Origin of the sequence: Citrobacter sp. NCU1 (assembly GCF_010231475.1) — a bacterium.
Taxonomy (GTDB): Bacteria; Pseudomonadota; Gammaproteobacteria; order Enterobacterales; family Enterobacteriaceae; genus Citrobacter_D.
This window is the reverse complement of the sequence record NZ_NRDO01000019.1, coordinates 1-49,335: the sequence shown is the minus strand read 5'-3', so window position 1 is coordinate 49,335 and position 49,335 is coordinate 1. Positions and strand designations below refer to the sequence as shown.

Sequence of the window (49,335 nt, the reverse complement as noted above, 5' to 3'; positions counted from 1 at the left end):
TCAAAGCTGAAAGCTTTACTGAACCCCCAGCCTAGCTGGGGGTTTTCTATAGACAATAAAAAAGGCACCTTTCGGTGCCTTTTTCGATTACTCGATATCGAGTGGGTCTTCGGAAAGAATTATCCCGGTGTTATCGGCGTACAGATGGTCGCCGGAAAAGAACGTCACGCCGCCAAAATTGACGCGCACATCGCTTTCTCCGATACCTTCACCTGAGGCTCCGACCGGAATGGCGGCAATCGCCTGAATACCGATGTCCAGTTCTTCCAGATCGTCTACCTGGCGTACTGCGCCGTAGATGACCAGACCTTCCCATTCATTCTGCACGGCCAGACGCGCCAGCTCGGCATCGACCAGTGCGCGACGGACAGAACCACCGCCATCGACCAGCAGGATGCGTCCACGGCCATTTTGTTCGAGCAGATCATACAGCAACCCGTTGTCCTCGAAACATTTTACCGTAATGATTTGTCCGCCAAACGACGACCGTCCTCCAAAGTTAGAGAACAGCGGTTCCACGACGTTGACATCTTCCTGATAGATGTCACAAAGCTCGGAAGTATCGTATTTCATAGGATCAACGTTCAGTTGCTGCGAGAATTTTTAGTATATCGCGCTATGTGTACTGTTGGCAAAATCATCAATTGTTAATTGATATTTGTCAGTTAAACAGGCCACTGACTTAAGAAAATGCCAACCACAAACAGTAGGTTAGTTAATAGCGCAGCTTTGACCGTTCGCTCCAGCATTGGGCGCATCGCAGCCGGTTCCATTTCGCGCATCACATACCGCGCCTGTTTGATCAGTAGCGGTGCCGCCAGAACAAACAACCATCCCCACAGGCTTTGCAAAGAGAGAAGGTTAAACAACGCCAGGCAGACCAGTGTCCCCATCAACAGGCAGGCATGATAGCGACGGGCATTGACTGCACCTAAACGTACAACCAGCGTGTTTTTACCGTTTTCCCTGTCACTGTTGATGTCGCGCAGGTTATTGATATTGAGCACCGCCGTTGCCAGCAGACCACTGGCGGTTGCCGGTAAGATGAGTTCAGGAATCAGCGTGTGTGCCTGCAAATACCAGCTACCCATGACGCTCAGCCAGCCAAAGAACACCAGTACGGAAATATCGCCCAGACCGATGTAACCATAGGGGCGGTTACCCACGGTGTAGGTAATGGCCGCGATAATCGACAGGCCGCCCAGCACCAGGAAACCGACAAAATCGGTCAGCGTGTCACATGCCACGACGACCAGCGCCAGACCGGACAGACAAATGAGCACGACGGTGACGATCAATGCCCGCCTCATCTCCTGCTGAGTGATCACCCCTTTTTGCATTCCACGCAATGGACCAATGCGATCAGGTTTGTCGCTGCCTTTGACAGCATCGCCATAGTCGTTAGCGAGGTTTGACAGGATCTGCAGCAGCCCTGCGGTAATCAATGCCAACACCGCGACCAGAGGGTCAAAAAATCCCTTCCACCATGCCAGGGCCGTACCGACGATGATCGCCGCGAAGGCGAGCGGTAGGGTCTTGGGTCGTAAACTTTCCAGCCAGGCCTGTGAGCGGCTAATTTGTTGTTGTTCAGTCATATTTAGCGCCAATAAAAATGGGGCTTTTCAGCCCCATCAACAATGATGAAAATGCAGTGAACGCGATTATAGGATAAAACGGCTCAGATCTTCATCTGCGACCAGCGCATCCAGATGTTTGCTCACATAATCCGCATCAATTGTTATGCTTTGACCGTTCAGATCGCTTGCATCATAAGAAATATCTTCCATCAGACGCTCCAGCACGGTGTGCAAACGACGGGCACCGATGTTTTCGGTGGTCTCGTTTACCTGCCACGCGGCTTCGGCAATGCGCTTGATACCAGACTCGGTGAATTCAATATTCACACCTTCGGTCGCCATCAACGCTTTGTACTGGACGGTGATAGAGGCATTCGGTTCCGTCAAAATGCGCTCAAAGTCGCTGGTGGTCAGCGCCTGCAGCTCAACGCGGATTGGCAAACGACCCTGTAATTCAGGGATCAGGTCAGACGGTTTTGCCACCTGGAATGCGCCGGATGCGATAAACAGAATGTGGTCAGTTTTGACCATGCCGTGTTTGGTGGAGACGGTGCAGCCTTCAACCAGCGGCAGCAGATCTCGCTGTACGCCTTCGCGGGAGACGTCCGGGCCGGAGGATTCGCCGCGCTTACAGATTTTGTCGATTTCGTCGATAAACACGATACCGTGCTGCTCGACCGCGTCGATTGCGTCTTGTTTCAGTTCTTCCGGGTTGACCAGTTTCGCCGCTTCTTCTTCAATCAACAGCTTCATTGCATCTTTGATTTTCAGTTTGCGCGGTTTTTGCTTCTGGCCGCCCAGGTTCTGGAACATGGACTGCAACTGGCTGGTCATCTCTTCCATTCCCGGAGGCGCCATAATTTCTACGCCCATCGGCGCGGCAGCGAGATCGATCTCGATTTCTTTATCATCGAGCTGACCCTCACGCAGTTTTTTGCGGAATGCCTGGCGTGCAGCAGACGGTTCAGACGGTTGTTCAGCCTGGCCCCAGTTATTTTTCGCCGGTGGGATCAGCACATCAAGGATACGTTCTTCCGCCATCTCTTCCGCACGGTAGCGGTTTTTCTCGATAGACTGAACGCGAACCATTTTGATTGCTGAATCAGTCAGATCACGGATGATGGAGTCAACTTCTTTGCCGACATAGCCCACTTCTGTGAATTTAGTGGCTTCCACTTTGATGAACGGCGCGTTGGCCAGTTTCGCCAGACGACGGGCGATTTCGGTTTTACCGACACCGGTCGGGCCGATCATCAGAATATTTTTCGGGGTGACTTCATGGCGCAGCTCTTCGTTAAGCTGCATGCGGCGCCAGCGGTTACGTAAGGCGATAGCAACGGAGCGTTTCGCTGCGTCCTGGCCAATAATGTGCTTGTTCAGTTCGCTGACGATTTCGCGTGGGGTCATTTCAGACATGGGAGATCCTTACGCTTTAGACGGTAATTCTTCGATGGTATGGAAGTGGTTGGTATAGATGCAGATATCACCTGCAATATCCAACGCCTTTTCAGCAATTTCACGCGCGCCGAGATCGGTGTTTTCCAGCAGAGCGCGCGCTGCCGCCTGGGCGTACGGGCCGCCTGAGCCGATGGCAATCAGATCGTTTTCGGGCTGCACGACGTCACCGTTACCGGTGATGATGAGAGAGGCGGTTTCATCTGCTACCGCCAGCAGCGCTTCGAGTTTGCGCAACATGCGATCGGTACGCCAGTCTTTCGCCAGCTCCACGGCGGCTTTGACCAGGTGACCCTGATGCATTTCTAATTTGCGCTCAAACAATTCAAACAGAGTGAAGGCATCCGCAGTGCCGCCCGCAAAGCCCGCAATGACTTTGTCGTTGTACAGACGGCGGACTTTTTTCACGTTGCCTTTCATTACGGTATTACCCAGTGTGGCCTGACCATCACCGGCGATGACTACATGGCCATTACGGCGTACGCTTACTATTGTTGTCACGAGCAGACCCCTTGGTTACAAATGCAGAATACTGGCCCCGCACAGTGTTCGGGGCGTAATGCAAGTATAGATGGGGGGGATTTTGGGGGTTTCAACCCCCGGTCGCGAGTCGAATGCAGTTTGTGTGACCCGCCATCTTCAGGCGGTTGATGGTGCTGTCGGCATTTTCTTTGCCTTTCACCGGGCCGATAACCACGCGATTCCAGCCGTTATTGGTAGTTATTCGGGAATCAAACCCTTCAAAGGCCAGTTGCGCACGTACGGTTTCTGCCTGTTCAGCGCCTTTAAACGAGCCGCACTGCACCATCCAGCGGCGCTCATCTTTCTTCTCTGTTGGTGGTTTCGGCGCATCCGCTGCCCGCGCAATTGGCGCGGCCTGTTGCGTTTTGGGCTGTGAAGCGGTGGTGTGCGCCGGTGTTTGCAACAAATCCTGATAAGGCTGCGCCGTTGCCGCCTGTTTGGGTTGCTGCGTCTGACGAGGCTGCTGGACAGGGGCGCTGGTGCTTTGCGCCGTGCGTGTTTGTTGTTGCGGCTGCTGATAAGGCTGCTCAGCCACGCGAGGCTGCGTACGCGGCTGTTGAACGGGCTGGGGATTGGCCCACTGCTGTTGTTGCACTTGTTGCTGAGCCAGACGCTGGCGCTGTAACGTTTGCTGACGCTGTTCTGGCGTCTGCTCGTTCCACGGCACTTCGTTCAGCTGTGTCGGCTGCTGGCGCATATCCGCCTGCATCTGAGCCAGTAACTGGCGTTGTTCATTGGTGAGCTGGTCTGGGTTCATGACTTCGCCGCCCGCAGAAGGTTCGGTAGGCGCACGTACGCCAGGCTGGCGACTTTCCAGCTCTTTGATGTAGCGCCAGCGCTCTTCTGGTTTTGGCGGCAATCCATTACCGGCGACCTTCTGGCCCTGCAGTGTTTCGGACTCTTCTTTCTTGTGATGAGTAATGAAGTACAGACCACCGATAAAGGCCACAAGGACAGCAGCTGCAATCGCGACCATTGCTGGTGAGACCGCAGGTATGTTGCGTTGCTTTTTCCGTGAGGTGCTCTTTTTGCGCCGCGAAGGTGCCGGTTGGCCGCGACGTACATAATCTCGTTGTGCCACTATCGTTTCGCTGTATTTATTCGTTCGTCAGCCCGCCATGTTACTTAAGCGACGGGCCTTTGACCAGACAGGGGAGTCTTAAAGCGTTTACTTTAAGTTAAAGCGCGCGTTGAACCCCGAATAATAAGCTCGCAGTCCAGTAAACGTGAACCACTGCTGACATTTTGTCCTTGCAGTTGATCGAGCAATAACAGCATAGCTTCCCGTCCAATTTCAAAGCGTGGCTGTGCAACGGTAGTCAGGGGTGGATCACAAAATTCCGCCAGCGCAATGTTATCGAAACCAATAATGGACAGGTCTTCGGGTATTCTCAGGCCGCGGCGTTTGGCCCAGGAAAGCGCCCCGAGCGCCATCACATCGCTATGGCAGAAAACGGCCGTAGGCGGTTGTGGCAGTTCGAGCAGTTGTTGCAGCGCGTTCGCCCCCGCTTCGTAGGTGAAATCACCGCGAGCGATATAATGCGGATCAACCGTAATCCCGCTACGGCGTAATGCCTGAACATAGCCTTGCAAACGGTAGTGGCAAAGCGGCATCTCTTCTGGTCCGGCGATACATCCAATACGCTGATGCCCTTGTTCATGAAGATAATTCACTGCATCGAAGGCGGCAGTCAGGTTATCGATATGAACGGTCGGCAACTCCAGCTCGGGTGCAAATTCGTTCGCCATCACCATGGGCGGCAGATTGCGCTGTTCTTCGATACTGGCGTCAAAGGGGAGACGTGAACCGAGCAGCAACATGCCGTCAATCTGTTTGGTGATGATCAGATTGATAAATGTTTTCTCTTGCTGATTCTGGTGGGCGCAATCGCCGATCAACACCAGATAGCCTTGCTTTGCCGCGGTCACTTCAATGCCACGGATAATTTCACTGAAAAACGGATCGCAAATATCCGGAACAATCACCAGGATAGTGCGTGATTCATTGCGTTTAACGTTTCGCCCCATTGATTGCGGTAAATACCCCACTTCCATGGCTGCCTGTTCTACCCGGCTACGGGTCGACTGGGAGACTTTGTCTGGGTTCATTAGCGCGCGGGACACGGTTGCTGTTGAGACTTTCGCCTTTAGAGCAACATCTTTCATTGTAGCGGCAGCAACCTGGTTCTTCGGTTTCACTCTCTCTCCTCGCCTGGGGCATGCAGGCGCAGACCTATCCCTGGAAAACTAATATCAGAATCATTTTTATCAGATAGTTAATGGAAGCGGTTACAGAATTTTCATAAAAAGTGTGATGAGTCCTGAATATTTCGATCCTCCTCGCATCATGAGGGGTTATCCCTCAATCGGATCGACGTCCAGCACCCATTTGACCTTGCGTGAATCGGGCAGCGTATTGATCAGCGCCATCGTGCCACTGACGATATGTTGCAGGCGTATTCGTGACGGATGCTGGAGTAAAATTTGCCAGCGATAGCGACCGCCGCGTTTGGGCGCCAGGGCGGGAACAGGTCCCAAAACCCAGAGTTTTTCATCCGCCAGCGGGCTGGCCTGGATCAGGTTGCGCAACTGCTGCAGGAACAGAGGCGCCTGCTGATTGTTATGATCTTCCGCCCGAACAATGACATGGCTGGTCCAGGGGGGGAGCTGGAGCGTTTGCCGTTCTGCCAGTGCTTGCTCTGCAAATGCGTCATAACCTTTGTGTAGCAGGGTTTGTAGTAGCGGGTGTTCCGGATGGTGGGTCTGCAACACGACTTCACCCTGCTTACCTGCGCGCCCGGCACGTCCGGAAACCTGGGTATAGAGCTGGGCAAAACGTTCTGCAGAACGGAAATCCGCTGAGAACAGCGCGCCGTCAACATCCAGTAGCGCCACCAGGGTGACGTCCGGGAAATGGTGACCTTTGGCCAGCATTTGCGTGCCGATCAAAATACGTGCGCCGCCGCGATGCACTTCCGCCAGATGCTGCTCCAGCGCCCCTTTACGGCTGGTGGTGTCGCGATCGATACGAGAAATCGGCACGCCCGGGAAGAAGGGAGTCAGCGCTTGTTCAAGTTGCTCAGTGCCTAACCCGACCGGCACCATGTGTGTGGAGCCGCAGGAAGGACACTGGCGTGGTACCGGGCGCTGGCTGTCGCAGTGGTGACAGCGTAAATGGTGTTGCGCCTGATGCAGCGTGTAATAGTGATCGCAGCGCGGACATTCTGCTGTCCAGCCACAGTCATGGCACAACAACGCAGGGGCAAATCCCCGACGGTTAAGGAACAGAATAACCTGATTATCGGCCTGTAGATGCTGGCGCATACGCGTGATTAACGCGGGAGCCAGTCCGGCTTGCACCTTCTGGCCTTTCAAGTCGAGCACATGCTGCATGGCCGGACGGGCATTGCCTGCCCGGCGGGTCAGACGCAGCATGCGGTACTTTTTCTGCCGCACATTGAATAGCGTTTCCAGTGCCGGCGTGGCGGAGCCGAGAATAATGGGGATCTGCTCGCTATGGGCGCGATAGACAGCAAGGTCGCGGGCATGATAGCGCCAGCCTTCCTGTTGTTTGTAGGAGCTATCGTGTTCTTCATCAATCACGATGACGCCGAGATTTTTAAACGGTGTAAACAGCGATGAGCGGGTCCCGATAACAATCGCCGCTTCACCATTTTTGGCCTTCAGCCATGCTGAGAGACGTTCGCTGTCATTCAGGCCGGAGTGCAGCACCTCGACAGGCGCATTAAAGCGCTCGCGAAAACGGGCAATGGTTTGTGGGGTCAGACCGATCTCCGGCACCATCACCAGCGCCTGTTTCCCCTGAGCAAGCACGTTTTCCAACACGCTGAGATACACTTCCGTTTTGCCCGAGCCCGTGACACCTGCCAGCAGCCAGGCCGAGAAACTGTCTGACGCGCTGTGTATCGCGCCAACCGCGGTGGCTTGCTCTGTGTTCAGCCGCAGGCGTTCACCTGAGACGGCATAGTGTGTACGCCAGTCGGTGAAGGCTGGCGTCTCGCTTGCCAGATCGCTCAGTCCTTTTTTACGCAGCGCCTGCAGTGCCGCATCATTAAACTCGAGATCTGCCACCTGCTCGCGCCAGATTTTCCCCTGGCGAAGCGCAGCCAGCGCCTGCTGTTGTTTTGGCGAACGTTTGAGGCTGTTGAGGTCGACAACCTGCCCCTCTTCCGTGGCAAACCAATACCACATTGGGGCGTTGCTGGCAGGTCTCCCCTGGCGCAATAAAACAGGCAGGGCATGAAACAGCACATCACCCACAGGATGATGGTAATAATCCGCCGCCCACAGCAGTAAACGCCAGACCGAGGTCGAAAAAACCGGTTCGGTATCCAGCACCTCGACCACCGCTTTTAGCTCATGAAGCGGTAATTCGCTCTGCTCACTGACGGAGACAACAATCCCAACGCGTTCCTGTTGTTTACCAAACGGCACACGTACGCGACACCCGACTTTGGCGCTGATGCCCTGCGGCAAGAGATAGTCAAAGGTTCGGGGAAGCGGAACGGGTAAGGCAACGTGCGCGACGGGCATGTCATCATCCTGACTTGAAAGCTGGCGGGTTAGTATACACATTGTGGTAAGGGAGCGCGGATCAGTTTGCATACGCTGGCTAATTTCTGTATGATTCGCCGCCTTTGATGCAAATTGATTGTGTCAAAACTATACTATCAACATCGCGTGGTGTCTGGCGTTAGGGCTGGAAGAGCGACGCGGCCTTAACTGAGGTTTCCCATGAAAAAAGATATTCACCCGAAATACGAAATGATTACTGCAAACTGCTCTTGCGGTAACTCCATCCAGATCCGTTCCACCGTGGGCCACGATCTGAACCTGGACGTGTGTGCTAAATGCCACCCGTTCTACACTGGTAAGCAGCGTGATGTTGCAACCGGTGGCCGTGTTGACCGCTTCAACAAGCGTTTCAGCATCCCGGGCAGCAAATAAGTTTTGCTTCTCAGAAAAAAGCGCCTTACGGCGCTTTTTTTGTGCCTGTAAATTGAAATATCTATTTTCCTATTGAATAAATATCTCCAATATATAAAATAAAACATCGTTTCTATTTTTTTAGGCAAATTGTTTCTGTTAGTGATCTTCATCATTTTTATCTTCTCGTTTTTGCCATTTATTTCTTTTGTTGGCAAAATTAAAAAGGTTTTACCTCTTCTGCTTAAATACAATTATTTAGAAATTTTAAAATATCCATAGATCCATTTTGTCTTCTCCTTTACAGAGAAACGGGCGGATTAATTTATTAATTATGCATGAAGAGGGATGGTCATGAAATTAAAGATCGCATTATTATTTATTCCATTATTCTCTGCGGCCGCACACGCGGGTTATGTTGATTTCCGTCATGAATATTATGACGATGGACGTAACTATGACCGTGTTTATATGTCTCATCGTTTTTCTACTGGTTTTGGTGTGGCGGTAGAAGCTATTTCACGTTCTAATGATGCGTGGAACAATATGGAAAGTAACGGTAACGAGTATACTGCAAGTTATCAATTCAACTGGCAGGATTTCATCTGGCAGCCAGGTATCGCGATCGAAACGGGTGATAACATCGCGGTTTATAAGCCTTATCTGCGCGTACAGTATAATATCAATGACAACTGGTGGACTGCATTCCGTTATCGACAGGAATATATGCGTAGAAACGCTGACGGTAAAGATGACCGGATGGTTTATCGCCCAGAAGCATGGCTCGGTTATAACGTCAATAACTGGATGTTTGAACTAAACGGTATTTATAAAATAGCCGACAGTGAAGATCTGTATAACAACAAAAAAGAAGATTATGAATATAACTTCCGGGTTGCTTATAAGATAGGTTCCTGGGTTCCTTTTGTTGAAGTGGGTAACGTTTCCTCTGGTTATAACACGACAACGACGGACGATCGCCAGACGCGTTATCGCGTTGGTCTTGGTTATAATTTCTGACGATTAATACTCTTCAATTTTTTATTACCTCGATCATCAGGATAAAACATCATTCGTGTGAATAACGTGTCTAAGGAGTTGACATAATGTCTAGTGATGAATCTATTACTGGAAGCAATATAAGCATTGCCATCAGGCCTTTCGGATTCAGAGATAAAATAGGTTACTTGTGTGGCGATCTGGGGAATTGTTTTATTCTTGGGTTAGTGAATAGTTTTTTAATGATTTATTACACTAACGTGCTCGGTGTTTCCGGCGTCATTGTCGGGTCGCTCTATTTTGTGACAAAACTCTTTGATGCGTTTGTTGATGTCGCCGTAGGGCGCTTATGTGATACGTCTAAACTGACAGCTTATGGGCGTTTTAATCCCTGGGTTCGTCGTATGAAATACCCGTTTTGTATTATTTCGGTCGTGCTTTTTTTACCGTTTGTTCATGAATTTTCTGAGACGGCGAAAATTATCTATATCTGCTGTTCCTATTTTATTTATGGTTCGCTGTTATCGACCGTTAACATTCCTTATGGTGCGATGTCAGCAGCGATTAGCTCGAATCCTGACGATCGCGTTTCGCTTTCGACCTACCGTAGCATTGGTTCGGCGATTGGCGGTGGGGCAACCGGCTTTTTTATTCCCATTCTGATGTATACAACCCTTGTTGACGGAAGCCAGGTGATTTCCGGGCAACATTTCTTCTGGATTGCGATTGGCTGCGCAGTACTGGCTTTTATCTTCTTAACATTGACTTGCCAGTTAACGACGGAACGTGTCCGTGTGGAGAGAAAAGAGAGCGTGCCGGTTTCTGTTTTACTGAAGGGGTTGTTGCGTAATAAAGCGCTGATTGTCCTGGTTATTGTGGATCTGCTTATTGTGATTAATCAGGGGCTTTCCGGTACCAATATGACCTATTTATTTAATGACTATTTCCACAATAAAGCCGCAATGTCTGTCGCCTTACTGTTTACCTTTGGTTCCCTGATTCTGCTGGCGCCGTCGGCGTCCTGGCTCACGAAGCGGTTTGGTAAAAAAGAAGCCAGTGTAGGCGCTCTGCTCTTTTCGGTGGGGATGTATCTGATGATGTACTTCATCCACATCACCGATGCGAGAGTTTATCTGGTCTTCCTTTTCCTTGCGACGCTGGGGGCAGGGTTATTCAATCTCATGATTTGGGCATTTATGACCGATGTTTGTGATTATCACCAGTACGTCACTGGCGATCGCGAGGATGGCACCGTTTATGGTGTGAACTTCTTTGCCCGCAAAGTGGGTCAGGCATGTGCTGGGGCCATTGGCGGTTTTATGCTGGCCATCATTGGCTACCAGTCTTCGTCGACGGGCGGCGCCATTCAAACCAGTGCCGTGCAGGAAAATATTTACATGATGGCCAATCTCTTACCTGCGTTGTGCCTGTTTTTGGCCGCAGTGATTTTGATTTATTGCTATCCGCTGAACCGAAAAGAAACGCTCAAAATGGAAGAAACGCTGAATAAATTCAATGGGATTATCAAATAAGGCGCTGAGTGGAAAAAGGGTCAAAGAAATGACCGTACAACTCGACGCTATACCATTGTGATTTAACCAAAAGGGCAGAGGGAAATCTCTGCCTTTCTGCTACCACGAAAACAGCGGCCACTCTTTGGCGACTGTGGTCAGTTGCGGCGCATTGAATACGGCCTGGGGTGAGATAACGGTTTCATTAAGCGGGATATTTTTACCGTAGCGTTCTTTTAGCTTCGCCTGCACGGCCGGGTGGCGAAGATCAAACTCTTTCAGCTTTTGCTGCTCGCCGACACGTATCCCCAGCGCGTTCTGATAGACCTTCCAGACAACTTCAGAACAGTACTGGCGATCGTCGGTCCAGGAAAAGGCGAAATCGTAGGGTTTGCCAAGATAATGCTTCGCTGTTTGCGCCAGTTTTTGTTGCTGTCCGGCGGTTAACCCACCGCTGACACGGCGGACAATATATTTGCCATCCTCGCCCCGGGCGATCCACTGTTGCAGCGGGGTATATTTCACCGGACCAACCGCTTCAAAGACATACGGTGTTTTATCGCGTACGACCAGCATACCGGTATGGCTGTAATCGGAATGTGTCGCCAGTTGAATGGCTTTGCTTTGCGATGAGCGAGAAATCTGAAAGAGGATATCGCCGGTTTGTGGCTGCCAGGCAAAAGCGGGGGCTGCAATCAGCAGACCGAAGATCGGTAGCCTGTGTTTCATCGGTTAACGTCCTTGTTACACCATTAAAAAAAGCGGCTGGTTAAATCCGCGCCGCTTTTTTCTTACTTAGTATTCCCACGTTTCCGGGTCGATCCCCAGTTCACGCATGATCTCTTTTGCCGCTTCGGGAATTTCATCACTGCGTTCTTTACGCAGATCGTCGTCATTCGGCAAGGGTTGCCCGGTGAAGGCGTGCAAGAACGCTTCACACAGCAGTTCGCTGTTGGTGGCGTGACGCAGGTTATTCACCTGACGACGCGTACGTTCATCGGTGAGGATTTTTAACACCTTCAGAGGAATGGAAACCGTAATTTTTTTGACCTGCTCACTCTTCTTACCGTGCTCAGCGTATGGGCTGATATATTCGCCGCTCCATTCAGCCATGAGATACTTAATCCTCTTCGTCATTAGTATGAGGCCGGAAACTGGGTCCAGGCCATAATTGCGCGTAGTTTACCGTAGTGGCGCGGCCCTTACACGAAGTTAGCCGTCGCGGGTGTGCGCTAATGCGTATAATTTTAACGGCTATTTTCCGTTTGCTCAATCTATACGCAAAGAAGTTTAGATGTCCAGATGTATTGACGTCTATTATAACAATGATTACTCTGAGGTCTGACTTTCACTGACTCAGCCCAGGAACTTCTCAACATGACGCGTAAACAGGCCACCATCGCAGTGCGTAGCGGGTTAAACGACGACGAGCAGTACGGTTGCGTTGTCCCGCCGATTCACCTTTCCAGCACCTATAACTTTACCGGTTTTAATGAACCTCGTGCACATGATTACTCTCGACGTGGCAATCCCACGCGCGATGTGGTCCAGCGCGCGCTGGCAGAGCTTGAAGGTGGCGCAGGCGCGGTACTCACCAATACCGGCATGTCGGCGATTCACCTGGTGACGACGGTGTTTCTGAAACCTGGCGATCTGCTGGTGGCGCCGCATGACTGTTATGGCGGCAGTTACCGTTTATTCGACAGCCTGGCAAAACGCGGCTGCTATCGCGTGCTGTTTGTCGATCAAGGTGATGAGCAGGCTCTGCGGGCCGCGCTGGCAGAAAAACCCAAACTGGTGTTGGTGGAAAGCCCAAGTAATCCATTGTTACGTGTAGTGGATATTGCGAAAATCTGCACACTGGCGCATGAGGTTGGTGCGGTAAGCGTTGTGGACAACACGTTTTTAAGCCCGGCGTTGCAAAATCCGCTGGCATTGGGCGCCGATCTGGTGTTGCATTCATGCACAAAATATCTGAATGGTCATTCCGATGTGGTCGCGGGTGTCGTGATTGCAAAAGATCCGGATACCGTGACGGAACTGGCGTGGTGGGCGAATAATATCGGCGTCACCGGCGGTGCGTTTGATAGCTACCTGCTGTTACGTGGACTGCGTACGTTGTCGCCGCGTATGGAAGTGGCTCAACGCAATGCGCAGGCCATTGTTGATTATCTGCAAACCCAGCCGCTGGTGAAAAAACTGTATCATCCGTCTTTGCCGGAGAATCAGGGGCATGAGATTGCTGCCCGCCAGCAAAAAGGTTTTGGCGCCATGTTGAGTTTTGAACTGGATGGGGATGAGCAGACGTTACGTCGCTTCCTGAGCGGTCTGTCCCTGTTTACGCTGGCGGAATCTTTAGGGGGTGTTGAGAGTTTGATCTCCCATGCCGCGACGATGACGCATGCAGGCATGGCGCCGGAAGCACGTGCTGCCGCCGGGATCTCCGAAACGTTGCTGCGTATCTCCACGGGTATTGAAGATGGCGAAGATTTAATTGCCGACCTGGAAAATGGCTTCCGGGCTGCAAACAAGGGGTAAACATGAGTGTGATTGCGCAGGCAGGGACGAAGGGTCGTCAACTGCATAAATTTGGTGGCAGTAGTCTGGCAGACGTGAAATGTTATCTGCGTGTCGCAGGCATCATGGCGGAGTACTCGCAGCCCGACGATATGATGGTCGTTTCCGCCGCAGGCAGTACCACCAACCAGTTGATTAGCTGGCTGAAATTAAGCCAGACCGACAGACTCTCTGCGCATCAGGTTCAGCAGACGTTGCGTCGCTACCAGAGCGATCTTATCAGTGGATTATTGCCGACAGAGGTTGCAGATGACCTACTCAGCGCCTTCATCAATGACCTGGAACGGCTGGCGGGTTTACTCGACAGTGGTGTGACTGACGCCGTTTATGCGGAAGTGGTCGGGCACGGTGAAGTGTGGTCGGCGCGTCTGATGTCGGCGGTGCTTAACCAGCAGGGACTGGCGTCCGCATGGCTGGACGCGCGTGAGTTTTTACGCGCCGAGCGCGCCGCACAGCCGCAGGTCGATGAGGGACTTTCTTATCCATTATTGCAGCAACTGCTGGCGCAGCATCCGGGTAAACGTTTGGTGGTGACCGGGTTTATCAGCCGCAGCAATGCGGGCGAAACGGTACTGCTGGGCCGTAACGGTTCGGACTACTCTGCCACGCAAATTGGCGCACTGGCCGGAGCCTCCCGCGTCACTATCTGGAGCGATGTGGCCGGGGTGTACAGCGCTGATCCGCGTAAAGTGAAAGATGCCTGCCTGTTACCGCTTCTGCGTCTGGATGAAGCCAGTGAACTGGCGCGTCTGGCGGCGCCGGTTTTGCATGCTCGCACGTTGCAGCCGGTCTCCGGGAGCGATATCGATCTGCAACTGCGCTGTAGCTACACGCCGGATCAGGGGTCCACCCGGATTGAACGCGTGCTGGCCTCCGGCACAGGCGCGCGTATCGTGACCAGTCATGATGATGTCTGCCTGATCGAATTTCAGGTGCCTGCAAGCCAGGATTTTAAGCTGGCGTACAAAGATATCGAACAGATTCTGAAACGGGCGCAGGTGCGTCCGCTGGCGGTTGGCGTCCATAATGATCGCCAGTTGCTGCAGTTTTGCTATACCTCCGAAGTGGCCGACAGCGCGCTGAAAATCCTCGATGAAGCGGGGTTACCGGGCGAGCTGCGTTTGCGTCAGGGGCTGGCGCTGGTGGCTATGGTTGGTGCAGGTGTCACCCGTAATCCATTGCACTGCCACCGTTTCTGGCAGCAGTTGAAAGGCCAACCGGTTGAATTTACCTGGCAGTCGGAAGAGGGTATCAGCCTGGTGGCGGTACTGCGCACTGGGCCTACCGAGAGTCTGATTCAGGGCTTGCACCAGTCTATTTTCCGTGCGGAAAAGCGGATCGGTTTGATGCTGTTTGGCAAAGGCAACATCGGTTCGCGCTGGCTGGAACTGTTTACCCGCGAGCAAAGCACGCTCTCGGCGCGTACCGGTTTTGAATTCGTGCTGGCAGGCGTGGTGGACAGCCGTCGTAGCCTGCTGAACTACGAAGGACTGGATGCCAGCCGCGCGCTGGCGTTCTTTAACGACGAAGCCATTGAGCAGGATGAAGAGTCGCTGTTTCTGTGGATGCGTGCGCACCCGTATGACGATTTGGTGGTGCTGGATGTGACGGCCAGTGAGCAACTGGCCGATCAGTATCTTGATTTTGCCAGCCACGGTTTCCACGTGATCAGCGCCAATAAGCTGGCAGGGGCGAGCAATAGCGATAAGTACCGCCAGATCCATGACGCGTTTGAAAAAACCGGGCGTCACTGGTTGTATAACGCCACCGTGGGTGCCGGTTTGCCGATCAACCACACGGTGCGCGATCTGATCGATAGCGGCGATACCATTTTGTCGATCAGCGGGATCTTCTCCGGCACGCTATCGTGGCTGTTCCTGCAATTTGACGGCACGGTTCCCTTTACCGATTTGGTGGATCAAGCGTGGCAGCAGGGGCTGACAGAGCCGGATCCGCGCGTTGACCTTTCCGGGAAAGATGTGATGCGCAAACTGGTGATTCTGGCGCGTGAAGCGGGTTACGACATCGAACCGGATCAGGTGCGCGTAGAGTCACTGGTGCCTGCGCATTGTGAAGAGGGATCAATCGACCATTTCTTTGAAAATGGCGATGAACTGAATGAGCAGATGGTGCAGCGTCTGGAAGCCGCCCGCGAAATGGGGCTGGTGCTGCGCTATGTGGCGCGTTTCGATGCCAACGGCAAAGCGCGCGTTGGTGTGGAAGCGGTGCGTGCGGAACACCCACTGGCGGCGCTGCTGCCGTGCGATAACGTCTTCGCCATCGAAAGCCGCTGGTATCGCGATAACCCGCTGGTTATTCGCGGGCCGGGCGCTGGTCGTGACGTGACCGCCGGGGCCATTCAGTCAGACATCAACCGTCTGGCGCAACTGCTGTAGTCCTGTACCGCCTCCGGCCTACGTTAAACACCCTTCGTAGGCCGGATAAGCGTAGCGCCATCCGGCGCGATATCTTGCACACTTTTGACGAGGGCATCGGCGTCTTTGTCATCCACCCGTTGCAACATGTCCTGACCCGTTATAAAACGTTCTGAAGGCATCCTATCTTCCTCGTTTGCGGCTATTCAGCGTCAGGGCGTAGTTTTCCGTGCGTTGAACGACAACACATTGCGTATCACTGCCGGGTTGGTGATGTTGCCTGAAAACGCTGCACGACTGGCGTGGCTTAAAACAAAGAGGCTGCAATCCCTTGTTTGTTCAGACTGACTTGAATTATTTTCATCTTCACTGAGGATTCCTCACCATTAATGGTGATTTTTCGGTTGACGCCACGCCGCTTTTCCGTCATTTTTACATCTAGACGTCTAAATGGATAGATGTTCACAACACAACATATAATGACAAAAGATTGATGAGGTAAGGTATGAGCTTTTTTCACGCCAACCAGCGGGAAGCCCTGAATCAGAGCCTGGCGGAAGTGCAGGGTCAGATTAATGTTTCGTTCGAATTCTTCCCGCCGCGCACCAGTGAAATGGAGCAGACCTTGTGGAACTCCATCGATCGCCTGAGCAGTCTGAAGCCAAAATTTGTCTCTGTGACCTACGGCGCCAACTCGGGTGAACGCGACCGTACGCACAGCATTATTAAAGGAATTAAGGATCGTACCGGTCTGGAAGCAGCACCGCACCTGACCTGTATCGATGCGACACGCGATGAACTGCGCGCGATTGCACAGGATTACTGGAATAACGGTATTCGTCATATCGTTGCGCTGCGTGGCGATCTGCCGCCGGGCAGCGGTAAGCCGGAGATGTATGCCGCTGACCTGGTGGGATTGCTGAAAGAGGTCGCTGACTTTGATATTTCTGTTGCCGCTTACCCGGAAGTGCATCCTGAAGCGAAAAGCGCTCAGGCCGATCTGCTTAACCTGAAGCGCAAAGTGGATGCTGGTGCTAATCGGGCGATCACGCAATTTTTCTTTGATGTGGAAAGTTACCTGCGTTTTCGCGATCGCTGTGTCTCTGCGGGTATCGACGTTGAAATCATTCCGGGCATTCTGCCGGTTTCCAACTTTAAGCAAGCAAAGAAATTTGCTGACATGACCAACGTGCGTATTCCGGCCTGGATGTCACAAATGTTTGACGGTCTGGACGATGATGCGGAAACCCGCAAACTGGTCGGCGCCAATATCGCGATGGACATGGTGAAGATTTTAAGTCGCGAAGGGGTAAAAGATTTTCACTTCTACACGTTGAACCGGGCAGAGATGAGTTATGCCATTTGCCACACACTGGGTGTAAGGCCTGGTTTATAAAATGCCTCGGCCCTCTTCGGAGGGCTTTTTTTCGATCACATTGATCTACATCTGTGTAACTAAAAATATAAAAGGTATCAGCTATCGAATCTGTGGATTATTTCGACTATATCTTATCTCTGGTGGTGTATATCGTAGTTAGAACACTGTAAAGGGAGCATATAGATGAGTATGTCCGACGATAGCCAGAACAACGTATCCGCCGGGAAGTGTCCTTTCCATCACACAAGCCCGGACCAGAGCGCAGGCGCTGGTACGAATAACCGCGATTGGTGGCCAAAGCAACTTCGCGTTGACCTCCTTAATCAACACTCCAACCGTTCGAACCCGCTGGGTGAAGACTTCGACTACCGTAAAGAATTTAGCAAACTCGACTATTCCGCTCTGAAAGGGGATCTCAAAGCACTCCTGTCCGACTCGCAACCGTGGTGGCCTGCGGATTGGGGCACCTATGCCGGTCTCTTTATCCGCATGGCATGGCACGGGGCCGGGACATACCGTTCTGTGGATGGTCGCGGTGGCGCCGGGCGCGGACAGCAGCGTTTTGCGCCTTTAAACTCCTGGCCGGATAACGTCAGCCTGGACAAAGCACGCCGTCTGCTGTGGCCTATCAAACAGAAATATGGTCAGAAAATCTCATGGGCCGACCTGTTTATTTTGGCGGGTAACGTTGCGCTGGAAAACTCAGGTTTCCGTACCTTTGGTTTCGGCGCCGGTCGTGAAGATGTGTGGGAACCGGATCTCGACGTCAACTGGGGTGATGAGAAGGCATGGCTGACCCATCGCGATCCAGAAGCGTTGGCAAAACGTCCGTTAGCCGCTACCGAAATGGGGCTGATCTACGTCAACCCGGAAGGGCCTAACGCCAGCGGGGAACCTCTCTCGGCGGCAGATGCTATTCGCGCCACCTTCGGCAACATGGGGATGGACGACGAAGAAACGGTGGCGCTCATTGCGGGCGGACATACGCTGGGTAAAACTCACGGCGCTGGCCCGGCTACGCACGTAGGTCCAGATCCAGAAGCGGCACCGATTGAAAATCAGGGTATTGGCTGGAAGAGCGACTTTGGTACGGGTGTCGGTAAAGATGCGATCACGTCCGGCCTGGAAGTCGTCTGGTCACAGACCCCGACCCAGTGGAGCAACTACTTTTTCGAGAACCTGTTCAAATACGAATGGGTGCAGACGCGCAGCCCGGCGGGCGCGATCCAGTTTGAAGCGGTCGACGCGCCTGAAATCATTCCGGATCCGTTTGATCCGTCGAAGAAACGCAAACCCACCATGCTGGTGACCGACCTGACGCTGCGTTTCGATCCGGAATTCGAGAAAATTTCCCGTCGTTTCCTGAACGATCCGCAGGCGTTTAACGAAGCCTTCGCGCGTGCCTGGTACAAGCTGACGCACCGTGATATGGGGCCAAAAGCGCGTTACATTGGACCGGAAGTGCCAAAAGAAGATCTGATTTGGCAAGATCCGCTGCCACAGCCGGTATTCAATCCGACTCAGGAAGATATTATTCACCTGAAGTCAGCGATTGCGGGTTCCGGGCTTTCTGTTAGCGAGCTGGTGTCGGTGGCATGGGCATCTGCATCGACCTTCCGTGGTGGTGATAAACGCGGTGGCGCCAACGGTGCACGACTGGCATTGGATCCGCAGAGATACTGGGATGTTAACGTGACGGCAGCCCGCGTACTGCCTGTACTGGAAGGCATTCAGAAATCTTCTGCTAAAGCCTCACTGGCCGATATTATCGTTCTGGCGGGTGTGGTGGGTGTAGAGCAGGCGGCAAGCGCAGCGGGCGTGAGCATTAGCGTGCCGTTTACACCGGGCCGTGTCGATGCGCGTCAGGATCAAACCGACGTTGACATGTTCGAACTGCTTAAGCCTGTTGCAGACGGTTTCCGCAACTATCGCGGTGAGCCAGGCGCGGCGACAACGGAATCTCTGCTGATTGATAAAGCGCAGCAGTTGACGCTCACTGCGCCAGAATTGACGGTGTTAGTGGGTGGGATGCGTGTTCTGGGCGCCAATTTTGATGGTAGCCAGCATGGCGTTTTCACCGAGCGTCCTGGCGTACTCAGCAATGATTTCTTTGTTAATTTGCTGGATATGCGCAATGAATGGAAAGCCACCGATGAGTCTGCGGAGCTGTTTGAAGGCCGCGATCGTCAAAACGGCGAAGTGAAATACACGGCGACTCGCGCTGACCTGGTGTTTGGTTCAAATGCCGTGCTGCGTGCGTTGGCGGAGGTTTATGCGTGTAGCGATGCCCACGAGAAGTTTGTGAAAGACTTTGTCGCGGCATGGGTGAAAGTGATGAACCTGGACCGTTTCGATCTGTTGTAATCCTGATGTTGATGTAACCGGATAACACTTCAGCGGCGGCGTGGTTGTCGTCGCTGAAGTGTATTTCTCCGCGTATAGTCGTTGCCGGGAACACTAATTTACTGGATTTATCATGTCAACCTCAGGAAAGAGTCACTCACTGGCAATCAGTGGTCTTATCGTCCTCACCCTTATCTGGAGCTATAGCTGGATCTTTATGAAGCAAGTCACGAGCTATATTGGCGCGTTCGACTTCACTTCACTGCGCTGTATCTTCGGAGCCTTAATCTTATTTACCGTACTGCTCTTGCGTGGCCGTGGGCTGCGTCCGACGCCGTTCAAATACACGCTGGCGATTGCGCTATTACAGACCTGCGGCATGATAGGGTTGGCGCAGTGGGCGCTGATGAGCGGCGGTGCGGGGAAGGTCGCGATTCTGACGTATACCATGCCGTTTTGGGTGGTGATTCTGGCGGCGCTGTTTCTGGGCGAACGATTACGGCGTTTGCAATACGCGGCGATTATGATTGCGGCTATCGGTTTACTGCTGGTGATGCAGCCGTGGCAACTGGATTATTCCTCGCTGAAGAGCGCGATGCTGGCGATCCTCTCCGGGATAAGCTGGGGCGCGAGCGCCATTGTCGCCAAGCGGATGTATGCCCGCCATCCTCGCATCGATTTACTCGCGTTGACCGCATGGCAGATGTTGTATGCGGCGCTGATCATGAGTCTGGTCGCCTGGTGGGTTCCGCAGCCTGAAGTTGACTGGCAGCCCATCGTATTCTGGGCGCTGGGCTATAGCGCTATACTGGCGACGGCGCTGGCCTGGAGTTTGTGGTTGTTTGTTCTGAGGAATCTGCCCGCCAGTATTGCCAGCTTAAGTACCCTTGCGGTTCCGGTGTGCGGCGTTTTGTTTTCCTGGTGGCTGCTTGGTGAAAATCCCGGCGTCGTTGAAGGCGGCGGCATTGTGCTGATCGTCCTGGCGCTGGCGATCGTCAGCTATAAAAAGCGTGAGGCGCAGGTGCAAAAGGTGACGCCAGAATCGTGAAGGCAATCTCTCGCCGATAATCAGCAGCGAAAATAGCATAAAAAAACGCCCGGACATTGCCTGACACCGTTCACTTAAGCCAATGAATGAGGGGAAACACCGGGATTGGGTTCCCGGAGGGACGCCAACCCGGTGGTCGCCCCGGATATCTCAGTCTTACGCTAACGGTGTTAGGAAAACGCCGGGAGTCTCAGTCGGGTTTTATTCCCATTCTTGCAGGAAACGCTGACCATACTGGTCGGCAACCAACAAGGCGGCATAGACCTCATCCGGCGTCGCGCCGCCAGGCATATTGTGAATTGTTTCGCCTTCTGCGCAAGATGCTTGCGCCACCGTACGCATTTTTGCCGGAATATCTTGTTTAATATCCAGCTGCGCCAGGGTAATCGGCAAACCGACGGAATGGCACAACGCGGCAACGGTTTCGATCTCTTCGACCGGCGCATTTTCCAGTACCAGTTGCGTCAGCGTCCCGAAAGCGACTTTTTCACCGTGATAGAAGTGATGCGCGTCCGGAATGGCCGTCAGACCGTTGTGAATGGCATGCGCTGCCGCCAGACCGCCGCTTTCAAAGCCCACGCCGCTCAGATAGGTGTTGGCTTCGATGACGCGTTCCAGTGCTGGTGTCACGACATGCTGCTCAGCGGCCAGCATGGCTTTTTCACCTTCCTCGATCAGCGTGTTGTAGCACAGTTCGGCCAGCGCCAGCGCCGCCTGCGTACATTTACCGCCCGCCATAGTTGTCGCGCCGCTACGTGAACAGGCACGGGCTTCAAACCAGGTCGCCAGCGCATCGCCGATCCCTGCCGCTAACAGACGCGCAGGCGCGCCGGCAACGATTTTGGTATCAACAATGACCATCTGCGGGTTGTGTGGCAGCATCAGGTAGCGGTCGAACTCACCCTCGTCTGTGTAGATAACGGAGAGCGCGCTGCACGGCGCGTCGGTCGAAGCAATGGTCGGTGCAATGGCCACCGGAATTCCCATAAAGTGGGCCAAGGCTTTTGCGGTATCCAGCGTTTTACCGCCGCCGATACCCAGCACCGCGCCGCACTGCGCTTTTTCAGCCACGCCACGCAGGCGATCAATTTCATTTTGCGAACATTCACCGCCAAACGGTGCAATTTCCAGTACCAGTTCGGCATCTTTAAAGCTTTTTTCCAGGGCGGTCTGGGCAAAGCCTAAGACAAATTTGTCGCCGACAACCAGCCAGCGTTCTGCCATGGGTTTGAGGTAGTCGCCAAGGCGGGTGATGACATCAGCGCCCTGGATGTATTTACCTGGAGATTGAATAATGCGATCCATACTCTATTTCCTCTTTTATCCGTCATAATTCAGGCTGCAGATGCGTTGGCTTTTGAGTTACTCGTCTCATCCATGAGACTCGCCCTTATGGGCCGTCGCTCCGCGACGTTCAAATCTGTTCCTGACAGATTTGTCACTCACCCCAGTCACTTACTGATGTAAGCTCCTGGGGATTCGCTGCGTCGCCGCCTTTCTGCCGCATGAATTATTTAGCCTAAAAATGAATGCTTCCAAATGCGTTTTTCCAGTCCTGCTCAAACTTCTCTATCGCCGACTCTACCGCAGGGGTGTTCAGCATTTGTTGCGCTACATCTAAAGGCAGGGTGATTGCTTCACATCCTGCCAACAGGCAATCCAGCGCCTGGCGCGGGGTTTTGAAGCTGGCGGCGAGCACCATGCTTTCCGGCGCGTGAAGTTCCAGCAAGGTTTGCAGTTCCTGTACCGTACGAATCCCATCACCACCCTGAGCATCAATGCGGTTCACATAAGGTGCGATATATTTCGCGCCAGCCAGCGCGGCAAGTAGCCCTTGCGCTGCGCTGTACACCGCAGTGCCCAGCGTCGTGATGCCTTCTTTTTTCAGCTGTTTTATGGCGGCTAACCCTTCGGAAGTGACCGGGATTTTCACCACGATCCCCGGAACCGCCTCGCTCAGGCGTTTGGCCTCTTCCACCATGCCTTGCGCGTCACGGCTCATCGTCTGGGCAAACAACGTCCCTTCTTCGCCAATGGCTTTTTGCAACCGGGGCAGCACATCCCAGATAGACTCTTTGCTTGCTGCCACGATGCTGGGGTTCGTTGTCACCCCAGCGATAGGAAAGAGACGCGCCAGACGTTTAACTTCCGCCACGTTGGCGGTATCCAGATACAGTTCCATAATGTTTCCTTTTACAGTTCCAGTTCGTGTTGCAGCAGGCTGGCTATCGCCTCGGCAGAGGCTGCGTTAACCAGCGCGAGGCGGAATTCCTCGTGCATGATGCGGCGCGCCAGGCGCGAGAAGATGCGCATATGCTGGTCGCCAGCGGCGTGTTTGTTGAGTGTTAGCATGATGATGAATTGCGCGTCTTCATCGCCCCAGCGAACCGGCTCTTTCAGGCGTGCAACGCTTATCGTCGACTGCTCGATATGTTCCGATTTGCTATGCGGAATGGCGAAGTTGAAGCCCAGTCCGGTAGAAAATACGGCTTCACGCGCCCACAGATCGGCTTCGAGTTTACGTGGATAGCGACAACGGCCCGCCAGCAGCAGATTGTCAGTCATCCCTTTGATCACCTCTTCTTTGCTGCGCCAGTCGCTGTCGAGGGTGATGCATTGCGCGCTGACCAGCGGGGCATCCTGCTGCGTCATTCGGAACTGCGCCAGCAGGTGTTCGACCTCCAGTGAGGTTCGACAGGCCATTGCCTGATTCAGTAACTGGCGGCAGGCGCGGCTGTCGAGTTGCGACATACGCGCTTTGGCGGCAGGAATGGAAGGCGCGCTCATGCTGATTTCGTCCAGACCCAGGCCAACCAGTAACGGCAGGATCGAGCCTTTTGCCCCTAGCTCTCCACACAAACCAATCCATTTGCCCTGGCGATGTACGGCTTGCACTGCGTAATCCAGCGCACGCAGGAACGCCGGGTTGAGGCTGTTGTAGTGGCGAGTGACTTTCGTGTTGTCCCGGTCGACGGCCAGCAGGTATTGCGTCAGGTCATTACTGCCAATGCTAAAGAAATCAATCTCTTCGCAGCACTGGTCGATAATGAACATCACCGATGGCACTTCCAGCATAATGCCAAACTGGATCTTCTCGTCAAAAGGCGTGTGCTCATTGCGTAACTGTTGTTTGGCTTCCGCCAGCTTCTCTTTGACCCACAGGATCTCTTCCATTGAGGAGATCATCGGGATCATAATTTTCAGATTACCGTGCGCTGACGCGCGCAGGATCGCCCGTAATTGTGTGGTGAATAGCGCCACATATTCTTCATAAATTCGTACCGCGCGATAGCCGAGGAAAGGGTTGGCTTCGGCCGGAATATTCAGATAATCAACGGGCTTATCACCACCGATATCCATCGTGCGCACAATGATGCTGCGGCCGTTTGCGGACTCCAGCGCCTGGCAAAAAATGTTGTACAGCTCGTTCTCGCCGGGGGCGCTGGTTCTGTCCATATACAGCATTTCGGTACGAAACAGGCCGACCGCTTCCGCGCCGTTGCTAAATGCGGCGTGTGCTTCTACCGAATGGGCGATGTTGGCCGCCACTTCCATACGGATACCGTCAGCAGTGCGGGCTTGCTGGGTAAGCCAGATGCGTTGCTGTTCGTACAGGGCTTCCTGCACGCGGGCTTCTTGTTGGTAATAACGAGCCACGGCTTCATCTGGCGCGACCACCACAGCGCCGGCATTGCCATCAATATAAACGGTTTGCTGGAGCCAGGGCGTTAAGGTCTCAATGTCCACGCCAACTAACGTGGGGATATTGAATGAACGGGCCAGAATGACAGTATGCGATGTGGTGCCGCCGCTTTTTAACAGCAGACCCTTGAGGAATGTTTTGTCCAGCTCAAGGAACTGGCTTGGCGTGAGTTCATCGGCCATGCAGAGGGTTGGCTGCGTGAGCTTACCGGGCGCAGGAAAACGCTGTTCACCATAAATTTGTTGCAGCAACTGGAAGCAGACGTCGCGTACATCCAGCGCACGCTCCTGCAGATAGCTGCTGCTGGAACGGGCAAATTCGTCACAAAAATGGCGGGCGCTTTCAACAATCGCTTCCGCACAGCTTAATCCACGTGAAACGCCCGCCAGTAAATGCTGACGTAAGGACGCATCCCCTGCCAGTGAGCGGTGGGCTTCCAGGATGGCGCTTGTGGCGCCGTCGCTGTCGAGCAAGCGGAATTCAATATTCTTCATCAGCAACGTCAAACCGTTATCCAGTGCGGACTGTTCGGTTTCCACATTGTGAGCAGCGGGAAGATTATCGAGCGCGTTGAGATCCAATGAGGAGAGGCGCGTCAGAATGCCTCCCGCGCTGCCGTTGCAGACGGCGCGTGCGCGAAAAAGCCGTGGGTTGAGTCGGGTGAGCGAGGCCGGAAGCGGCTCCAGTTCGTTGTTTTTCACCTCCACCAGCGGCGCGTCGCAGTGCGGAAATTCATCACGCAGCCACTGACTCAGCGTTTGATGCGCGGTGTGTTCATCCGCGCCGGCGATCAGAATCTGGCAGCGATCGCCTGCCAGTGTGTCGGTGCCGATCAGCGCCAGCGCACTTTTGGCATTGCCTTTACGATCGGTGCGTAAATTGTGCCATTCGATCTGCGAGGTAAAGGTATTGCACAGCGTTTCAACATGGCTGGCCGGGCGTGCATGTACGCCATTGGGCAGTTCACAGGTAAATTCCACAATCAGGGCCATAGCCTCTCTCCCATAACGGTTTTCTGTTGACAGGATAAAAGGGCAGCGCGGCGTCTCGCCATGTGACAAATCTGCCAAAAGCTGGACAAATGTAATATAAGCAGCAAAGTGCGATGTGCTTCACAGGATGACTCAGAGTGGCTATTTTTTCAGATTCTGCAAGTTATGAAGCGGATCTCATTTTTGTACTGACATTACAAAAATCCAGTAAATGGCCTTTTTATCCACTGTCTGCTCCCCTCTGGATTGCCTATTGTTTGCCACAACAACACTATGGATATGGGCTTTTGTAGCCCGGGAGCGACTTATGAAAGAGTTGGTGCAGATCCTCAAAAATACCCGTCAGCATTTGATGACTGGCGTCTCGCACATGATCCCCTTCGTGGTGGCGGGCGGTATTTTACTGGCCGTTTCCGTCATGCTGTATGGCAAAGGGGCCGTACCCGATGTTGCAACCGATCCGAATCTGAAAAAACTGTTCGATATCGGTGTGGCGGGTTTGACCCTGATGGTGCCTTTTCTGGCTGCTTATATCGGTTACTCCATCGCTGAACGTGCCGCGCTGGCGCCATGCGCCATCGGCGCCTGGGTCGGCAACAGTTTCGGTGCCGGATTCTTTGGCGCGCTGATTGCCGGGATTATTGGCGGTATCGTCGTCCACTATCTGAAGAAACTCCCGGTGCACAAAGTGCTGCGCTCGGTGATGCCCATCTTTGTTATTCCTATCGTCGGTACGTTTATTACCGCTGGCATCATGATGTGGGGGCTGGGTGAACCGGTCGGCGCGTTGACTGGCGGCCTGACGCAATGGCTGCAAGGCATGCAACAGGGAAGCATCATTTTACTCGCGGTCATCATGGGATTAATGCTGGCCTTTGATATGGGCGGGCCAATTAACAAAGTCGCTTATGCCTTTATGCTGATTTGCGTTGCGCAAGGGGTGTACACCGTGGTGGCGATTGCCGCGGTCGGTATCTGTGTTCCGCCGCTGGGGTTAGGTCTGGCGACGCTGATTGGTCGTAAAAACTTCTCTTCTGAAGAGCGTGAAGCGGGTAAAGCCGCGCTGGTGATGGGCTGCGTTGGGGTGACGGAAGGGGCCATTCCTTTTGCCGCGGCAGACCCGCTGCGTGTGATCCCGTCCATTATGCTGGGCTCGGCGTGTGGGGCTGTTACAGCGGCGCTGTTTGGCGCTCAGTGTTATGCCGGTTGGGGTGGGCTGATTGTGCTGCCCGTCGTTGAAGGCAAACTCGGTTACGTCGCGGCAGTGGCAGTTGGGGCCGTGGTGACGGCGGTCTGCGTGAATGTGCTGAAAAGTCTGGCACGTAAGAATGTGTCTCAGGTTGACGAGAAAGAAGACGACCTGGATTTAGATTTCGAAATAAATTAAGTGAGGAATAAGCCATGACAAAAATTATCGCAGTAACGGCATGTCCTTCTGGTGTGGCTCACACCTACATGGCAGCGGAAGCCCTGGAGAGCGCCGCAAAAGCGAAGGGCTGGGATGTGAAGGTTGAGACGCAAGGCTCGATTGGACTGGAAAACGAACTGACTGCCGCCGATGTGGCGGACGCCGACATGGTGATCCTGACCAAAGACATTGGCATCAAGTTTGAAGAGCGCTTTGCGGGTAAAACCATTGTGCGCGTCAACATCAGCGATGCGGTTAAACGTGCGGATGCCATCATGAACAAGATTGATGCGCATTTGTCGCAGACCGCGTAGTCCCTTTCCCGCCCGTAAGGGCGGGTTTGCTTTTCCACAGGAGTTCCTCATGACGAATCGTATCCAGCGCCTGAAAGCGGCTTTGTTTCAGCAGAATCGCGAAATTTCGCTCGAGCGCGCGCAGCTCTATACCCTTAGCCATCAGCAAACAGAGGGGCAGCATGTCATCCTGCGCCGTGCCAAAGCCACTGCGTATATCCTTGAACATGTTGAAATTTCGATTCGTGATGAAGAACTGATTGCCGGAAACCGCACCGTGAAGCCGCGCGCGGGCATTATGTCGCCGGAAATGGATCCTTACTGGCTGCTGAAAGAGCTAGATCAGTTCCCGACGCGCCCACAGGATCGGTTCGATATCAGCGAAGAGGATAAGCGACTCTACCGTGACGTGTTATTCCCGTATTGGGAAAAAAGGTCAATGAAGGACTTCATCAACGCCCAGATGACGGATGACGTGAAGGCCGCCGTCAGCACACAGATTTTTAGCATCAACCAAACGGATAAAGGGCAAGGACACATCATTATTGATTATCCTCGCCTGCTGGAGAACGGTCTGGGGGCGCTGGTGGCGCAGATGCAACAACACTGTCAGCAACAGCCGGAAAACCCTTTTTACCAGGCGGCGTTGCTGCTGCTTGAGGCGTCTCAACAGCATATTCTGCGTTATGCGGTACTGGCGGAGGAGATGGCGAAGCAGTGCCCGGATGCGCATCGTCGCGAGGAACTGCGGATGATCGCCGACAACTCTCGCCACAACGCCTGGCATAAGCCGCAAACCTTCTGGCAGGCTTGCCAGCTGTTCTGGTACATGAACATCATTTTGCAGTATGAGTCGAACGCCAGCTCACTTTCTCTGGGGCGTTTTGACCAGTATATGCTGCCATTTTACCAGGCGTCGCTCACCCAGGGCGAGTCTCCGGCGTTCTTAAAAGAGCTTCTCGAATCGCTGTGGGTAAAGTGCAATGACATTGTGCTGTTGCGTTCTACCAGCAGTGCACGCTATTTCGCCGGATTCCCGACAGGATACACCGCGCTGCTCGGCGGGCTAACGGAGAACGGGCGCAGCGCCGTCAACATGCTCTCTTTCCTCTGTCTTGATGCGTATCAGAGCGTGCAACTACCGCAACCTAACCTCGGTGTACGGACTAACGCGTTGATCGATACCCCCTTTTTGATGAAAACAGCGGAGACGATTCGCCTTGGCACCGGCATTCCGCAAATCTTTAATGACGAGGTGGTGGTTCCCGCTTTCCTGAATCGCGGCGTCTCTCTGGAAGATGCACGTGATTATGCCGTGGTGGGGTGTGTGGAACTGTCGATCCCCGGCAGAACGTATGGTCTGCACGACATTGCGATGTTCAACTTGCTGAAAGTCATGGAAATCAGTCTGTATGAGAACGAAGGCAATAATACGCTGACGTATGAAGGTCTGCTGGCGCACATACGCGCCAAAATCAGCCACTACATCACATTGATGGTTGAAGGCAGCAATATTTGCGATATCGGTCATCGCGACTGGGCGCCAGTGCCGCTGCTCTCTTCGTTTATCAGCGACTGTCTTGAAAAGGGACGTGATATTACCGATGGGGGCGCACGTTATAACTTCTCCGGCGTACAGGGGATTGGTATTGCCAACCTGAGCGACTCCCTGCATGCGCTCAATGGACTGGTCTTTGAACAACAACGCTTAAGTTTTGATGCGCTGTTGTCGGTATTGAAAGGCAATTTCGCGACGCCGGAAGGCGAAAAGGTTCGCGCCAGACTGGTTAACCGCTTCGAAAAATACGGCAACGATATTGATGATGTGGATAACATCAGCGCTGAACTGCTGCGTCATTACTGTAAAGAGGTCGAAAAATACCAGAACCCGCGTGGGGGGCAATTTACGCCGGGATCGTACACCGTTTCGGCTCACGTACCGCTGGGTTCTGTGGTTGGCGCAACGCCGGACGGCCGCTTTACCGGAGAACAACTGGCGGATGGCGGGCTGTCACCGATGCTTGGCCAGGATATGCAGGGGCCAACGGCGGTGCTGAAATCGGTCAGTAAGCTGGATAATACTCTGCTGTCGAACGGCACGCTGTTGAACGTGAAATTTACACCGGCAACACTGGAAGGTGAGGCAGGGCTGCGCAAACTGTCCGACTTCCTGCGGGCGTTTACCCAGCTCAAACTGCAACATATCCAGTTTAACGTTGTGAATGCAGAAACCTTGCGGGAAGCACAGCAACGACCGCAGGACTTCGCAGGACTGGTGGTGCGAGTGGCGGGTTACAGCGCCTTCTTTGTCGAGCTGTCGAAGGAGATCCAGGATGACATCATTCGCCGCACCGCGCATCAGCTGTGAGGTTGTTGAGCCGTACAGTGAGGATGTCGCGCGTATTTTCAACATTCAGCGCTACTCGTTGAATGACGGGCAGGGAATTCGCACGGTGGTCTTTTTTAAAGGCTGCCCACATACCTGCCCGTGGTGTGCGAACCCGGAATCCCTCTCTCCCCGAATCGAAACGGTGCGAAGAGAAAGTAAATGCCTGCGCTGCGAGCCTTGCTTACGTGATGCCGATGAGTGCCCTTCCGGCGCTTTTGAACGAATCGGTCGCGATATCACGCTGGAGGCGCTGGAGCGTGAGGTGATGAAAGATGACGTCTTCTTTCGTACCTCGGGTGGCGGCGTCACTTTATCCGGCGGCGAAGTGTTGATGCAGGCGCCTTTTGCGACACGGTTTTTGCAGCGTCTACGCCGCTGGGGCGTCTCCTGTGCAATTGAAACCGCGGGGGACGCGCCGGGCAGCCGATTGCTGCCGTTGGCAAAAGAGTGTGACGAAGTCTTGTTTGATCTCAAAATCATGGACCCCGTACTGGCGCATGACGTCTTAAAAATGAATCTGCCGCGGGTACTGGATAACCTTCGCCTGCTGGTGGAAGAGGGGGTTTCTGTGATCCCTCGGCTGCCGCTGATCCCCGGATATACGCTGGATGCAGACAACGTGCAGCGTGTGCTGACCCTATTATTATCATTAGGTATAACCCAGGTTCACCTGCTACCGTTTCATCAGTATGGCGAACCAAAGTACCGTCTGCTTGAACTGCCGTGGACGATGAAAAATATTGCCATACCGTCGGAGCAGGAAGTGGCAGCACTACGTGAAATGGCAGAATGCGCCGGATTTCAGGTCACCGTGGGAGGTTAATATGGCTGTTTCAACTGCTCGATATCTGGTTGCCGTGACCGCGTGTGTGAGTGGCGTGGCGCATACTTATATGGCCGCCGAACGTCTGGAGAAGCTCTGTCAGCAGGAAAAGTGGCATATCAAGATTGAAACCCAGGGCGCCCTCGGGACAGAAAATCGTTTAACGGAAGCGGAGATTAGCCGGGCTGACGTCGTGCTGCTGATTACCGATATCGAACTGGCGGGGATAGAACGTTTTAGTCACTGCCGTTATGTTCAGTCAGGCATTAATGCCTTTCTTCGCGAGCCGCAGCGCGTGATGAGTGCGGCGCGAAAACTGCTCACTGCACCGCAACATACCCACATCATTCTGGAGTAACGTCCTTCCCGGTGAGCTGGCTGTGGTATTGCCGACGATACTCTGACGGTGAACGATCCGTATTTTTACGAAACAGGCGGCAGAAATAGTTGCTGTCGACAAACCCGCAGGTGCGGGCCACGTCTTTGACTTTGAGATCGTAACCTTTAAGTAGCGTCTTTGCATGCTCCAGCCGTGTGTGGTTCAGGTATTCGTTAAAGCCGATGGCGCCGGTTTTTTGAAACAGGTGTGAGAGGTAGTTTGGCGAAATGTAGAAGGCCTGGGCGACCGATTCACGGGTGAGCGGCGTGGCGTAGTGTTCATCAATATAGTCGCGAATAGCGTCGAACAGCGCGTGGCTTCGTGATGCGGTTTGGATCTGACTGCCGAGCAGGTCTCGGCAATGGCTCAGCAGGCTGGCCACGATCAGTCTGGCGGTCTGCTGTTCCTGCGGCTGCATTTGCATTTCATTCAGTGTTTGCAGCAAGAAAGAGCCAATGCGGGGGCCACGGCGTGCCACATTCTGTTTAGCCAGATTTTGGTATTGCTTCCCGTCCCAGTGAACGACGCTGAAACCTAACTGCTGTTTACCAAACAGAATACTGAGCGTGGTGACGGGTGTATTCCATTGTGGGAAGTTCCAGCCGCCCGCAGGGACGTATAGAACGTCGCAGGGTGTCAGTGTGGCAGGAATCCCGGAGATCCCTGCATCGACGAACTCACCTTCCAGCACAATTTCCAGACGCGGAAAATCAACCCGGTAAGCCAGATCGGGGATCGGACCATTGGCTGTGGCGAAATAAATCTGACGTAGCGCCATTGGGCCATTTATGAGACGAGAAAGAAGGTGGCTGACGTCGTGATACATGCTGATCCCTTACCTGGCGCTGACAGGGCAACATTAACTGGCATCATAAAAAAAGGCCACTCTAAAAAGAGTGACCTTCAATCGAACGATGACGTCGGTTACTGATTTGCGACCTGATCCCCATACGGTAGGGTGTCGTAATCTAACAGCGCGTTTTTCTTGTAGGGATTGCCAATCCAGCGCGTCATTTCTTTAAACTGCGGGCTGGTGAGGGAACGCGTTGGGTCATACCCGTCGTAGGTTAATCCTGCTAAGTCAGACCAGGTGTGGATAAACTCAGAGCTGCTGTACTTACGGTTAACATCTTGTGAGAAATCACGCGGATGCGCAGCCTGCCATGTTTCCGACGTCCATAACAGGAAGGGGACGGTATACATATGGCGCGTTGGCTTTTCTTCGTTGCGCCCCTGTGTTTTATGCGGTGGCGTGTCGTACACCTCTTCGCCGTGATCGGAGAAGTAGAGCAGGAAGCCGTTCGGATCGGTGGCTTTGTAGTCTTTGATCAGACTGGCAACCACATGATCGTTGTACAGATTGGCGTTGTCGTAATCGTTATACGACTCCAGCTCGTCGTCGCTCAGCCCCGCAGGGACGTTGTCGGTCTTACCATCAAACTTGCCCTGGTTTTCCGGGTAGCGGAATTTGTACTTAATGTGCGTACCCAGCAGGTGAACGATAATGAATTTCTTCGGTGCCGGGTCTGCTAACACGTCTTTAAACGGTGTGAGTACGTTGGTGTCATACTCACGCGCACTTTGCGTGCGTTGCTGGTTCATGTAGTACTGCTCGTCGGTCTGTTTTGAGAACACGGTCAGCATGGTGTTACGAGCGGTCATCGTCTGTTGGTTGGTGATCCAGAAGGTCTTATAGCCCGCCTGTTTCATCATGTTCATCAGTGACGGCTTCGACAGATACAGATCCGGCTCCATTTCATTGGCGAAGGTCAGCGCCTGCTGCAAGATCTCAATCGTGTATGGCCGTGATGTCACTACGTTATTGAAGACGGTCAACTTAGGGTCTGCGTCGCGCAGGGCATCCAGTTCCGGCGTGGTTTCACGCGGATAGCCGTACAAACTCATGCGCCCACGTTGGGTGGATTCGCCAATCACCAGGACAAGTGTGCGCGGAGCATCGCCGGAATTGTCTTTAAAGTTTGCCAGCGGCGGTAGCGCGTGGTTCTGGTTCAACAGATTGTTTAGCGAGGTCAACTGGCGCTGATACTCAACATAGCCAATAACAAATTGCCACGGGGCAGCAGGCTCCATGCGTGTGTAGAGGATGTTTAACGTTTTTTCATACGGTGCGCCTTTTACTGCTGACTTGACCACGAACGGGTTCAGAAAAAGGCCGTACAGCAGGGCAAATGAGACGTACCAACGCCAGCGCCCTGGAATATAAATGGGGCGAAGACGTGTCCATAGCAGCACCGCTACGGCAGTGTATGCCAATGCAATGACAATGATTTTTAGACTGAAATACTGACTCAGATACTCGCTGGCTTCGTTGGCATTGGTTTCAAACATCACAAACAGGACGCTTTGCGAAAACTCCTGCCCGTAAATGGTGTAATAGCAGAGTGTTGCCAGTGATGTTGCCCACAGTACGATACCCACCACTGCGGCAATAACACGCGTTCGGCTGGGAAACAGCAAAATCGGGATCAACCAGAGCGAGCTGTAAAGCAACGAGTCACGCAGCCCATTTGTGCCGCTAAACTCCGTAAAACAGATAATAAATTGCAGTAACGATGAGAAAAAACAGAAATAGAGGAGTGCCCAGCCCAGAGCTTTCCAACTGAATGCTGGCGTAGGCTGGATATTTAAGGATTGCATATAGTGAGCCTGTCTTTAATAGTGGCGCCAAACGTAGCACCTAAACCTTAAGGAAATCTGAACCATCAAGATGAATAATAAATACTCACACAGTGAATGAAATGCAGACAAAAATAGGTTGGATCAGCAGACACTATAACAGCAGTTTTTAGCGTCCGCCCCGGACAATGTCACAGGGCGGGTTACAGAAGGGAAATTAACCGGTATTGCGCATGCCGGCTGCCACGCCAGCGATGGTGACCATCAGCGCTTGTTCAACGCGCGGATCAGGTTCATTACCCAGTTCTTCCGCCAGGCGCGAGCGGTGTAACAACTCTGCCTGCAGGACGTTCAGCGGGTCAGTGTAGACGTTTCTTAACTGGATAGACTCGGCAATCCACGGCAAATCCGCCATCAAGTGGGCGTCGTTGGCGATCGCCAGCACCACCTTGATGTCCTCTTCCTGCAGATGGCGCAATTCTGCACCCAGCGGCCACAGCTCTTTTTTAACCAGACGCTGGTCGTAATATTCTGCCAGCCACAGGTCTGCTTTTGAGAACACCATTTCCAGCATTGCAAGTCGCGTGGAGAAGAACGGCCAGTCACGACACATGGTTTCCAGTTCGCTCTGCTTGCCATCTTCGACCACTTTTTGCAGCGCGGTGCCTGCACCTAACCAGGCCGGAAGCATCAGACGGTTTTGCGTCCAGGCAAAGATCCACGGAATGGCGCGCAGTGATTCAACGCCACCGGTGGGTCGACGTTTTGCCGGGCGCGAGCCAAGCGGCAACTTAGCCAGTTCCTGTTCTGGCGTTGCGGAGCGGAAATACGGCACAAAGTCTTTATTTTCACGTACGTACCCGCGATACAGATCGCAAGAGGTGACGGACAGCTCATCCATAATATGGCGCCAGTCTTCTTTCGGTTCCGGCGGCGGCAATAGGTTAGCCTCCAGAATCGCGCTGGTGTACAAAGACAAACTGCTGATGGTCACTTCCGGCAAACCGTATTTGAAGCGGATCATCTCACCTTGCTCGGTGACGCGCAGTCCACCTTTCAGACTGCCTGGCGGTTGGGAGAGGAGCGCGGCATGAGCCGGGGCGCCGCCGCGACCGATGGAGCCGCCACGCCCATGGAACAGCGTCAGTTCAATACCCGCTTTTTCACAGGTTTTGATCAGCGCGTCCTGCGCCTGATACTGCGCCCAGGACGCGGCCATCACACCGGCATCCTTCGCGGAGTCAGAGTAGCCAATCATGACCATCTGCTTGCCCTGGATAAACCCGCGATACCAGTCGATATTCAACAGTTGCGTCATCACGCTATCGGCATTGTTCAGGTCATCCAGCGTTTCGAACAGTGGCGCGACAGGCATGGCAAAGCCAATGCCGGCTTCTTTCAACAGCAGATGAACGGCCAGTACGTCAGACGGTGTTTTTGCCATCGATATGACGTAAGCGGCAATGGAACCGAGCGGCGCTTCAGCGATGACCTGGCAGGTATCCAGCACTTCGCGGGTTTCATTGCTCGGCTCCCAGTTACGCGGCAGCAGCGGACGTTTGGAGTTAAGTTCGCGGATCAGGAAAGCCTGCTTGTCGGCCTCAGACCAGTTCTCATAGTCGCCAAGCCCCAGGTAACGGGTCAGCTCGCCCAGCGCTTCAGAATGGCGGGTGCTCTCCTGACGGATATCAATGCGAACCAGCGGTACGCCAAAGCATTTCACGCGGCGAAGGGTATCGAGCAGTTCACCGTTGGCGATGATGCCCATGCCACATGCCTGAAGTGACTGATAACAGGCGTACAGCGGTTCCCATAGTTGTTCGTTTTGCGTTAGTAAGCCCGCAGGTTTTGGCTGTTTCTCTCCTTTCAGGCGAGCTTCCAGCCAGGCCTGGGTCGCCATCAGGCGCGAACGCAGATTTTTCATCAAATAGCGGTAAGGTTCTGACGCGCCTTCTTCGCCCACCAGAGCCAGGAGCTCAGGTGTTGCATCGACCATGGAAAGTTCGGAAATTAAAAATTGAATATCTTTCAGGAAAAGGTCAGTGGCTTTCCAGCGGCTTAACAGCATCACATGGCGGGTAATGTCTGCCGTTACGTTTGGGTTGCCGTCACGGTCACCGCCCATCCACGAGGTGAAACGGACAGGAACGAAATCAACCGGCAGTGTGTAACCCAGATTCTCTTCGAGCTGTTCGTTCAGCTCACGCAGGTAGTTCGGTACGCCCTGCCACAGACTATTTTCTACCACGGCAAAGCCCCATTTAGCTTCATCCACCGGGCTGGGGCGTAACTTGCGGATCTCATCAGTATGCCACGACTGGGCGATCAACTGACGCAAACGGCGCATCAGTTGATGACGTTCGTAATCGACGATGTCTTTGTTATCAAGCTGCTTCAGGCAGGCGTTGACTTCGCCCATTTTATGAATCAGCGTGCGGCGAGTGATCTCTGTCGGGTGTGCAGTGAGCACCAGTTCCAGGGACAAGGACTCCACCGCTTTTTTGATGGTGGCGTCATCGAGATTGGGTTGGTTTTTCAGTTTACGCAGGGTGCGGGCAATCACTTCCGGGTTGCTGGCAGCTTCGCCATGCGGCGAAATACTGTGGTATTGCTCAGCGGTATTGGCCAGATTCAGAAACTGACTGAACGCACGGGCAACCGGTAAAAGCTCGTCGTTGGACAGATTCTGTAGCGTGGTAAGCAACGCCTGGCGGTCGGCTTCATTGCCAGCACGAGAAGATTTCGACAGCTTACGGATTGTTTCTACGCGATCAAGAATGCTCTCTCCCAACGCATCTTTGATGGTTTCTCCCAGCACTTTGCCGAGCATACTGACATTACTACGCAACGCGGAATATTGTTCGTTCATATGACCCCAGACACCCCATCTTTAATTTGATTGCCCTGTATCTTTCACGCCGCAGCGGTACTGGCTGCGCTCAACCCTCTGGGTCACTGGCTTATGTCAGTTCCCTGAGATGTGCTGGTACGCGGCCTTGCTGCAATATGGAATTTTTTTGGACATTGTTCTTCGTCGTCTTTTATAAAGCCACGTAAAAGACGTGACGTCAATTGCGGCGAAATCGGTTCAGCAAACGAAAAAATGGCGGCAATTTACGTTATTTAATTCAGCAAGGAGCAGATAAGCATTGCTAATGAAAATGTAAAAAAATCGCCTCGCTTATTCCATTCAGATGGGCGAGGCGAGGGATTGTTAATGCCAGCAGAAGTGATGTACCACTTGAGTTATCAATTCACGGGTTGGCTTAATGAAGCGTGTTTCCAGATACTCATCCGGCTGGTGAGCCTGGTTAATGGAACCCGGTCCGAGCACCAGCGTTGGGCATAGTGTCTGAATAAACGGCGCTTCAGTGCAGTAGTTCACCACGTCCGTTTGCGTCCCCAGTAATTTCTCGACCACCTCGACCAGTTGATGATTGGGCGGACACTCATAGCCTGGGATTGGCGGGTGCAATTCTGATACTGTCAGGCGACCCGGCCAGCGTTCACTCACCGGTGCCAGAGCATCATTGAGCAGGCCGTTAAGATCATTCAGCGTCATGCCCGGCAGTGGGCGGATATCCATATGCAATTCACAGCATGCGCAGATGCGGTTTGCCGCATCGCCGCCATGAATATGACCCAGATTTAGTGTCGGATACGGGACGGTAAACGCGTCATAGTGATAACGTTCTTTCAGATCGTCACGCAGTTGCATGATGCGGCCAATCGCGTCATGCATCAGTTCAATTGCGTTCACGCCACGTTCCGGATCGCTGGAGTGCCCCGACTGACCCAGAATACGTATCGCGTTTGAAATATGGCCTTTGTGGGCGCGTACCGGTTGCAGCGATGTTGGTTCGCCAATAATCGCGCAGTCCGGGCGCAGAGAGGAAGTCTCTGCGAAATAGCGTGCGCCCGCCATGCTGGTTTCTTCATCGGCGGTCGCCAGGATGTAGAGCGGTTTCTTCAGCGTTTTCACCTCTACGTCGCGTAGAGCGTCGAGAATAAACGCGAAGAAACCTTTCATGTCAGCCGTGCCCAGGCCGTAGAGCTTATTGTCGTGTTCGGTCAGCGTGAAAGGGTCGCGCGTCCAGCGTCCATCATCAAACGGGACTGTGTCGGTATGCCCTGCCAGCAACAGGCCACCGGCACCTTGTCCGATGCTTGCCAGCATATTGAATTTATGACGGGTTCCGGGGACGGGCTGAACGTCAACCCGAAAGCCCAAATCCTTAAACCATTCAGCCAGCAGAGTGATTAAAGACGCATTGCTTTGATCCAGCGCTTCTTCGGTTGCGCTAATCGATGGTGTGGCAATCAGAGCGCGGTAAATCTCGATAAATGGCGGTAAATCTTTTTTCATTGTTGACACACCTTAGGTCATGATAGTATCAATATTCATGCAGTATTTGTGAATAAAAATACAATAACGTTAAGCGTAATAAAACCCACCAAGTGTAAGGTGAGGTGATAAACCTTAACCCGGTGAGGAAGATTCCCGTCTTCCCGATCACATAGACGTAAGAAGGTGAACAGCCCCGATGTTGAATACGCTGATTGTGGGTGCCAGTGGTTATGCTGGCGCAGAGCTTGTGACCTATGTAAATCGCCATCCTGATATGACCATAACCGCTTTGACCGTCTCAGCGCAAAGCAATGATGCAGGAAAATTAATCTCCGATTTACATCCGCAGTTAAAGGGCATTGTCGACCTGCCGTTGCAACCGATGTCTGATATTAGCGAGTTTAGCGCAGGGGTGGATGTGGTATTCCTCGCCACTGCCCATGAGGTGAGCCACGATCTGGCTCCGCAGTTTCTGGCGGCAGGCTGTGTGGTGTTCGACCTCTCCGGCGCGTTCCGTGTTAATGATGGCGCCTTCTACGAAACATATTATGGTTTTACGCATCAGCACCCTGAACTGCTGGAGCAGGCGGTGTACGGTCTGGCTGAGTGGAACGCCGATAAACTGAAAGAGGCAAACCTGATTGCCGTACCGGGGTGCTATCCCACGGCAGCACAGTTGTCGTTGAAACCGCTGATTGATGCCAATCTGCTGGAGCTCTCTCAGTGGCCGGTGATTAACGCCACCAGCGGCGTGAGTGGTGCCGGGCGCAAGGCCGCAATCTCGAACAGCTTCTGCGAAGTGAGCCTGCAACCGTACGGTGTGTTTACTCATCGCCATCAGCCGGAAATCGCAACGCATCTGGGGACTGAGGTGATCTTCACGCCGCATCTGGGGAACTTCCCTCGGGGTATCCTGGAAACCATTACCTGCCGCCTGAAACCAGGTGTCACGCAGGCTCAGGTCGGGCAGGTATTGCAGCAGGCGTATGGCGATAAACCGCTGGTGCGCCTGTATGACAAAGGCGTTCCGGCGTTGAAGAACGTTGTGGGATTACCGTTCTGCGATATCGGATTTGCAGTACAGGGCGAGCACCTGATTGTTGTGGCAACCGAAGACAACTTATTGAAAGGCGCAGCGGCGCAGGCCATGCAGTGCGCTAACATCCGTTTTGGCTTCGCCGAAACACAGTCTCTTATTTAAGGGTGCAATGATGAATCCATTGATTATCAAGCTGGGCGGCGTATTGCTGGATAGTGGAGAGGCGCTGGAGCGTCTGTTTACCGCGCTGGTGAACTATCGTGAGTCGCATCAGCGTCCGCTGGTCATTGTGCATGGCGGCGGCTGTGTGGTGGATGAGCTGATGAAAGGGCTCAACCTGCCGGTCAAAAAGAAAAACGGCCTGCGTGTGACGCCTGCTGATCAGATCGACATTATTACCGGCGCGCTGGCGGGGACAGCAAACAAAACCCTGCTGGCATGGGCGAAGAAGCATCATATTGCCTCTGTGGGTCTTTATCTTGGCGATGGTGACAGCGTAAAAGTGACTCAACTCGACGAAGCGTTAGGCCATGTTGGACTGGCGCAGCCGGGTTCGCCTAAGCTGATTAACACTTTGCTGGAAAGTGGTTTTCTGCCGGTGGTTAGCTCAATCGGCGTAACCGAAGAAGGCGAGTTGATGAACGTCAACGCCGATCAGGCGGCGACAGCGCTGGCGGCAACGCTCGGCGCAGATCTCATTCTGCTCTCTGATGTGAGCGGAATTCTTGACGGGAAAGGCCAGCGTATTGCGGAGATGGCCGCCGACAAAGCGGAACAACTGATTGAACAGGGCATCATTACGGATGGCATGATTGTGAAGGTGAATGCGGCTCTGGATGCGGCGCGTACGCTGGGGCGTCCGGTGGATATCGCCTCCTGGCGCCACGCGGAGCAACTTCCGGCGCTGTTTAATGGTACGCCGATCGGTACGCGTATTCTGGCGTAAGGTATTTATGTGCCCGATGGCGGTTGTGCCTTATCGGGCCAATGTTGTCTTTGTAGGCCCGGTAAGCGTGCGCCGCCGGGCAAAAAAATCATTGTTAAGGAAACATGTTATGGCACTTTGGGGTGGGCGTTTTACACAGGCTGCGGATCAACGGTTCAAACAGTTCAATGACTCTTTGCGCTTCGACTATCGCCTGGCGGAGCAGGATATCGTCGGCTCTGTGGCCTGGTCCAAAGCGCTGGTGACCGTTGGCGTGTTGACCGCAGATGAACAGCGACAACTGGAAGAAGCACTGAACAATCTGCTGGAAGAGGTGCGTCTGGACCCGCAGCAGATCCTGAAAAGTGATGCCGAAGATATTCATAGCTGGGTAGAAGGCAAGCTTATCGACAAGGTCGGTCAGTTAGGTAAAAAGCTGCACACCGGGCGTAGCCGCAACGATCAGGTCGCGACCGATCTGAAGCTGTGGTGCAAAGATACCGTCACAGAGCTGCTGGGCGCTAACCGTCAACTGCAAAGCGCGCTGGTGGAAACTGCGCAAAATAACCAGGATGCAGTGATGCCGGGTTATACCCATCTTCAACGTGCGCAGCCCGTTACGTTCGCCCACTGGTGTCTGGCTTACGTTGAAATGCTGGCCCGCGATGAGAGTCGCCTGCAGGATGCGCTCAAGCGTCTGGACGTCAGCCCGTTAGGGTGCGGCGCGTTGGCGGGTACGGCTTACGAGATTGACCGTGAACAACTGGCCGGTTGGCTGGGGTTCGCATCGGCTACCCGTAATAGTCTGGACAGCGTTTCCGATCGTGACCATGTCCTTGAACTGCTGTCCGACGCGTCTATTGGGATGGTTCACCTGTCGCGTTTCGCAGAAGATCTGATTTTCTTTAATACCGGCGAAGCGGGCTTTGTAGAGCTTTCCGATCGTGTGACTTCCGGTTCTTCTCTGATGCCGCAGAAGAAAAACCCGGATGCACTGGAGCTGATCCGCGGGAAATGCGGTCGTGTGCAGGGCGCGCTGACCGGCATGATGATGACGTTGAAAGGTCTGCCGCTGGCGTATAACAAAGATATGCAGGAAGACAAAGAGGGGCTGTTCGACGCGCTCGATACCTGGCTGGATTGTCTGCATATGGCGGCGCTGGTGCTGGATGGCATTCAGGTGAAACGTCCTCGTTGCCAGGAAGCGGCGCAGCAGGGCTATGCCAACGCGACGGAACTGGCGGATTATCTGGTCGCCAAAGGCGTACCGTTCCGTGAAGCGCATCATATTGTCGGCGAAACGGTGGTCGAAGCGATTCGTCAGGGTAAGCCGCTGGAAGCGTTGTCGCTGAAGGATTTGCAGAAGTTCAGTGCGGTGATTGGCGAGGATGTGTATCCCATCCTGTCGCTGCAATCCTGTCTGGATAAACGGGCGGCAAAAGGCGGTGTTTCGCCGCAGCAGGTTGCTCAGGCGATTGACTATGCGAAAGCGCGCCTGGCATAGGTCTGGTACGCGTAGCGCCATCGGGCAGATTGATGCAGCATGCCGGATGGCAGCTTTGCTTGATCTGGTCTGGTGATTGTTGCCTGTAGGGAAATTCGAGCCTGGCGTTCGCCGGGCTTTTTTATGCAAAAAAAAAGCGGACCACAGGGTCCGCAAAAGTTCACGTTGGCTTTCGTTATGTCGAGTATGAGAGAAACTCTCTGAACGGGCAGTGGCTTCAAGGGGTTAAAGAGGTACCGCTCCGTTTCTGTGATGTATTATTAGTCAGAAAGCTTGATAGGGATAATCGTTCGTTGCTATGCTACCTATCGCCATGGACTATCGTGGCGATGGAGGATGAATAATGAATATTCGTGATCTTGAATACCTGGTGGCATTAGCCGAGCATCGTCACTTCCGGCGGGCGGCGGACTCTTGTCACGTTAGCCAGCCCACGCTTAGCGGGCAGATCCGCAAGCTGGAAGATGAGCTGGGCGTGATGCTACTGGAGCGTACGAGTCGTAAAGTTCTGTTCACTCAGGCAGGTTTGCTGCTGGTGGATCAGGCACGTACCGTGCTGCGTGAGGTCAAAGTGCTCAAGGAGATGGCAAGCCAGCAAGGCGAGACAATGTCTGGGCCGCTACATATTGGTTTGATCCCAACGGTCGGCCCTTATTTGCTGCCGCATATTATTCCCATGCTGCATCAGACCTTCCCGAAGTTAGAAATGTATTTGCATGAGGCGCAGACACATCAATTGTTAGCGCAACTGGATAGCGGCAAGCTCGACTGCGTTATTCTGGCGCTGGTGAAGGAGAGCGAGGCGTTTATCGAAGTTCCGCTGTTTGATGAACCGATGATGCTGGCGATCTATGAAGATCACCCGTGGGCGAACCGCGATCGCGTGCCGATGTCCGACCTGGCGGGTGAAAAGCTGCTGATGCTGGAAGATGGCCACTGTTTGCGCGACCAGGCGATGGGATTCTGTTTTGAAGCCGGCGCGGATGAAGATACCCATTTCCGGGCGACCAGTCTGGAAACATTGCGCAATATGGTGGCGGCAGGAAGCGGGATTACCCTGTTGCCTGCGCTGGCGGTTCCGCCGGAGCGTAAGCGTGATGGCGTGGTATATCTGCCCTGTATTAAGCCTGAGCCACGCCGTACGGTTGGGTTGGTTTATCGTCCAGGATCACCGCTGCGCAGTCGTTATGAGCAGCTGGCGGAGGCCATCCGTGGTTCGATGGATGGCCATTTTGATAATGCGTTAAAACAGGCGGTTTAAGCCATTTAACGCTGCTACCCGATAGGCTTCCGCCATGGTCGGGTAGTTAAAGGTGGTGTTAACGAAGTACTCGATCGTGTTACCGCCACCTTTTTGTTCCATGATCGCCTGGCCAATGTGAATAATTTCTGCCGCACGCTCACCAAAGCAATGGATCCCCAGAATTTCTTTGGTTTCACGATGGAACAGGATTTTCAGCGTTCCGACATTCATCCCAACGATTTGTGCCCGCGCCAGATGTTTGAACTGAGCACGTCCGACTTCATACGGCACTTTCATCGCTGTCAGCTGCTGTTCGGTTTTACCGACAGAACTGATTTCCGGAATGGTGTAAATCCCGGTGGGGATATCTTCGATGAGGTGAGCGGTAGCTTCACCTTTGACCAGCGCGTGCGCTGCAATACGGCCCTGATCGTAAGCGGCGGATGCAAGGCTCGGGTAGCCAATCACATCGCCCACAGCATACACGTGCGGTAAAGCCGTTTGGTACATGCTGTTGACTTTCAACTGACCGCGGCTGTCCGTTTCCAGACCAATATTTTCCAGCGCCAGTGAATCCGTGTTACCGGTGCGCCCGTTTGCGTACAACAGGCAATCCGCTTTTAGTTTTTTGCCGGATTTCAGGTGCATGATCACGCCATCGTCACACCCTTCGATTTTCTCGTATTCTTCATTGTGGCGAATAACGACACCGCTATTCCAGAAGTGGTAAGAGAGGGAGTCGGACATCTCCTGATCGAGGAATGCCAGCAGACGATCGCGGGTGTTGATCAGGTCGACTTTGACATCCATTCCCCGGAATATCGATGCATATTCACAGCCAATAACCCCTGCGCCATAGATCAGCACGTGGCGCGGTTCATGTTGCAGGCTGAGAATGGAATCGCTGTCATACACTCGGGGATGCGAGAAGTCGACATCACCAGGATGATACGGACGAGAACCGCAGGCGATGACAAATTTCTCGGCCGTCAACGTTTCTACCGTACCGTCATGGCATTCCAGTGCAAGCGTGTGTTCGTCAACAAAACGGGCGTTACCTTGCAGAATTTCGCAGTGATTACGCTCATAAAAACCCTGCCGCATGCGAGTTTGCTGATTTATTACGTTATCGGCATGGTTGAGAATATCGGCAAAGGAAGAACGAAGCAGTCGGGAATGGTCGCTGTAAAGAGGGTTCTGATTGAATTCGATGATACGGCTGACGGCGTGACGGAGCGCTTTAGACGGGATGGTGCCCCAGTGAGTACAACCGCCGCCAACGTTATGATAACGCTCGATAACGGCGACGCGCGCGCCAAGCTTAACCAGACCCATTGCAGCGCCTTCGCCGCCGGGGCCTGAACCTATTACTATTGCATCGTAATCGTAGGAATGTGGCATGGTAAGGCTTACCTGTTCTTATACATAAAAGCAACAGGATAGTAACATTATTGCTGGGATAACCCAATTATCGTTGTGCTTTTTTGCGAAGTCGAAGCACAAACTGCGCGTAAACAATCATTCACAATCCGGTGTAAACCCGTTACTTTTAATCTCTGGTATAGTGCCAGACAAGGCATACGGAAGGATTCAGACATCGTGATGGGCGTTAGAGCGCAACAAAAAGAAAAAACCCGGCGTTCGCTGGTAGAAGCTGCATTCAGTCAACTGAGTGCTGAGCGAAGTTTCGCCAGTCTGAGCCTGCGCGAAGTTGCGCGGGAAGCGGGCATTGCGCCAACCTCGTTTTACCGCCATTTCCGTGATGTGGATGAGCTTGGTCTGACGATGGTAGATGAAAGCGGTTTAATGCTACGTCAGTTGATGCGTCAGGCGCGTCAGCGTATTGCCAAAGGCGGTAGTGTGATCCGCACCTCGGTCTCCACATTTATGGAATTCATCGGCAACAATCCAAACGCCTTCCGTTTATTATTGCGTGAACGTTCGGGTACCTCTGCCGCGTTTCGTGCGGCCGTTGCGCGTGAAATTCAACATTTCATTGCGGAACTTGCGGACTATCTTGAACTCGAAAACCATATGCCGCGTGCGTTCACTGAAGCTCAGGCCGAAGCCATGGTGACGATTGTGTTCAGTGCGGGCGCGGAGGCATTGGATGTTGGCGCAGAACAGCGTCGGCAATTAGAAGAGCGACTGGTATTGCAACTGCGCATGATTGCGAAAGGGGCATATTACTGGTATCGCCGTGAACAAGAGAAAATGTCACATCACTCCGAGTAACGTGAAGGATGAGCAATGAAACAGTCAGGTCAAGATAAAGGTACGCTATTGCTGGCGCTGGTCGCTGGCTTGTCGATCAATGGTACATTTGCGGCGTTGTTTAGCTCCATTGTGCCATTTTCGGTCTTCCCGTTAATTGCGCTGGTACTGGCGGTGTATTGCCTGCATCAACGCTATCAAAATCGCACGATGCCTGTGGGGCTGCCTGGCCTCGCCGCCGCCTGTTTTATTCTGGGTGTGTTGCTTTACAGTACCGTGGTACGTGCGGAATATCCGGATATCGGCTCCAACTTCTTCCCGGCGGTACTGTCGGTGGCCCTGGTGTTCTGGATTGGCTTTAAGGTCCGCAATCGTAAGCAAGAATTGCCAGAGTAATGCAGTAGGCCGGATAAGGCATTGATGCTGCCATCCGGCAACATTGCCTGATGGCGCTACGCTTATCGGGCCTACAACGGCAACCTGTTTTACTTCGCTGTCAGCAGTACTCCGCACTCCATATGGTGCGTATACGGGAACTGATCGAACAACGCCAGGCGCGACACATTGTGCGTCTGGCTTAATGTTTCCAGGTTCTTGCAAAGCGTCTCTGGGTTACAGGAGATGTAGAGGATACGCGGATACGCCTGCACCATTTTTTCGGTTTCACTGTCCAGGCCGCTGCGTGGTGGATCGACAAAAATGGTTTCGCACTGATAACTCTTCAGGTCAATGCCCTGCAGACGGTTAAATTCGCGCTCGCCGTTCATCGCCTGGGTAAACTCTTCCGCAGCCATACGAATAATTTGTACGTTATCAATGTGATTCGCGGCAATATTGTACTGCGCTGCCGCCACTGACGGTTTGGCGATTTCCGTCGCCAGTACACGGTCAAAATTGCGCGCCAGCGCTAACGAAAAGTTCCCATTACCGCAGTACAGCTCAAGCAGGTCGCCGGTCGATCCTTTGGTTGCATCCAGCGCCCATTCCAGCATTTGAATGTTCATCGCTGCGTTAGGTTGGGTAAAGCTATTCTCTACCTGGCGGTAGATCATCTCTTTCCCGGCAACCGGCAGACGTTCGTCAATGAAATCCTGGTCCAGCTCAATTTTGGTTTTCGTCGCCCGGCCAATCAGATGCACATTCAGATTTTTTGCGCGTAACGCATCCCGTAGGGCTTCGGCGTCTTTACGCCAGGCATCATCCAGTTTTTTATGGTACAGCAGCGTTACCACCGCCTGATTGCTCATCGTTGTGAGGTAATCAATCTGGAACAGCTTGTGGCGTAGAGTGTGATTGTCACGAACGCCGTCAATCATGGCGGTCATCAGTTGGTTGATCAACTCGCTGGCGGCGGGAAAGCTGTCGACGCGAATGCGGTTTTTGGTCTGCTGATCAAACATGATGTGGTACAGGTCATCACCCTCGTGCCATAAACGAAATTCGGCGCGCATGCGGTAGTGACTGACCGGCGAGCGAAACACTTCCGGCGTCAGGTCAGAAAACGGCGCCATCATACTCTGCAAACGGACGACTTTCTCGGCAAGCTGCGCGTCATACTGTTCTGTCGGAAGGTGTTCGGGGGTCATGATGCATCCTGAATAATAAAAGTACGCGGGGATTGTAGGGATTGCTCATCAGATGTCCAGTCATTGATGATTACGGATTTGTGATATCTAGCCTGGACAATGGGTTATAGCAGAATGTAGCATCCGTGCTCCGGTCCTGTGAGTTAAAAGGGAACCCAGTGTAAATCTGGGGCTGACGCGCAGCGGTAAGGAAAGATGGGATGAGTGCGTAAGCAGACACTGCCGGAAGGTGGGAAGTCTTCATCTCTTTTTATCTGATACATGGATAATCTTCCAAGCCCGAAGACCTGCCGGCTAACGTCGCATCTGGTTTTCATCATCGCGTACTATCGATGGGGCCTGCGGCATCCTTATGATATTGTGGATGCTTTACAATGATTAAAAAAACCTCGCTGCTGACGGCGCTCTCCGTCACGGCATTTTCTGGGTGGGCGCAAGATGTTAACCCAGACACCATGGTCGTTACTGCAAACCGTTTTCAACAACCAGTGAATACCGTGCTCGCACCAACCGATATCGTCACCCGTGAAGATATCGAACGTTGGCAATCCAAAAATGTTCTGGATGTGATGCGTCGCTTGCCTGGTGTTGATGTGGCGCAAAATGGCGGCCTGGGTCAGGGATCTTCTCTGTATGTTCGAGGGACTGAATCCAGACACGTTCTGGTGCTGGTAGATGGGATACCTGTCGCCCGTCCCGGCATATCAAACAATTCCGATATCGATCAAATCCCTGTTTCGCTGGTGCAGCGTATTGAATATATCCGGGGGCCGCGCTCAGCAATTTATGGTTCTGGCGCTATCGGTGGTGTGGTTAATATCATCACCATGACGGGCGAAGAGCATTCGCAGATCAATGCTGGAATGGGGACAGATGGTTACCAGCAATATGATGGTACCTGGCGTCAGCGTTTTGACGATACGGTGGTGACTGTGGCCGGGGCGTATCAGACAACAAAAGGTTTTAACGTCCAGCCAAACTCTGGTTATAGCGGCGATCACGATCGTGATGGCTACCGCAACAAACTCTTCTGGGGGGGAGTCGAGCATAAGTTTAACGACAATGTTAATGGCTACTTCCGTGGATATGGCTATGCCAGCAATGCGGATTATGACCAGGGCAACTGGGGCTATGATGGCGGTAATGACGAGCATCAAAACTACACTCAGTCGTGGGATACCGGGTTGCGCTTCAATTCGGGCATCTACTCTTCGCAATTGGTCGCTAATTATCAGCGTATTAAAGATTACAATTACAGCAGCTTGAATGGCCGCTATGCTCCGGGCTACACCCTGGATGATATGGAACAACGTTACGTTCAGTGGGGAAACAATGTTGTTGTCGGAGATGGAGCGGTAAGTGCTGGAGTGGACTGGAAGCAAGAAAAACTGAACGCTTCCGGCCAGGATATGCAGATGATGTTCACGACCGATACGTATAAGCGCGATACGACGGGCCTTTACTTGACTGGGCAGCAACAGATTGACAGTGTGACTCTTGAAGCCTCCGGGCGTGAAGATCATGACGAGCAGTTTGGCTGGCATGGTACCTGGCAAACCGCTGCAGGTTGGCAATTCGTTGATGATTACAAAGTGACGCTCTCTTATGGTACTGGCTTCCTTGCTCCTTCTCTTGGTCAACAATTTGGCGCCGAGCGTTTTGGTATTTCCTCAAACCCTAATCTGAAACCTGAAGAATCTAAGCAATGGGAAGCGGGTCTGGAAGGGCTAACGGGACCGGTTGACTGGCGCTTGTCGACCTACCGTTACAAAATTCAGAATCTGATCGATTACAACAACAATACCTACTTCAACGTGAAATCTGCGACGATAAAAGGTCTGGAGTGGACGGGTAACGTAACGACCGGACCTGTTGAACATCGGTTAACTCTGCAATATGTTGACCCACGTGATGATGAGACCGACAAACAACTCTATCGCCGTGCGAAACAACAGGTGAAGTATGAATTGAGTGGACAGCTCTATGAGCTGGGCTGGGATGTAACTTATCAATACATTGGCGAACGTTACGATTACGACTATGACAACTCACGCACGATAAAAATGGGCGGAATGAGTTTGTGGGATATCGGACTTTCATATCCACTCACCTCACAACTGACAGTTCGTGGTAAAATAGCCAACCTGTTCGACAAAGATTACGAGACGGTTTATGGCTACCAAACTGCAGGACGGGAATACACCTTGTCTGGCAGCTACACCTTCTGATCCACGTCCCACCGTGCTGGTGTTTGATTCAGGCGTCGGTGGGCTGTCAGTTTATGATGAGATTCGGCATCTCCTGCCGGATCTCCACTATATATATGCATTCGATAATGTCGCCTTTCCTTATGGGGAGAAAAGCGAAGAGTTTATCGTTGAGCGCGTTGTTGAAATTGTTACTGCAGTTCAGCAACGTTACCCTCTCGCGCTGGCCGTTATTGCCTGCAACACGGCCAGTACGGTTTCACTGCCTGCATTACGTGAAAAGTTTGCTTTCCCGGTTGTGGGGGTCGTTCCTGCCATTAAACCGGCGGCGAGGCTGACGGCGAATGGCGTGGTGGGGCTACTGGCGACGCGAGGGACAGTTAAACGTCCTTATACCCATGAGCTGATTGCGCGCTTTGCTAATGAATGTCAGATCTCCATGTTGGGTTCTGCAGAGTTGGTAGAGCTGGCTGAAGCCAAGTTGCACGGCAACCCTGTTCCTCTGGAAGAATTGCGACGCATTCTGCGTCCCTGGCTGCGCATGCAAGAGCCGCCTGATACGGTGGTATTAGGATGCACGCACTTCCCTCTATTACAGGAAGAATTATTACAGGTGCTTCCTCAAGGGACGCGACTGGTCGATTCCGGTGCAGCAATTGCGCGTCGTACTGCCTGGCTGTTAGAACATGAAGCCCCAGATGCAAAATCAACGGACGCGAACATTGCGTTTTGCATGGCAGCCACCCCGGAGACTGAACAGTTATTACCCGTTTTACAGCGCTACGGCTTCAAAACGCTCGAAAAACTGGCTGTTTAAATGTGTTTTGCTCAAAAAGAGAACGCTTGGAAAATTATTTCAAATTTCCGCTTGTCAGCCGGAAATAACTCCCTATAATGCGCCTCCACTGACACG

39 protein-coding genes, 1 pseudogene and 1 riboswitch are annotated in these 49,335 nt (G+C 53.1%); of the genes and pseudogenes, 21 read left to right on the top strand and 19 right to left on the bottom strand.

The window, feature by feature from the left end; translation table 11 throughout:
* Window positions 1-87: 87 nt before the first annotated feature.
* The 7 genes from rraA to priA all read right to left on the bottom strand — a co-directional run bounded on the left by rraA (window position 88) and on the right by priA (window position 8,108).
* The gene (gene rraA / locus CJP72_RS07755; protein ID WP_162380304.1) at window positions 88-573 is read right to left on the bottom strand and encodes a ribonuclease E activity regulator RraA; all 486 of its coding nucleotides are present in this window, start codon (window positions 571-573) and stop codon (window positions 88-90) included.
* 92 nt (window positions 574-665) lie between these two features.
* On the bottom strand, window positions 666-1,595 hold the full coding sequence (gene menA / locus CJP72_RS07750) for a 1,4-dihydroxy-2-naphthoate polyprenyltransferase (RefSeq protein WP_162380303.1): 930 nt from the start codon (window positions 1,593-1,595) through the stop codon (window positions 666-668).
* Between the two features lie 66 nt (window positions 1,596-1,661).
* On the bottom strand, window positions 1,662-2,993 hold the full coding sequence (hslU, locus tag CJP72_RS07745) for an HslU--HslV peptidase ATPase subunit (RefSeq protein WP_162380302.1): 1,332 nt from the start codon (window positions 2,991-2,993) through the stop codon (window positions 1,662-1,664).
* A gap of 9 nt (window positions 2,994-3,002) precedes the next feature.
* Complete coding sequence (gene hslV / locus CJP72_RS07740; protein WP_162380301.1) at window positions 3,003-3,533, bottom strand: ATP-dependent protease subunit HslV; 531 nt, start codon at window positions 3,531-3,533, stop codon at window positions 3,003-3,005.
* 91 nt (window positions 3,534-3,624) lie between these two features.
* Entirely contained in the window at window positions 3,625-4,635 is a 1,011-nt protein-coding gene (gene ftsN / locus CJP72_RS07735; RefSeq protein ID WP_162380300.1) for a cell division protein FtsN, read from the bottom strand.
* A gap of 92 nt (window positions 4,636-4,727) precedes the next feature.
* Window positions 4,728-5,753 carry a DNA-binding transcriptional regulator CytR gene (gene cytR / locus CJP72_RS07730; protein ID WP_162380299.1) on the bottom strand — a complete coding sequence of 342 codons (1,026 nt, stop codon included), beginning with the start codon at window positions 5,751-5,753 and terminating at the stop codon, window positions 4,728-4,730.
* Between the two features lie 156 nt (window positions 5,754-5,909).
* Complete coding sequence (priA, locus tag CJP72_RS07725) at window positions 5,910-8,108, bottom strand: primosomal protein N' (protein ID WP_162380298.1); 2,199 nt, start codon at window positions 8,106-8,108, stop codon at window positions 5,910-5,912.
* 201 nt (window positions 8,109-8,309) lie between these two features.
* Between priA and rpmE the strand changes: the two genes are divergently transcribed.
* The 3 genes from rpmE to CJP72_RS07710 all read left to right on the top strand — a co-directional run bounded on the left by rpmE (window position 8,310) and on the right by CJP72_RS07710 (window position 11,032).
* Window positions 8,310-8,522, top strand: a complete 213-nt coding sequence (gene rpmE / locus CJP72_RS07720; protein WP_162380297.1) for a 50S ribosomal protein L31 — start codon at window positions 8,310-8,312, stop codon at window positions 8,520-8,522.
* Window positions 8,523-8,855: 333 nt separating this feature from the next.
* Window positions 8,856-9,521: an oligogalacturonate-specific porin KdgM family protein gene (locus CJP72_RS07715; protein ID WP_162380296.1), complete on the top strand. Its 666-nt coding sequence runs from the start codon at window positions 8,856-8,858 to the stop codon at window positions 9,519-9,521.
* An 86-nt stretch (window positions 9,522-9,607) separates the two neighbouring features.
* Window positions 9,608-11,032: an MFS transporter gene (locus tag CJP72_RS07710; RefSeq protein WP_162380295.1), complete on the top strand. Its 1,425-nt coding sequence runs from the start codon at window positions 9,608-9,610 to the stop codon at window positions 11,030-11,032.
* Window positions 11,033-11,131: 99 nt separating this feature from the next.
* On the opposite strand, the gene CJP72_RS07705 is transcribed toward CJP72_RS07710, so the two are convergent.
* Window positions 11,132-11,740, bottom strand: a complete 609-nt coding sequence (locus CJP72_RS07705) for a YiiX family permuted papain-like enzyme (RefSeq protein ID WP_162380294.1) — start codon at window positions 11,738-11,740, stop codon at window positions 11,132-11,134.
* Window positions 11,741-11,806: 66 nt separating this feature from the next.
* Complete coding sequence (gene metJ / locus CJP72_RS07700) at window positions 11,807-12,124, bottom strand: met regulon transcriptional regulator MetJ (RefSeq protein ID WP_162380293.1); 318 nt, start codon at window positions 12,122-12,124, stop codon at window positions 11,807-11,809.
* A 264-nt stretch (window positions 12,125-12,388) separates the two neighbouring features.
* On the opposite strand from metJ, the gene metB reads away from it, so the two are divergent.
* Window positions 12,389-13,549, top strand: a complete 1,161-nt coding sequence (gene metB, locus CJP72_RS07695; RefSeq protein ID WP_162380292.1) for a cystathionine gamma-synthase — start codon at window positions 12,389-12,391, stop codon at window positions 13,547-13,549.
* A gap of 2 nt (window positions 13,550-13,551) precedes the next feature.
* The gene (metL, locus tag CJP72_RS07690; RefSeq protein WP_162380291.1) at window positions 13,552-15,984 is read left to right on the top strand and encodes a bifunctional aspartate kinase/homoserine dehydrogenase II; all 2,433 of its coding nucleotides are present in this window, start codon (window positions 13,552-13,554) and stop codon (window positions 15,982-15,984) included.
* 53 nt (window positions 15,985-16,037) lie between these two features.
* On the opposite strand, the pseudogene CJP72_RS07685 reads toward metL, so the two are convergent.
* Window positions 16,038-16,145: pseudogene (locus tag CJP72_RS07685) on the bottom strand (carboxymuconolactone decarboxylase family protein); the annotation flags it as partial.
* 323 nt (window positions 16,146-16,468) lie between these two features.
* Here CJP72_RS07685 and metF point away from each other — a divergent pair.
* The 3 genes from metF (at window position 16,469) to CJP72_RS07670 (ending at window position 20,732) form a co-directional block, all read left to right on the top strand.
* Window positions 16,469-17,359, top strand: coding sequence for a methylenetetrahydrofolate reductase (metF, locus tag CJP72_RS07680; protein ID WP_162380290.1), 891 nt, complete (start codon window positions 16,469-16,471; stop codon window positions 17,357-17,359).
* Between the two features lie 165 nt (window positions 17,360-17,524).
* Window positions 17,525-19,705, top strand: a complete 2,181-nt coding sequence (gene katG, locus CJP72_RS07675; protein ID WP_162380289.1) for a catalase/peroxidase HPI — start codon at window positions 17,525-17,527, stop codon at window positions 19,703-19,705.
* 112 nt (window positions 19,706-19,817) lie between these two features.
* Window positions 19,818-20,732, top strand: a complete 915-nt coding sequence (locus tag CJP72_RS07670) for a DMT family transporter (protein ID WP_162380288.1) — start codon at window positions 19,818-19,820, stop codon at window positions 20,730-20,732.
* Window positions 20,733-20,933: 201 nt separating this feature from the next.
* Here CJP72_RS07670 and gldA read toward each other — a convergent pair whose 3' ends face one another.
* The 3 genes from gldA to ptsP form a co-directional block, all read right to left on the bottom strand.
* A complete protein-coding gene (gldA, locus tag CJP72_RS07665; RefSeq protein ID WP_162380287.1) occupies window positions 20,934-22,037 on the bottom strand; it encodes a bifunctional L-1,2-propanediol dehydrogenase/glycerol dehydrogenase in 1,104 nt (367 codons plus the stop codon).
* A 214-nt stretch (window positions 22,038-22,251) separates the two neighbouring features.
* Window positions 22,252-22,914, bottom strand: coding sequence for a fructose-6-phosphate aldolase (gene fsa, locus CJP72_RS07660; protein WP_162380286.1), 663 nt, complete (start codon window positions 22,912-22,914; stop codon window positions 22,252-22,254).
* Between the two features lie 11 nt (window positions 22,915-22,925).
* A complete protein-coding gene (gene ptsP, locus CJP72_RS07655) occupies window positions 22,926-25,427 on the bottom strand; it encodes a phosphoenolpyruvate--protein phosphotransferase (RefSeq protein WP_162380285.1) in 2,502 nt (833 codons plus the stop codon).
* 307 nt (window positions 25,428-25,734) lie between these two features.
* Here ptsP and CJP72_RS07650 point away from each other — a divergent pair, with 307 nt between their 5' ends.
* From CJP72_RS07650 to CJP72_RS07630, 5 genes are read left to right on the top strand one after another with little or no spacing between them, the layout of a single operon-like run.
* The gene (locus CJP72_RS07650; protein ID WP_162380284.1) at window positions 25,735-26,814 is read left to right on the top strand and encodes a PTS fructose transporter subunit EIIC; all 1,080 of its coding nucleotides are present in this window, start codon (window positions 25,735-25,737) and stop codon (window positions 26,812-26,814) included.
* A 14-nt stretch (window positions 26,815-26,828) separates the two neighbouring features.
* Complete coding sequence (locus tag CJP72_RS07645) at window positions 26,829-27,149, top strand: PTS fructose-like transporter subunit IIB (RefSeq protein WP_103779929.1); 321 nt, start codon at window positions 26,829-26,831, stop codon at window positions 27,147-27,149.
* A 49-nt stretch (window positions 27,150-27,198) separates the two neighbouring features.
* Window positions 27,199-29,496 carry a formate C-acetyltransferase gene (locus CJP72_RS07640; RefSeq protein ID WP_162380283.1) on the top strand — a complete coding sequence of 766 codons (2,298 nt, stop codon included), beginning with the start codon at window positions 27,199-27,201 and terminating at the stop codon, window positions 29,494-29,496.
* Window positions 29,462-30,340 carry a [formate-C-acetyltransferase]-activating enzyme gene (locus CJP72_RS07635; protein ID WP_162380282.1) on the top strand — a complete coding sequence of 293 codons (879 nt, stop codon included), beginning with the start codon at window positions 29,462-29,464 and terminating at the stop codon, window positions 30,338-30,340. The genes CJP72_RS07640 and CJP72_RS07635 overlap by 35 nt, the downstream gene beginning before the upstream one ends.
* Window position 30,341: 1 nt before the next feature.
* Window positions 30,342-30,698 carry a PTS fructose-like transporter subunit IIB gene (locus CJP72_RS07630; protein WP_162380281.1) on the top strand — a complete coding sequence of 119 codons (357 nt, stop codon included), beginning with the start codon at window positions 30,342-30,344 and terminating at the stop codon, window positions 30,696-30,698.
* On the opposite strand, the gene CJP72_RS07625 is transcribed toward CJP72_RS07630, so the two are convergent.
* From CJP72_RS07625 to argE, 4 genes are all read right to left on the bottom strand, one after another.
* On the bottom strand, window positions 30,685-31,545 hold the full coding sequence (locus tag CJP72_RS07625; RefSeq protein WP_162380280.1) for an AraC family transcriptional regulator: 861 nt from the start codon (window positions 31,543-31,545) through the stop codon (window positions 30,685-30,687). The two genes, CJP72_RS07630 and CJP72_RS07625, sit on opposite strands and share 14 nt — an antisense overlap.
* Before the next feature lie 98 nt (window positions 31,546-31,643).
* Entirely contained in the window at window positions 31,644-33,377 is a 1,734-nt protein-coding gene (locus tag CJP72_RS07620) for a phosphoethanolamine transferase CptA (RefSeq protein ID WP_162380279.1), read from the bottom strand.
* Window positions 33,378-33,573: 196 nt separating this feature from the next.
* A complete protein-coding gene (gene ppc / locus CJP72_RS07615; protein ID WP_162380278.1) occupies window positions 33,574-36,225 on the bottom strand; it encodes a phosphoenolpyruvate carboxylase in 2,652 nt (883 codons plus the stop codon).
* 345 nt (window positions 36,226-36,570) lie between these two features.
* Window positions 36,571-37,722 carry an acetylornithine deacetylase gene (argE, locus tag CJP72_RS07610; protein ID WP_162380277.1) on the bottom strand — a complete coding sequence of 384 codons (1,152 nt, stop codon included), beginning with the start codon at window positions 37,720-37,722 and terminating at the stop codon, window positions 36,571-36,573.
* Between the two features lie 178 nt (window positions 37,723-37,900).
* Between argE and argC the strand changes: the two genes are divergently transcribed.
* The 4 genes from argC to oxyR all read left to right on the top strand — a co-directional run bounded on the left by argC (window position 37,901) and on the right by oxyR (window position 42,433).
* Window positions 37,901-38,905, top strand: a complete 1,005-nt coding sequence (gene argC, locus CJP72_RS07605; protein WP_162380276.1) for an N-acetyl-gamma-glutamyl-phosphate reductase — start codon at window positions 37,901-37,903, stop codon at window positions 38,903-38,905.
* Between the two features lie 7 nt (window positions 38,906-38,912).
* On the top strand, window positions 38,913-39,689 hold the full coding sequence (gene argB, locus CJP72_RS07600; protein WP_162380275.1) for an acetylglutamate kinase: 777 nt from the start codon (window positions 38,913-38,915) through the stop codon (window positions 39,687-39,689).
* 109 nt (window positions 39,690-39,798) lie between these two features.
* Window positions 39,799-41,172, top strand: coding sequence for an argininosuccinate lyase (gene argH / locus CJP72_RS07595; RefSeq protein ID WP_162380274.1), 1,374 nt, complete (start codon window positions 39,799-39,801; stop codon window positions 41,170-41,172).
* A gap of 343 nt (window positions 41,173-41,515) precedes the next feature.
* Window positions 41,516-42,433, top strand: a complete 918-nt coding sequence (gene oxyR, locus CJP72_RS07590) for a DNA-binding transcriptional regulator OxyR (protein WP_162380273.1) — start codon at window positions 41,516-41,518, stop codon at window positions 42,431-42,433.
* Here oxyR and sthA read toward each other — a convergent pair.
* The gene (gene sthA, locus CJP72_RS07585) at window positions 42,416-43,816 is read right to left on the bottom strand and encodes a Si-specific NAD(P)(+) transhydrogenase (protein ID WP_162380272.1); all 1,401 of its coding nucleotides are present in this window, start codon (window positions 43,814-43,816) and stop codon (window positions 42,416-42,418) included. The two genes, oxyR and sthA, sit on opposite strands and share 18 nt — an antisense overlap.
* A 198-nt stretch (window positions 43,817-44,014) precedes the next feature.
* Between sthA and fabR the strand changes: the two genes are divergently transcribed.
* Window positions 44,015-44,650: an HTH-type transcriptional repressor FabR gene (fabR, locus tag CJP72_RS07580; RefSeq protein WP_162380271.1), complete on the top strand. Its 636-nt coding sequence runs from the start codon at window positions 44,015-44,017 to the stop codon at window positions 44,648-44,650.
* 15 nt (window positions 44,651-44,665) lie between these two features.
* A complete protein-coding gene (locus CJP72_RS07575) occupies window positions 44,666-45,025 on the top strand; it encodes a YijD family membrane protein (RefSeq protein WP_162380270.1) in 360 nt (119 codons plus the stop codon).
* 89 nt (window positions 45,026-45,114) lie between these two features.
* On the opposite strand, the gene trmA is transcribed toward CJP72_RS07575, so the two are convergent.
* Window positions 45,115-46,215 carry a tRNA (uridine(54)-C5)-methyltransferase TrmA gene (trmA, locus tag CJP72_RS07570; protein ID WP_162380269.1) on the bottom strand — a complete coding sequence of 367 codons (1,101 nt, stop codon included), beginning with the start codon at window positions 46,213-46,215 and terminating at the stop codon, window positions 45,115-45,117.
* 114 nt (window positions 46,216-46,329) lie between these two features.
* Window positions 46,330-46,524, top strand: a riboswitch (cobalamin riboswitch).
* Between the two features lie 65 nt (window positions 46,525-46,589).
* Here trmA and btuB point away from each other — a divergent pair.
* Both btuB and murI read left to right on the top strand, forming a co-directional pair.
* On the top strand, window positions 46,590-48,443 hold the full coding sequence (btuB, locus tag CJP72_RS07565) for a TonB-dependent vitamin B12 receptor BtuB (protein ID WP_162380268.1): 1,854 nt from the start codon (window positions 46,590-46,592) through the stop codon (window positions 48,441-48,443).
* Window positions 48,388-49,239 (top strand): glutamate racemase, encoded by an 852-nt coding sequence (gene murI, locus CJP72_RS07560; RefSeq protein WP_162380267.1) that lies wholly within the window; start codon window positions 48,388-48,390, stop codon window positions 49,237-49,239. Before btuB ends, murI begins: the two co-directional genes overlap by 56 nt.
* Window positions 49,240-49,335 lie beyond the last annotated feature (96 nt).

What these genes read in the sequence shown, in the direction of transcription:
- rraA (WP_162380304.1), bottom strand. Translation starts at nt 573, where the DNA reads ATGAAATACGATACTTCCGAGCTTTGTGACATCTATCAGGAAGATGTC.
- menA (WP_162380303.1), bottom strand. Translation starts at nt 1,595, where the DNA reads ATGACTGAACAACAACAAATTAGCCGCTCACAGGCCTGGCTGGAAAGT.
- hslU (WP_162380302.1), bottom strand. Translation starts at nt 2,993, where the DNA reads ATGTCTGAAATGACCCCACGCGAAATCGTCAGCGAACTGAACAAGCAC.
- priA (WP_162380298.1), bottom strand. Translation starts at nt 8,108, where the DNA reads ATGCCCGTCGCGCACGTTGCCTTACCCGTTCCGCTTCCCCGAACCTTT.
- rpmE (WP_162380297.1), top strand. Translation starts at nt 8,310, where the DNA reads ATGAAAAAAGATATTCACCCGAAATACGAAATGATTACTGCAAACTGC.
- CJP72_RS07715 (WP_162380296.1), top strand. Translation starts at nt 8,856, where the DNA reads ATGAAATTAAAGATCGCATTATTATTTATTCCATTATTCTCTGCGGCC.
- CJP72_RS07710 (WP_162380295.1), top strand. Translation starts at nt 9,608, where the DNA reads ATGTCTAGTGATGAATCTATTACTGGAAGCAATATAAGCATTGCCATC.
- CJP72_RS07705 (WP_162380294.1), bottom strand. Translation starts at nt 11,740, where the DNA reads ATGAAACACAGGCTACCGATCTTCGGTCTGCTGATTGCAGCCCCCGCT.
- metJ (WP_162380293.1), bottom strand. Translation starts at nt 12,124, where the DNA reads ATGGCTGAATGGAGCGGCGAATATATCAGCCCATACGCTGAGCACGGT.
- metB (WP_162380292.1), top strand. Translation starts at nt 12,389, where the DNA reads ATGACGCGTAAACAGGCCACCATCGCAGTGCGTAGCGGGTTAAACGAC.
- metL (WP_162380291.1), top strand. Translation starts at nt 13,552, where the DNA reads ATGAGTGTGATTGCGCAGGCAGGGACGAAGGGTCGTCAACTGCATAAA.
- metF (WP_162380290.1), top strand. Translation starts at nt 16,469, where the DNA reads ATGAGCTTTTTTCACGCCAACCAGCGGGAAGCCCTGAATCAGAGCCTG.
- katG (WP_162380289.1), top strand. Translation starts at nt 17,525, where the DNA reads ATGAGTATGTCCGACGATAGCCAGAACAACGTATCCGCCGGGAAGTGT.
- CJP72_RS07670 (WP_162380288.1), top strand. Translation starts at nt 19,818, where the DNA reads ATGTCAACCTCAGGAAAGAGTCACTCACTGGCAATCAGTGGTCTTATC.
- gldA (WP_162380287.1), bottom strand. Translation starts at nt 22,037, where the DNA reads ATGGATCGCATTATTCAATCTCCAGGTAAATACATCCAGGGCGCTGAT.
- fsa (WP_162380286.1), bottom strand. Translation starts at nt 22,914, where the DNA reads ATGGAACTGTATCTGGATACCGCCAACGTGGCGGAAGTTAAACGTCTG.
- ptsP (WP_162380285.1), bottom strand. Translation starts at nt 25,427, where the DNA reads ATGGCCCTGATTGTGGAATTTACCTGTGAACTGCCCAATGGCGTACAT.
- CJP72_RS07650 (WP_162380284.1), top strand. Translation starts at nt 25,735, where the DNA reads ATGAAAGAGTTGGTGCAGATCCTCAAAAATACCCGTCAGCATTTGATG.
- CJP72_RS07645 (WP_103779929.1), top strand. Translation starts at nt 26,829, where the DNA reads ATGACAAAAATTATCGCAGTAACGGCATGTCCTTCTGGTGTGGCTCAC.
- CJP72_RS07640 (WP_162380283.1), top strand. Translation starts at nt 27,199, where the DNA reads ATGACGAATCGTATCCAGCGCCTGAAAGCGGCTTTGTTTCAGCAGAAT.
- CJP72_RS07635 (WP_162380282.1), top strand. Translation starts at nt 29,462, where the DNA reads ATGACATCATTCGCCGCACCGCGCATCAGCTGTGAGGTTGTTGAGCCG.
- CJP72_RS07630 (WP_162380281.1), top strand. Translation starts at nt 30,342, where the DNA reads ATGGCTGTTTCAACTGCTCGATATCTGGTTGCCGTGACCGCGTGTGTG.
- CJP72_RS07625 (WP_162380280.1), bottom strand. Translation starts at nt 31,545, where the DNA reads ATGTATCACGACGTCAGCCACCTTCTTTCTCGTCTCATAAATGGCCCA.
- CJP72_RS07620 (WP_162380279.1), bottom strand. Translation starts at nt 33,377, where the DNA reads ATGCAATCCTTAAATATCCAGCCTACGCCAGCATTCAGTTGGAAAGCT.
- ppc (WP_162380278.1), bottom strand. Translation starts at nt 36,225, where the DNA reads ATGAACGAACAATATTCCGCGTTGCGTAGTAATGTCAGTATGCTCGGC.
- argE (WP_162380277.1), bottom strand. Translation starts at nt 37,722, where the DNA reads ATGAAAAAAGATTTACCGCCATTTATCGAGATTTACCGCGCTCTGATT.
- argC (WP_162380276.1), top strand. Translation starts at nt 37,901, where the DNA reads ATGTTGAATACGCTGATTGTGGGTGCCAGTGGTTATGCTGGCGCAGAG.
- argB (WP_162380275.1), top strand. Translation starts at nt 38,913, where the DNA reads ATGATGAATCCATTGATTATCAAGCTGGGCGGCGTATTGCTGGATAGT.
- argH (WP_162380274.1), top strand. Translation starts at nt 39,799, where the DNA reads ATGGCACTTTGGGGTGGGCGTTTTACACAGGCTGCGGATCAACGGTTC.
- oxyR (WP_162380273.1), top strand. Translation starts at nt 41,516, where the DNA reads ATGAATATTCGTGATCTTGAATACCTGGTGGCATTAGCCGAGCATCGT.
- sthA (WP_162380272.1), bottom strand. Translation starts at nt 43,816, where the DNA reads ATGCCACATTCCTACGATTACGATGCAATAGTAATAGGTTCAGGCCCC.
- CJP72_RS07575 (WP_162380270.1), top strand. Translation starts at nt 44,666, where the DNA reads ATGAAACAGTCAGGTCAAGATAAAGGTACGCTATTGCTGGCGCTGGTC.
- trmA (WP_162380269.1), bottom strand. Translation starts at nt 46,215, where the DNA reads ATGACCCCCGAACACCTTCCGACAGAACAGTATGACGCGCAGCTTGCC.
- btuB (WP_162380268.1), top strand. Translation starts at nt 46,590, where the DNA reads ATGATTAAAAAAACCTCGCTGCTGACGGCGCTCTCCGTCACGGCATTT.
- murI (WP_162380267.1), top strand. Translation starts at nt 48,388, where the DNA reads ATGGCTACCAAACTGCAGGACGGGAATACACCTTGTCTGGCAGCTACA.